Origin of the sequence: Pandoraea aquatica, assembly GCF_902459565.1 — a bacterium.
In the GTDB taxonomy this organism is placed as follows: domain Bacteria; phylum Pseudomonadota; class Gammaproteobacteria; order Burkholderiales; family Burkholderiaceae; genus Pandoraea; species Pandoraea aquatica.
Genome location: NZ_CABPSN010000007.1, coordinates 229,680 through 282,170, shown reverse-complemented (window position 1 = coordinate 282,170; position 52,491 = coordinate 229,680). Strand labels below are relative to the sequence as shown.

Sequence of the window (52,491 nt, the reverse complement as noted above, 5' to 3'; positions counted from 1 at the left end):
ACGCCCGCTTCCTTCAGACGCACCGCCTCTTCCACCGCGATTTCGTCGAACGGATTCATCGACATCTTCACGTTCGCAATGTCGACGCCACTGCCGTCGCTCTTCACACGAACCTTTACGTTGTAATCCACTACCCGTTTGACCGGTACTAGGATCTTCATGAACTCGCTCCAAAGTTACGTTTACGTCAATCCGCTGCCATTATAACCACTCGGACAATGACGCATTATTTGCATATTTGCGGCATTTTGTGGCGAGCGTTCATGTGTCGCTTTCAATAAGCCACGGATGCACGATCCTTACGATCACGGCGCCGGAAGCAGGCCGGACGCGCTTACCCAGCGTCTCGCCACCCCGAACGATCGTGCTATTTTTATGCAAATCGTGACGCACAGCCAGTTTCCTCGTGGTGCGTTTCCTCTAGAGAATTCACCCCGGCGCAAGACGGCCTATGATCGAATGGCGCACCCGATCATCACTGTGCCGTCGCACGTACGACGGTCACCCGGCCAACGCGCCAGGAGGAGACATGACAACGCATTCGGAATCGCGCCTGCAAGCCAGCGACGGACTGATGCTCCACGTCCATAGCTGGTACCCGGACACCGACGGCGACACAGACATCCCACTGCGTGCCGTGGTTGCCATCGTGCACGGCATGGGAGAGCACGGCGGACGTTACGCACGTCTGGCGGCGCATTTCGCGTCGCTCGGCATCGCCACCGTCACCTACGATCTGCGCGGCCACGGCCGCTCGGAAGGCTCGCGCGTGTACGTCAATCGTTTCGACGAGTACCTCAACGACACCGAGATCTTCCTTACGCACGTGCGCACGACCTTCGGGCCCACGCCGCTCTTCCTGCTCGGCCACAGCATGGGCGGTGCTATCGCGGCGCTCTACACGATCACGCGCGCGCCCGCGAACGTGAGCGGCCTGATGCTCAGCAGCCCCGCCCTCGCCCCAGGAGAACCGGTCGCGCCGTGGATGGTGAAGGCCGGCCGATGGGTGTCGCGCTGGCTACCGAAAGTGCCCGTCTTCAAGATCGATCCGGCCGCCATCGCCCGCGACAAGACCGTGGTCGATGCGGCGAAGAAGGACCCGCTCAACGCCTATCGCGGCACGCCTGCACGCACCGCCGCCGAATTGCTCGACGCCATGGCGCGCATTCACGCCAACGCCGACGCGCTGCACTTGCCGCTCTACGTCTTCCACGGCACCGCCGACCGGCTCACCGCGCCGTGGGCGAGCGAACAGTTTCACGGTAACGCCGGGTCGCAGGATAAGACCCTCCGGCTGTATCCCGGTCACTTTCATGAAACGCTCAACGACCTCGATCGCGAGAAGGTGATCGACGAGTTGACTTACTGGTTGCTGGCGCACGTGCCGGAGACGGCCGCCACAAAGCGCAAGCACCCCCAGCCCATGACGCATGAACCACTCATGAGTGAGACATCGCAGGCAAAACCCGCCTTCGGGACGCACCACAGCCACTGACGAACGTCTTCGCGCGGCGGCCCCGGAACCCGCCTCGCGAACAGGGTCTCGTCACGTGATACCTCGCTGCGCGTTACACTGAAGTCGTGTGGAATTGCGAGGAGCCTCCGGCATGCAAGCGCAAACGACGCAGACGACGCAGCAGACGAAATACTCGCCGCAAACGGTCACCGGCATGCATTTCTGGACGCCGACGATCTTCAGCATCAAGACCACGCGCCCGCCCGGCCTGCAATTCACGGCCGGGCAGTTCGTGCGTCTCGGCCTACCGGGCGACGATGGCGAACTGATCTGGCGCGCCTATTCCTTCGTGAACTCGCCCGCCGAAGATACATTGGAGTTCTATGTAATTACGATCCCCGAGGGCAAGCTCACGCCCCGGCTTTCGGAACTCAAGGTCGGTGACGAACTGCTCGTCGACCACACCGCCTACGGCTTCCTCACGCTCGACCGCTTCACCGGCGGCGACGATCTGTGGTTACTCGCCACCGGCACCGGCCTGGCACCGTTCGTGTCAATCCTACGGGACCCGGAAGTCTGGCAACGCTTCAAACGCATCTTCGTCGTGCACAGTGTGCGATGGGAGCGCGACCTCGCCTATTACGAGGAACTCCGTCACTTTTCGCATCCAGACGTCGATCCCGCACTCGTCGACAAGTTGCACTTCGCGGTCAGCGTCACGCGCGAGCAAACACCCGGCGCGCTCTATGGACGCATTACGTCGTTGCTGGCTTCAGGGGAGCTGGAAAAGGCAGTCGGCGCGACGCTCGATCCCGCCACGTCGCGCATCATGGTCTGCGGCAATCCGGACATGATCAAGGAACTGCGCGCATGGTTCACCGACCACGGTTATGCGGTGAGCCGCACGGCAACGCCTGGGCCACTCGTGCTGGAAAAGCAGTGGTGATGACGGCTGGCCAGCATAGGTCAATCGGGGGCTGCGGGGACTGAGCGCGCTCAGTCCTTCGGCTTCGTCCACTCCGGCGGACGCTTCTCGATGAAAGCCTGCACGCCTTCGAGCGCGCACGCGTCCATCATGTTGCAGGCCATCGTCTGCCCCGCCATCTGATAAGCCGCTTCGATACCCGTCTCGGCCTGACGGTAGAACAACCCCTTACCCGCCGCCACCGCAGCCGCAGGCTTGGCAAGAATCGAGCGGCATAGCGCCGTCACCTCGCTGTCGAGACGCTCCATCGGCGCAACACGATTGATGAGACCGCGCTCGCAAGCCGTCTGCGCGTCGATGAAATCCCCCGTCAGCAGCATTTCCATCGCTTGCTTGCGCGTGAGATTGCGCGAGAGCGCCACGCCCGGCGTCGCGCAAAACAGACCGACGTTGATGCCCGACACGGCGAAACGTGCCGCCGACGCAGCCACCGCGAGATCGCACATCGCCACCATCTGACACCCCGCCGCCGTCGCGATGCCGTGCACGCGTGCGATGACCGGCTGCGGCATGCGCTGCATCGTCAGCATCACACGCGTGCATTGGTTGAACAGCGTGCGGTAGTAGTCGAGCGACGGCTCGGCGCGCATTTCCTTGAGATCGTGTCCGGCGCAGAATGCCGGTCCAGCAGCGGCTAACACCACGACACGCGCCGTGTCGTCGCGTGCGACATCATCGAGCGCATGTTGCAGCGCGTCGAGCATCGCTTCGGAGAGGGCGTTGAACTGACGCGGGCGATTCAGCGTGAGCGTGACCACGCCCCCCAGATCGCCTTCACCGCGCGTGACGAGTACCAGCGGCCCGGCGGCCGCAGTCGATTCCGATGACGTCATGTTGTCTCCTGTGCCGCCTCTGGCCCTTGCCCCGTTGCATCAGGAAACCGAGCGGCATCTCACATTCGTCGGACGCGCGCGACGCGCCGGGCTGCCGTCAGACGTCGGCGAGCACCTTCAGATGGGCCACGACGCTGCGGCCGAGCGCCGAGAGGTTGTAGCCGCCTTCGAGGCAGCTCACGATGCGTCCCTTGGCGTGACGATCGGCGATAGTCTTGACTTCCTTCGTCATCCACGCAAAGTCCGCTTCGGTCAGCCCGAGGCCGCCGAGATCGTCTTCACGATGTGCGTCGAAGCCTGCCGAGAAGAAGATCATCTCGGGACGGAACGCATTCAGACGGCCCAACCAGCCGTACTCGATGGCTTCGCGTGCGGCCATGCCGGACGTGCGCGCTTCGAGCGGAATGTTGAGCATGTTCGGCGCAGGATCGTTCGCGCCGGAGAACGGGTAGAACGGGTGCTGGAAGATGCCGCACATCAGCACACGCTCGTCGTTGCCGAACGCGGCTTCGGTGCCGTTGCCGTGGTGCACGTCGAAGTCGACGATCGCCACGCGCGACAACCCATGCACTTCGAGCGCGTGTGCCGCCGCAATCGCCACGCTATTGAACAGGCAGAAGCCCATCGCGCGCGTGGGGGTGGCGTGGTGGCCGGGCGGGCGCACGCTGCAAAAGGCGTTATCGAGTTCGCCACGAATGACCGCATCGGTTGCGGCAATCGCCGCACCCGCCGCCCGCGTTGCCGCGCGCCACGAGTACGGGTTCAGCAGCGTATCGGGATCGATGGGGAAGTACCCGGATTCGGGAATGTTGTCGCGAATGAAGTCGATGTGGTCTTGCGTGTGCACGAGCCGCAGGCTGGCCTCGTCGGCCACCGGGGCTTCACGGCGTTCGAGCAGACCGTCGATGCGTCCCGCGATCAACTGGTCTTCGATGGCGCGCAGCCGTTCGGGGCATTCCGGATGCCACTCGCCCATTTCGTGACGCACGCAATCAGGGTGCGTATAAAACCCGGTAGCCATTCGTTGTGTCGCCTATCGCTTCGAATCGTTATATTGGGACGGGCGGGGGATGCCCGCCGCGCCGTGGTCTCCACGTCCGGTAGCGGCCGGGCGCAGAGCCTGGCTCACGCCTGCGAAAATGTGCCGCAAACATCACACGACATCACCTGCAAACGCGTGCCGATAGCCGGCATCCCCCATGAACACTGTCACGGACAGTGCACAGGCCTTAAGGTATCACAGGTGCACTCGGTTATACTGCCAAGCAGTCTCCCAGCAGACCCGTGTCAGCCGGTAAGGGCCGATCTCCCGAAATTCGGGACGGCAGGAACTGGCATGAATGGTTGACGCTCTAGATGGCATCTCGCTTTGAGTGAGCACTTTGCGTCACTCGAAAGTGCGCCCATCGGCATCGATAGTCATCGATGAGAACGTCAACGCGACTAACGTGATTGCGGCCCAACCGTCGCATCGCATTCGGACTTCATACAGGCCTGACAGACAGCATGACATCACCGGTACGGATGTACGATTCTCTCCCGCTGGCGCAAGCGCGCCACGCTCGACCGGACACTGCGCGCCCTATCACTGCGGCGTCGCTCCGGCAATTTTCCCGTTCTTCAAATGTGGCTCGCGCATTCGGCTCATTCGGCGCTTTCGGCTCGCTCGGCATCGCGCTTTGCCTGAGTGCCTCGTTCGCGATGACGGCGCTCGTGAGTGTCGACGCACATGCGCAGACGCGTCCCAAGGCGGTCGCGCAGTCGTCGCAGACGGAGTTCGAGGAAGAAGTGGTGCCGCAACGCTATGCGGCGAACCCGGAAGTCGACGCGTTCATCAACGATCTCGTGGCACGCGACGGCTTCAATCGTGGTGAGCTTCAGAAGATCTTCTCGCGTGTCGTGTTCTCGCAGACGGCCGCACGCCTGGTCGCACCGCCCGCCACACCGGGCCAGAAGAACTGGACGAAGTACGAGAAGAATTTCCTCGACAACACCCGCATCAACGGTGGCGTGCGCTTCTGGAATCAGAATGCTGCGGCGCTCTCGCGCGCGGCGCGAGAGTACGGCGTGCCCGAAGAGATCATCGTCTCCATCATCGGCGTCGAGACGATCTACGGGCGCAACATGGGCAACTTCCGCACCATCGACGCGCTCACCACGCTGGCGTTCGATTACCCGCCCGCCCGCAACCGTTCCGAGCGCATGGCGTTGTTCCGCAAGGAGCTTGAGAACCTGCTGCTGTACGCGCGCGAGCGAAGCGTCGATCCGTTCAGCATCTACGGTTCGTATGCCGGTGCGATCGGCATTCCGCAATTCATGCCGTCGTCGATCCGCAACTACGCGGTGGATTACAGCGGCGACGGCAAGATCAATCTGACGACGGACGTGGCGGACGCCATCGGCAGCGTCGCGAACTTCCTCAAGCAGCACGGATGGCAGGCAGGTCAGCCGGTGGTCTGGAACATCGCCGGGGATCGCGGCAGTCAGGGGCTGGCCGAAGCTGGTGCCGACGGGCAACCCGAACCGCATTGGAAGCTCGGCGACTTCATCAAGGCCGGCATGCTGATGAACGAACCAAAGCTCGATGTGGGTGGGGCGCTCGACACGCCGGTGCTCATCGTCGATCTGCCGACGCCGGGACAAGCCACGCAGTACCGCATGGGCCTCACGAATTTCTACGTGCTCACGCGCTACAACCGAAGCTTCTTCTACGCGATGGCGGTGTACGACCTGGCCGACGCAATCAAGGCGGCACGCGCGCCGTAATCGCGGCCACATCTCAGATTGCAACGGCTTGCCGTCATCATGAAAAACGGGACCCTAGGGTCCCGTTTTCGTTGGCGGTGCCGCGATTCAATGGCGGCAGCGTGTCGGCTTATGCCGGGAACACGCCCGTCGACAAATAGCGGTCACCCCGGTCACAGACGACGAACACGATGGTCGCATTCTCGACCTCATGGGCGAGATTCAGCGCAATCTGGCAAGCGCCCGCTGCCGAGATGCCGCAGAAGATGCCCTCTTCCGCCGCGAGACGACGCGCCATGATTTCCGCTTCGGCTTGCGTCACGGAGATGGTACGGTCCACACGCGCACGGTCGAAAATCTTCGGCAGATACGCTTCCGGCCACTTGCGAATGCCCGGGATACGCGACCCTTCTGCGGGCTCTGCACCGATGATCTGCACAGCCTCGCTCTGCTCTTTCAGATATTGCGAGACGCCCATGATCGTGCCCGTCGTCCCCATCGCGGAGACGAAGTGCGTGATGCGCCCTTCGGTGTCGCGCCAGATTTCCGGACCGGTGGTTTCGTAGTGCGCCAGCGGGTTGTCCGGGTTGGCGAACTGGTCGAGGATGATGCCGCGTCCGTCGCGTTGCATCTGTTCGGCGAGGTCACGCGCGTATTCCATGCCACCCTTGACCGGCGTGAGGATGATCTCGGCACCGTAAGCGCCCATGCTCTGACGACGCTCGATGGAGAGGTCTTCCGGCATGATCAGGACCATCTTGTAGCCACGGATGGCGGCGGCCATGGCCAGCGCAATACCGGTGTTGCCCGAGGTGGCTTCGATCAGCGTGTCGCCCGGCTTGATGCGTCCACGCAGTTCGGCGTGTTTGATCATCGACAGCGCCGGACGATCCTTCACCGATCCCGCCGGGTTGTTGCCCTCGAGCTTGCCGAGAATCACGTTGTTGCGACGACGGACTTCGTCGTCGGGCAAACGCACCAGTTGCACCAGCGGTGTATTGCCGATGGTGTCTTCGATAGTCTTATAGGCCATTGCACTAAGCTTTTTCGGTCGGGAATCGAAACATTCTAATCCACCGGCCGTGACCGCGCTCAGGGTAAGGTCTCGCGGCCGGGTGGCGCATGGACGCGCACCCGGCCGCTGGCAACGTCAGAGCTTCGGTGCGCTCGCCGGTGCCGGTGCCTTGGCCTTCTTCGACTTGGACGGCTTGGCCGCGCTTGCGTCACCGCTTGCGGCGGCCGTGCCCGATGCCGCAGACGGTGCTGCGGCGGCCGCCCCCTTGGTGGTGTCAGCCTTGGCGTCCTTCGACTTCTTCGACTTGCTGGTCTTGGTGTCTGCCTTGGTGTCGGATGCGCCCGTCGTACCCGTTGCTACCGCGGCACCGGTCGCCGCCGGCAGCGGAGCACCCGGCTTGGCCGTCGCGGGGGCTGCGCCCGGCGATGCAGGCTTCATCGTCGTACCGGCGGCCGGGGTGGGCGTCGGCGTCTTTTGCGTCGTGGTCGCGGGCACCGGGGCGGCAGGCGTCACCGGCTTGGCAGGCGCTGCCGGTGGCGGTGCAGCGGGCGTCTGAGCGGCGGACGGTGCGGGCTTCGCGGGTGCGGGAGCCGGCGCAGGCGCTTGCGCGGCAGGCTTGGCCGGTACGGGGGCAGGTGTCGGCGCTGCGGTAGCGGGCGTCTTCGCTGGGGCCGCCGGAGCCGCTGCGGCCGCGCCAGCGCCCTGACCGTTGATCGTCATGCCTTCGGATTGAAGCGACGTCACGGACTTGGTGCCGAGGCCTTTGACGCGTTTGGCGACATCGGCCGCGTCCTTGTAAGGGCCGTGTGCGTTGCGCTCGTCGATGATTGCCTTGGACTTGACCGGTCCGATGCCCTTGAGCGTCTCAAGCTGCGATTGGTCGGCGGTGTTGATGTCGACGGCCGCCATTGCCAGGCCGCACAGGGTGAAGAAGGTAACAACCGCCAGCAAGAGTTTGCGAAGCATGATCTGTTCCTTGTAAGGTCACTCGGGCCAATGCCGCGGCGCACCGACACATCGGACATCCCTGACATCCCCGATACCCACTTAACGCCCCAGCGCCCGCTCGGATGACACGAGGGGGCACAAACGACAACGGGGAGCCGTCTGGCTCCCCGTCTGTGTTGCTCAACCGCCTACCGGCACTTACTGCGCCAGCAACCAGCGCACATAGCGCGAGACGCCCTCGCCCACCGTATAGAACGGCTGCTGATAGCCGCCGACCTGACGCAGATGGTCGATGTTCGCCTGCGTGAAGCACTGATACTTGCCGCGCAGGGCGTCCGGGAACGGGATGTACTCCACGAGGCCCTGCTTGACCATGTCGTCGAGCGACAGCGCCGCGTCGCCGGTCTCCGCGCGCAGCGTGTTGATCACGGCGACCGCGATGTCGTTGAACGGCTGCGCCCGGCCCGTGCCGAGGTTGAAGATACCGCTGCGCTCCGGATGATCGAAGAAGTGCAGGTTGACCTTCACGACGTCCTCGACCGAGACGAAGTCACGGCTTTGCGTACCAGCGGCATAGCCGTTGTACTCGCCGAAGAGCTTCACACGGCCGTTTGCGCGGAATTCGTTGAAATTGTGGAACGCCACCGAGGCCATGCGGCCCTTGTGCGCTTCACGCGCCCCATACACGTTGAAGTACCGGAAGCCCGCCACCTGACTCGGCAGCTTGCCGCCCGCGTCACGTATGGCACGACGCACGATCTGGTCGAACAGGAACTTCGAATAGCCGTAGACGTTGAGCGGCTTCTCGTACTCGCGCGTCTCCACGAAGGTTTCCGACGCACCGTACGTTGCCGCCGATGAGGCATAAAGGAACGGCACGGTCTGCGTCTGGCACGCCTCGAACAGCGCCCGCGTGTAGCGGAAATTGTTCTCCATCATGTAGCGGCCGTCGGTCTCCATCGTGTCGGAGCAGGCGCCTTCATGGAAGATCGCACGCACACGGCCGAACTCGCGACGTTGAAAGCGTGCGACGAAGTCCGTCTTGTCGAGGTAATCGCTGATTTCGCAATCGACCAGATTACGGAATTTGTCGGCGCGCGTGAGATTGTCGACCGCCACGATGTCGGTCTCTCCGCGCTCATTGAGGGCTTTGACGAGGTTGGCGCCGATGAAGCCCGCGGCGCCCGTCACGATGATGGTCATGTCAGCTCGGAAAAGAGTTCGTTGTAGTCGACGGTCGCCGTCCCCAGCTTGCCGACGACGATGCTGCCCGCTCGGTTGGCGAGCACCACCGCCTGCGGCAGCGGCAGCCCGGCCGACAGCGACGTGGCCAGCGTAGCGATCACAGTGTCGCCCGCGCCCGAGACGTCGTACACCTCGCGCGCCTGTGCCGGCACGTGGAGCGCGCCGCTTTCGGTAAAGAGCGTCATCCCCTCTTCCGAGCGCGTGAGCAGCAGCGCTTCGAGGCCGAGCGACTCGCGCAGGTTCTGGGCGCGCGACGTCAGATCGTCCTCCGAATGCCAGGCGCCCACGACTTGCTGCAATTCGGCGCGGTTCGGCGTGAGAATCGTCGCACCGCGATAGCGTTCGTAGTCGCTGCCCTTCGGGTCGACGAGCACCGCCTTACCGGCCGCACGCGCCGCTTCGATCATCGGCTGCACATGCGTCAGACCGCCCTTGGCGTAGTCCGAAAGCAGCACGACATCGTAGCTGGCAAGCAGTTGACGATATTGATCAAGCACCGCCAACAGCACTTCGCGCGCAGGCTGATTCTCGAAGTCGATGCGCAGCAGTTGTTGCTGACGCGAGACGATGCGCAGTTTGATGGTCGTGGCGAGATCGGCGTCGCGCGTGACGAATGCCGTCACGCCGCTGGCGTCGAGCATGTCGACGATGCGCTCGGCAGGTTCGTCCTCACCGAGGACGCACAGCAGCCCGGATTGTGCGCCGAGCGACGTCACGCCCAGCGCCACGTTCGCCGCGCCGCCCAGACGCTCTTCATTGCGCTTGACGTGCACCACCGGCACCGGCGCTTCCGGCGAAATGCGATTGACGTCGCCGAACCAGTAGCGATCGAGCATCACGTCGCCAACGATCAGCACGCGCGCGCGGCTGAAGGCCTCGCGAGGCACGTTGGGTACGCCCGGCGCCTGCACCGTGCGCGTGAGCGAAGTTGCCGTCGAAGTCATCCGTCGTTCCCCGAAGTTCAGGCCGACTGGCCCAGGCCACGACCGATGGCGTGGTACTCGATGCCCAGTTCTTCCATGGCTTCCGGCTCGTAGAGGTTACGACCGTCGAAGATCAGCGGCAGCGAGAGCGCCGTCTTCACCTTCGTGAAGTCCGGGCTGCGGAACGCCTTCCATTCGGTGACGATCACGAGCGCGTCCGAACCGGTCAGCGTGTCGTTTTGCGTCGCACAGAATTCGACACGGGCATGCGCGTCGGCATCGTCGGCAAAATCCAGCGCAATCACACGGCGTGCTTCTTCGAGCGCCACCGGATCGTACGCCCGCACTCGTGCGCCGCGACGCACCAGCTCGGCAATCACACGACGACTCGGTGCCTCGCGCATGTCGTCGGTGTTCGGCTTGAACGCCAGGCCCCACAGCGCGAACGTCTTGTCTTTCAGATCGTCGCCGAGGCGGGTCACGATCTTGTCGATCAGCACCGTCTTCTGCGTTTCGTTGACGGCTTCCACCGCGTCCAGAATGCGCAGCGGCAGGCCGTAGTCTTCGGCGGTGCGCACGAGCGCCTGCACATCCTTCGGGAAGCAGGAACCGCCGTAGCCGCAGCCAGCGTAGAGGAAGTGATAACCGATACGCGGGTCGGAGCCGATGCCCTGACGCACGTCTTCGATATCCACACCGACGCGGTCGGCCAGGTTAGCCAACTCGTTCATGAACGAGATGCGCGTGGCCAGCATGGCGTTGGCGGCGTACTTGGTGAACTCGGCAGAACGCACGTCCATGTAGAGCGTACGTTCGTGATTGCGGTTGAACGGCGAATACAGGCGCTTCATCATGGCGCGCGCCTGCTGACCGTCTGCATCGCCGTCCACGCCGATCACGATCCGGTCCGGACGCATGAAATCGTCTACGGCCGCGCCTTCTTTCAGGAATTCGGGATTCGAGACGACGGAGAACTTCACGTCGGCATTGCGCTTGGTCAGCTCTTCCGTGACAGCGGCGCGCACCTTGTCGGCGGTGCCGACGGGGACCGTCGATTTGTCGACGATCACCTTGAAGCTCGTGGCATAGCGGCCGATATTGCGTGCTGCCGCCACAACGTATTGCAGGTCGGCCGAGCCGTCTTCATCGGGGGGCGTGCCCACGGCGATGAACTGCACGTCGCCGTGCGCTACCGACGCTTCGACGTCCGTCGAGAATTGCAGACGGCCGGCCTCGCGGTTGCGAGCGATGACTTCCTGCAAGCCCGGCTCGTGAATCGGTACGCCGCCGTTGTTCAGGATCTCGATCTTGCGGGGATCGACGTCGAGACAGAACACGTCATTGCCGACGTCAGCCAGACAAGCACCCGTAACTAAGCCGACGTAGCCGGAACCGATGATGGTGATCTTCATGATATTGGGGTGTGATAAATCTTACGAAGCCGCCGGCACGTCGGCACGGCGCGGCGTATAGGTCTCCCAGCCGTTACAGCCGGGGCATTGCCAATAGAACAGGCGCGCACGGAATCCGCATTGGTCGCAGACGTAGCGCGGCAACGACTTGGTGCGCTGCGTGATGAGCTTGCCCATCAGTTGCAGGTCGGACTGCGTGTCGCCATGGGCCGTGGCGGCGTGCGCTTCGAGCAGACGCGCCATGCCCGGTGCGCTCGGCGCGCGATGCATTTGCTCACGCATCAGCACGAGCGCGGCCTCCGGACCTTCGAGCGAAACCGTCTTTTCGTAGACGATTTCCAGCAGATCGTCCGACGGATTCTTGCGCAGTGCCTCGCGCAACATCGCCAGCCCTTCAGGGGCTCGGCCCAGCGCTTCATACGCCTTCATGACGCGCTTGGCGGCCAGACCGAGATACATCGGGTTCTGTTCTTCGATGGTGCGCAACACACGCAGCGCGCCTTCGGCGTCACCGGCGGCGAGCAACATATCGCCGCGTAACAACGGGGCGCGCACGTTCGCCGGGTTGACCGCCATCGCAGCATCGAGCTCGTGGCTGACGGCCTCGACATCCTTGCGTTGCAACGCTTCCTGCGCCAATTCGCAATGGAATTGCGCGATTTCCTTGCGATACGAGACGGCCGGATCGAGATCGCTCAGCGTCTCGGCTTCCGCCAGCGCTTTACGCCACTCCTTCTCAATCTGATAGATCGTGAGCTTGGCGTGCTGCGCCGCTTTTGCGTACGCGCCAGTGTGCAGACGGCTGAACGCGTCTTCGGCGCGGTCGAGCAGACCTGCCTTGAGGAAGTCATGACCGAGTTCATAGAGCGCATGCTCCTGATCGGCTTGCGGCAGATCGTCTCGCGAGAGCAAATTCTGATGCACGCGAATGGCGCGCTCCGTCTCACCGCGACGGCGGAACAGGCTGCCCAGCGCGAAGTGCAGCTCGGTCGTCTCGGGATCGAGCTTGGCGACTTCGATGAAGGCGTCGATCGCCTTGTCCGGCTGTTCGTTCAGCAGGAAATTCAGGCCGCGGAAATAGGACGCCGGCAGATTGCGGCTTTCCGAGAGCAGGCTGCGCAAATCCAGTCGCGCGGCGACCCAGCCACAGCCGAAGATCACGGGGATGGCAAGTAGCCACCAGACCTCGAATTCCATGAATACGTGTTGTCGTTGAAACAGTCGATGAGGATGGCGAGTATCGCGCGCCGCGGCTTCGCCTTAAACCGGCGGCAGCATCGGCGGCTGATCGCTCGCTTCGGGTTCCCGCTGGGCACGGGCCAGATCGCGTCGCGTGCGGCGCAACTCAAGGCGCTGACGCATCAGACTCGGCAACGTGGCGAGCACACCGATGACGCCACCGACCACGAAAAACGCCAGGCCGATCATGATGAGCGGCGCCGTCCACGTATGCCCCAGGAACAGGTTCAACGTGACCTCGCCCGTGTTGGCGAGCGCCAGGCACAGCAACACCACGAATACGATCAGACGAACGATCCAAACAATCAGCTTCATGCCGAAAGGCTCCTGCGGCAGGATTGCCGTATGTTTTGCGACTTGAGCCAACCTGAAGTGACGACGGCGAGACGACGACTGCGTCGAAGCCCCCCGCGCACCGGGCCGGCACGTGCGCGTATTGTACCGGATGTGCCCTCTGAGGCGTCGTTCCTGCAAATGCCTTCACATTTCCGGCGCTTGTCCGCACTCGCGGAACGTCGTCGAACGCCGGAGACAAAAAAAGCGCCCGAAGGCGCTTTTTTTGCGTAGTAGATCCCAAAGGGCCTTATTGGTCCGACGCCTTGTGATCAACCCGCTCTCGCAACTCCTTGCCCGGCTTGAAGTGCGGCACGAATTTCTCCGGCACCATCACTTTCTCGCCCGACTTCGGGTTGCGGCCGACGCGCGGTGGCCGACGGTTGAGCCCAAAACTACCGAATCCGCGGATTTCGATTCGATGACCGCGCGCAAGCGCATCGGCCATCGCGTCGAGAATCGTCTTCACCGCGAAATCGGCATCCTTGAGCACCAACTGGGGAAACCGCGCCGCCAACTGGTTGACCAATTCAGACTTGGTCATAGGCCTTGGACCTTACTGATTCTGGCTGTCCAGCTTGGCCTTGAGCAGGGCACCGAGGTTCGTGGTGCCGCTCGCTGCCGAGCTATCCGACGACATCTTGCTGATCGCTTCCTGTTGCTCGGCCGAATCCTTGGCCTTGATCGACAGGTTGATGTTGCGCGACTTGCGATCGATGTTGACGATCATTGCGTTGACGGCTTCGCCTTCCTTCAGCACGTTACGGGCATCTTCCACACGGTCGTGCGAGATTTCCGATGCGCGGAGGTAGCCTTCGACGTCGTCGCCCAGCGAAACGACAGCACCCTTCGGATCGACAGCCTTGATGGTGCCGTCAACGATCGAGCCCTTGTCGTGGATCGCCACGAACGTGTTGAACGGGTCGCCTTCGAGCTGCTTGATACCCAGCGAGATGCGTTCCTTCTCGACGTCGATGCCCAGAACCACGGCTTCGACTTCGTCGCCCTTCTTGTACTTGCGAACAGCTTCTTCGCCGGCTTCGCTCCACGACAGATCCGAGAGGTGGACCAGGCCGTCGATGCCGCCAGGCAAACCGATGAACACGCCGAAGTCGGTGATCGACTTGATTGCGCCCTTGATCTTGTCGCCCTTCTTGAAGTTGCGCGAGAAGTCATCCCACGGGTTCGGCTTGCATTGCTTCATGCCGAGGCTGATACGACGACGGTCTTCGTCGATCTCGAGCACCATGACTTCGACTTCGTCGCCCAGCTGGACAACCTTGGTCGGAGCAACGTTCTTGTTGGTCCAGTCCATTTCCGACACGTGAACCAGGCCTTCGATGCCCGATTCCACTTCGACGAACGCGCCGTAGTCGGTGATGTTGGTGACCTTACCGAACAGGCGGGTGCCTTGCGGGTAACGGCGAGCAATGCCTTCCCACGGATCTTCGCCGAGTTGCTTAACGCCCAGCGAGACGCGGCCCTTCTCTTGATCGAACTTGAGGATCTTGGCGGTGACTTCCTGGCCAACCGACAGAACTTCGCTCGGGTGACGCACACGACGCCATGCGATGTCGGTGATGTGCAGCAGGCCATCGATGCCGCCGAGGTCGACGAACGCGCCGTAGTCGGTGATGTTCTTGACCACGCCCTTGACGATTGCGCCTTCCTTGAGCGTTTCGAGCAGCTTGGCGCGCTCTTCACCCTGGGTGGCTTCGATCACGGCACGGCGCGACAACACGACGTTGTTACGCTTGCGGTCGAGCTTGATAACCTTGAATTCGAGGGTCTTGCCTTCGTACGGGGTCGTGTCCTTGACCGGACGCGTATCAACCAGCGAACCCGGCAGGAATGCACGGATGCCGTTGACCATCACGGTCAGGCCGCCCTTGACCTTGCCGGTAATCGTACCGGTCACGAGGTCGCCCGATTCGAGGGCCTTTTCCAGTTGCAGCCACGAGGCCAGACGCTTGGCCTTGTCGCGCGACAGCACGGTGTCGCCGTAGCCGTTTTCCAGGGCGTCGATCGCCACGGAAACGAAATCGCCGGCCTGAACTTCGACCTCGCCCTGATCATTCAGGAATTCTTCGATGGGGATGTACGCTTCGGACTTGAGGCCGGCGTTGACGACCACGAAGTTGTGGTCAACCCGAACGACTTCTGCGCTGATGACTTCACCAGCACGCATGTCTTGACGGGAGAGCGACTCTTCGAAAAGCGCCGCGAAAGATTCGTTGGTCGAGGTTTGCAGGTCGGACATAAAAGTGGATTACGCCGCTGACGTCCGTCTTCCGAGGGGGTTGACGCTAACGTACAACGGTTGGGTTAAAGGTTAGACAAAGCCAGGCCGGGTGACTGCATGAAACACCCGGTCAGGCGCCTTGCGGGTACTGCACTTGCGCGAACCATTCGAGCACCTGAGCCACCGCCTGATCGACGTTGAGCCCCGATGTGTCGAGTACCCGCGCACCCTCTGCAGGCCTTAGCGGCGCTTCGGCACGGGTACGATCCCGCGCATCACGCGCCTCAAGATCCAGCATGAGACTGTCTATGTTAGCAGAAAATCCTTTTTCTATCAATTGCTTATACCGCCTCTCGGCACGCGCCTGTGGCGTGGCGGTCAAAAAGACCTTCAGATCGGCTTCCGGGAAGATCACCGTGCCCATGTCGCGGCCGTCCGCCACAAGGCCCGGCGCGGTCTTGAAGCCCCGCTGGAGCGCCGTGAGCGCCTGGCGTACCGCCTTGTGCACCGCAATACTCGACGCCCGATTGCCGATCGCCTCCGCACGAATCGCGTCGGTCACATCCTCGCCGGCCAGCCAGATCCGCTGATCGCGAAAACGCACGTCGAGCGTCTCGGCGAGCACCGCCAGTGCACTGACGTCGTCCGGATCGATCCCGTGGCGTGCGCTCGCCAGCGCGGTCAGCCGGTAAAGCGCCCCGCTGTCGAGGTAATGAAAGCCCAGCTCGTCGGCGACACGGTGTGCCACCGTGCCCTTGCCGGATGCCGTCGGGCCATCCACCGTAATGACCGGAATCGAGTCGTCCACCACCGTCAAATCAGGCATCCCTTCGTCTCTGTCTATTCAACACATTAAAAAATAATACTTCCCATCCAAATAATAATGATTATCATTTAGATACAGACGCTCTGTGCGCCGCCGGAAGATGTCACTGCCATGCAAAGCCGCGATTATCCCTTAGCTGGCCCCGAATGGGTGCCGCCGCCCGATCAGCAAAACCGTACGCCGCGTCGCGCGCAGCGGTGGATGGGGTTTGCCGGGGCGGGAACGCTGATCGCCGTCGGCTATATGGATCCGGGCAACTGGGCCACGGCAATTGCCGGCGGTGCCCGCTATGGCTATACGCTGCTGAGCGTTGTGCTGCTCTCGAGCGTCATGGCATTGTTGTTGCAATGGCTGGCTGCGCGCGTGGGTCTGGTGACCGGACGCGATCTCGCGCAACTCTCACGTAGCCAGTATAGCCGTCGCACCTCGTTGGCGTTATGGGGGCTTTGCGAGATCGCGATCATTGCCTGCGATCTCGCTGAGATCATTGGTAGCGCAGTCGCGTTGCAACTGCTGTTCGGCCTGTCGTTGCCCGTGGGCGTTGTGCTCGCCGGAGCCCTCGCGTTCGCGATGCTCGGGCTGCAAGGCTTTGGGCAGCGACGCCTCGAAGGTGCCGTCGCCGCATTGATTCTGCTCACGGCGGGTTGCTTCGCTGCGCAACTGGCGCTCGCGAATCCCGACTGGGGCGCCGCTGCGGCCGGTCTCCGGCCGCGCAGCGAGATCGTGGCGCAGGCTGGCATGCTCTGGCTCGCCACCGGCATTCTCGGCGCGACAGTCATGCCCCACAACCTCTACCTGCACTCGGCACTACTTCGCATGCGAGGCGAAGCCATGCCCGAGCGCACGCCTGCGGCCATGCACCGCGCACTCCGCACGACACAATGGGACACCACGCTCTCGCTCGGCTTCGCGTTCCTGATCAACGCCGCGTTGCTGATCCTGGCCGCTGCCGTCTTTCATGCCAGTGGGAACACGTCGGTGGAGTCGCTCGGCGACGCGCACAAGTTGCTCGCGCCACTGCTCGGCAACCAATGGGCCGGGGTGATGTTCGCGGTCGCATTGCTCGCCTGCGGCCTGAATTCGACGGTGACGGCGACGCTCGCCGGGCAGGTCACAATGGAGGGCTTTCTGAATCTGCGCATGAAGCCGTGGCAACGTGCGCTCATCACGCGTGCGTTGGCGCTTGTTCCTGCGCTGTTGATCGTCGGCCACGGCGGAGAAGCGCAGACGACGAACCTGCTGATCTTCAGTCAGGTCGTTCTGAGTCTGCAATTACCGTTCGCCGTGATCCCGCTCGTACGGTTTGCCGGTGACGCGAAGCTCATGGGCCAATGGCGAGTACGCGGGCTGCTGCTTGCGAGCGCTTGGCTGATCGCCGGCGCGATCGTCGCCCTCAATGGCGTGCTGCTCTGGCAAACGGTGACCGGACAAGGATGAGGGCACCGATGAAGGCACGGATGAGGCTGACGTCGCCGAAGCGGTACGCCTCAGCGACGATTCAACCCGCGACAATCATGGACACCCCATCCGACTGTCAGGACGCGACGCGTGCGAACTCCGCGAAGTACGTCGGGAATGTCTTGGCGACGCATTTCGGATCGTTGATGGTGACCGGCACGCCGCCTAGACTCACGAGCGAGAAGCACATCGCCATCCGGTGATCGTCGTAGGTGTCGATCGCGGCATTCGGCGTCAGCTTCGCCGGTGGCGTCACACGCAGGTAGTCCGCGCCCTCTTCCACCGTCGCACCGACTTTACGAAGCTCAATCGCCATCGCGGCCAGCCGATCCGTTTCCTTCACTCGCCAACTTGCCACATTGCGCAGCGTCGTCGTACCGTCCGCGAACAAGGCCGCGACGGCAATCGTCATCGCTGCATCGGGAATGTGATTGAAGTCCATGTCCACGGCGCGCAGCTTGCCGGAGGGCGTGTCGATGCCGTGCACCTCGATGGCGTCGTCGAACATCGTGACGCGCGCGCCCATTGCCGCCAGTGCGTCGACGAAACGCACATCGCCCTGCATGCTGTCACGCCCCACACCTTCAACGCGCAACGGCCCGCCGCCGATAGCGCCGGCCGCGAGGAAGTACGACGCCGACGACGCATCGCCCTCAACGCGCACCTCACCCGGACTCCGGTACTTCGCACCATCGGCGTCCGCAGCAGGCAGCGTGAATCGCGACCAGCCATCCTGACGCACGTCGATCCCGAATCGACGCAGCAGGCGCAGCGTGATGTCGATATACGGCTTCGAAATCAGCTCGCCCTCGACTTCCACAACGTTCTCACCGGTCGCGGACGGCAACAGCGGCAACGTCAGCAACAGCGCCGTCAAGAACTGACTGGACACATCACCGCGCACGCGAATCGGTGCGGCAGGCGCGATCACTTCCGCCGGTTTGATATGCAACGGCGGGTATCCCGGATTCCCGAGATAATCGATCTGCGCGCCAAGTTGACGCAATCCGTCCACCAGATCGCCAATGGGACGCTCGTGCATCCGCGCCACCCCCGATACCTCGTAGTCGCCATGGCTGAGCGACAACGCTGCCGTCAACGGACGAATCGCCGTGCCCGCGTTCCCCATGAACAGCTTTGCGGCCTTCACGGGGAACACACCGCCACAACCCTCGACGATGAAATCGCGCGAGTCGCCGACCTGCGTCCACTTGACGCCCAGCGCTGCGAGCGCGTCGAGCATGACCTGCGTGTCGTCAGACGCCAGCAGCTCACGTACGTGCGTCGTACCGCGCGAGAGCGCCGCGAGCAGCAACACGCGGTTCGAGATACTTTTCGAGCCGGGCAGACGAAGCGTGCCTTCGGCGTGGCCGTACGGGCCGAGATCAAGCGTTTCCATTACTTTTCCTGTTGCTTAGCCCAATCCGTTCGCGCCTGACTGGTGCGAGCGAACACGGCCTCGAGACCGGCACCGTCGCCGGCATCGATCAATTGACGCAGCGCGCCGAGGGTGGCGACATAGCCGTCCAACTCAGCGAGCAGCGCGTCGCGGTTGGCGACACAGATGTCGCGCCACATCTCCGGGTTCGACGCCGCAATACGCGTGAAATCCCGAAAACCACCGCCAGCGAATCCAAACTTCAGCGCAGCATCCGGTGCTTCGAGAATCTGCGCGATCAACGCATACGACAGCACGTGCGGCAAATGACTGACCGACGCGAAAACACGATCATGCTGCCGCTCGGTCATCTCCGAGACGCGCGCACCGGTCGCTTCCCACATCGCCCGCACGCGTGCGACATCGTCCGCGCGATTGGCCGGCTGCGGGCACACCACGACCCGACGGTCGCGATAGAGGTCGACCTTGGCGGCGTCGACACCGGACAGCTCCGCACCGGCAATCGGGTGCCCAGGCACGAAACGCCAAGCCTCGTCGCCCAGCGCTTCCTGCGCGGCGGCGACCGCATCCGTCTTGGTGCTGCCGGCATCGGTCACGATCGTCTCGCCACGCAGATGCGGACGAATGGCCGCGAGCAGCGCCGGCGTCTGCGCGACGGGCGCGGCGAGCAGCACGATGTCCGCCCCCGAGACCGCGTCCGCCATCGACGTAGCCGCCCGGTCGATCACGCCAAGCTCGCAAGCGCGGGCGAGCGAGGCTTCGGTCCGACCAACACCTACGACCTCGCTCACTGCGCCCGCGGCTTTGAGCGCGCGTGCCAGCGAGCCGCCGATGAGTCCGACGCCGCAGATAACAAGTTTATTAAGACGCATGATGGCCCGCCTGTCGTTCACGCGGAACGCGGGTACGACCCGAGCACCTTGCAGTAGGCCGCATTCTGACGAAGCGCCTCAAGTGCCTTCGCGACGTTCTCATCGTCGCGATGCCCTTCGAAGTCGACGTAGAAGTAATACTCCCAGGTGCCACTCTTCGCGGGACGCGATTCGAAACGCGTCATCGACACGCCGTTGTTCGCCAGCGGTTCGAGCAACGCCACCACGGCACCGGCACGGTTCGGCACGGAGAGAATCAACGACGTCTGATCGCGGCCACTCGGCGCCGGGTCCTGTGTCCCGACGACGACGAAACGCGTACGGTTATGCGGATCGTCCTGCACGTGCGAGAACGCGATTTGCAGTCCGTACTGCGTCGCCGCCGATTCGCCGGCAATCGCCGCGATGGACGGGTCGGCTGCCGCCATGCGGGCGGCTTCGGCATTGCTCGACACCGCCTGACGCTCAAGCTGCGGAAAGTGCGCCGTGAGCCAATGCTGGCATTGCGCGAGCGACTGCGCATGCGAGCAGATACGCGTCACGCCGTCGAGCGAGCCGGAGCGCGACATCAGGTTGTGATGAATCGGCAGCGCCACTTCGCCACCGATCGTGAGCGGGCTTTGCAGCAGCAGGTCCAGCGTGCGCGACACGACGCCTTCGGTCGAGTTTTCGACGGGCACGACGCCGAAATCGGCACTGCCCGCTTCGACAGCGCGGAACACTTCGTCTAGCGACGGGCACGGCAGGCCCTTCACGCTCTGACCGAAATAGGACAGGGCCGCTTGCTCACTGTAGGTTCCCGCCGGGCCGAGATAAGCCACGGTCATCACCTTCTCCAGCGCGCGGCTGGCCGACATGATTTCGCGCCAGATAGACGCGACATTGTCGCCATAAAGCGGGCCGTCGTTAGCTTGCTGCAGACGCGAAATCACCTGCAATTCGCGCTCGGGCCGGAACACCGGTGCGCCGAAACGCTTTTTGACCTCACCCACTTCGAGGGCAACGGCCGCACGTTGATTCAACAGCTTGAGCAGCTGCGCGTCGATGGCATCGATTTTCTCGCGCAAGGGGCGCAGCGATGCGTTCAGATCGTCTTCCATGGAGCTTATTGTCTTCTTGCTATGTGACATGGTCAGGCAACTCCCAGCGCGACGTTCTCAATTGCGTTGAGGAACACGCGTCGCACTGGCGATGTGCCCTCGTCAGCCGTGGCTGCGCTCGAATTCGCGCAGGTAGTCGACCAGTGCCTCGACGCCGGCAAGCGGCATTGCGTTGTAGATCGAGGCGCGCATGCCACCCACGGACTTGTGGCCCTTGAGTTGCAGCAGGCCGCGCTCGCGAGCGCCGGCCAGGAAAGTTTCGTTCAGTGCATCGTCGCTCAGGAAGAACGGCACGTTCATACGTGAGCGGCAATCCGGCGCGACCGATGTGCGATAGAAGCCACTGCTGTCGAGATACCCGTACAGTAGATCGGCCTTCGCCTTGTTCGCCGCTTCCATTGCCACCAGACCGCCCTGACGCTTGAGCCATTGGAACACCAGACCGGCAATATAGATGGCGTACGTCGGAGGTGTGTTGAACATCGAATCGTTCTCGGCCACGATCTTCCAGTCGAAAGCGCTCGGCGTGAACGGCAGCGCGCGACCCAGCAGATCATCGCGAACGATGACGACGGTCAGCCCCGACGGGCCGATATTCTTCTGTGCGCCGCCGTACATCACACCAAACTTCGACACGTCCATCGGGCGCGAAAGAATGTGCGACGAAACGTCGGCGACCAGCGGCACGTCCGGCAAACCGGCCGCCGCCAGATCGGGCGTCCAGAAATACTCGACGCCATGAATGGTCTCATTCGTGCAGATATGCACGTACGCCGGATCCTTCGAAAGCTTCCACTCGTCCACTTTCGGCAAGCGGGTGAACTTCTCGGCCTCGGTACTCGCGGCAATGTTGACGTCGCAATACTTTCGCGCTTCTTTCTCCGATTTGACGGACCACGAACCGGTCACCACGTAATCGGCCGTGCGGCGCTCATGGGCACGTGCACCGCCCAGCAGATTCATCGGGATGATGGCGTTCTCGGCGAGTGCTCCGCCCTGCATGAACAGGATGCGGTAATTGTCCGGGACAGCCAGCAGTTCGCGCAGATCGGCTTGCGCTTGGGCCAGGATGCTCATGAACTCACGACCGCGATGGCTCATCTCCATCACGCCCATACCGGCACCGTGCCAGTCGAGCATCTCCTCGGCCGCCTGAGTGAGGACCTCGGCCGGCAACGCAGCCGGGCCGGCGGAAAAATTGAAAGCGCGCGTCATATTGGATTTGCTGCAGTAAAAGTGAAACGCAAGCCGGCGGAATTCGACCCGTGCGGCTTGCGTTTCACATCTTGGCTGGATTCGCGCGATACCTCGTGATATCCCGCGATGTATCCGATGATTCGTCAGCGGCTGCGGCAAAGACTCACTATACCGCCAGTTAGGCATTCGGTGCGGGCCCCCGTCCCAATTCAGACGCCGACCGACCGCCTCTCGGAATGATCCGATCCGAGGTTAGATCGCCTCGCGGGGATACCCCTTCAAACGCAAAATGGCCGTTTGCGATCTCTCGCAAACGGCCATTATCCGGCAATCCCCGAAGGGACTGGCCGAAATTTACTTCTTGGCCGGAGCCTTCGGTGCCGACTTGGCGGCTGCCGCGATTTCGGCGTCAGCTTGCTTGCTGGTCGCGTCGATCGATTGCGGCATGTACTTCTGCATCAGACCGCCAACGACTTCCTGGCCGACCTGATCCTGCACCTTGATGTACTTCTGGCCGACTGCGCTCTTGTAGAAAGCGGTCAGACCCTTGATTTCGTCGGTGGTGTAGAACTTGCCGTAAGCGTTGTATTGCGCTTGCACAGCGTCGTTCTTGAAGGCGTCGGTCGTGAAGACCTTACCAGCGCCGTCAACCAGCTTTTGCACCGAATTTTGTTGCAGCGTCGGCACGATAGCCTGCTTCTGCGCGTCGCTCAACGTCTTGTTCTCGACCAGTTGGCGCTCGAGGACTTGCGGGGCCAGTTGCTTCGCCTGACCTTGTGCACCTTCGCCGATCGCGCTAACGAGCTTGTTCGAGTCGATGGCGTCCAGCAGTTCCTTGATGGCTGCCTTCTTATCCGCGTCAAGCGGAGCGCTCTGCTGAGCCATTGCCATTGCCGGTGCTGCGAGCAGCAGCCACATCCACTTCTTGACGTTGTGTTGCATAGTAATAGTCACTCCAAAGTTCGTCGGCCTTCGCTGACGATAAATAGATGCATCCTCGCCTGGGCACTTCACTGCATCGGGCCAGATTCTACTGACTTTTCGGGGCAATGCACCCCTAGATTACATCGAGTTACGCCGGTATTACTCCGTGACATCCGCTTCCGGCGTCTCATCGTCGCCTTGTGCGTCGCCATTTTCGGCAACTTCCGCGTCGGACTCAACGATGCGTTGCAGACCCGAGAGCGTCGTACCTTCGTCCAGGCTGATCAGCGTCACCCCTTGCGTGGCGCGACCCATTTCGCGAATCTCCGAGACACGCGTGCGGATCAGCACCCCACCGGTCGTGATCAGCATGATCTCGTCATCCGGATCGACCAGCGTTGCAGCAACCACGCGGCCGTTGCGCTCGCTCGTCTGGATCGCAATCATACCCTTAGTGCCACGGCCGTGGCGGGTATATTCCGTGATCGAAGTGCGCTTGCCGTAACCGTTCACGGTGGCCGTCAGCACCGACTGCTGCTCGTTCTCCGCGACCAGCAGCGCAATGACTGTCTGACCGTCTTCGAGCTGCATCCCACGAACGCCACGCGCCTCGCGTCCCATCGGGCGCACGTCGTTCTCGTCGAAGCGCACGGCCTTGCCAGCGTCGGAGAACAGCATGACGTCGTGGGCACCGTCGGTAATCGCCGCGCCGATCAGCACGTCGCCGTCGTCGAGATTGACCGCGATGATGCCCTTCTTGAGCGGACGGCTGAAGGCCGCAAGCGGCGTCTTCTTGACCGTGCCCAAGCTCGTTGCCATGAACACGAAGCGATCTTCCGTGTACTCCTTGACCGGCAGCACAACGTTGATCTTCTCGCCGTCCTGCAACGGGAACATATTGACGATCGGACGGCCACGCGAGTTCCGCGAACCCTGCGGCACTTCATAAACCTTGATCCAATAGACGCGGCCACGGTTCGAGAAGCACAGGATCGTGTCGTGCGTGTTCGCGATGAACAGCGTGTCGATCCAGTCGTCGTCCTTCGTGGCAGCCGCCTGCTTGCCGCGACCGCCGCGCTTCTGCGCACGGTACTCGGACAGCGGCATCGACTTGATGTAACCCGAATGCGACAGCGTCACGACCATGTCCTGCGGCGTGATGAGGTCTTCGGTATCGAGTTCGGTCGCGTTGTGTTCGATGGTCGAGCGGCGGGCGTCGCCGAACTCGGCGCGCACGGCCGTCAGCTCTTCGCTGATGATGGCCGTCACACGCGGCGGGCTGGCCAGAATGTCGAGCAGGTCGGCGATTTGCGCCATCACTTCCTTGTACTCGGAAACGATCTTGTCCTGCTCCAGACCGGTCAGGCGTTGCAGACGCATCTGCAGAATTTCCTGAGCCTGCGTCTCCGACAAGCGGTACAGCCCGTCCGGCTGCACGCCCACGGCAACGTCGAGCCCTTCCGGACGGTAAGCCGCCAGGCCACCCTGCGTTTCGGTCTCGGCGCGCGCCAGCATTTCACGCACGACCGACGAATCCCACGACTTCTCCATCAACGCGGCCTTCGCGATCGGCGGCGTCGGCGCAGCCTTGATGATCGCGATGAAGTCGTCAATGTTAGCGAGTGCTACCGCCAGACCTTCGAGCACGTGGCCGCGCTCACGGGCACGACGCAGCTCATAGACAGTGCGGCGAGTAATCACTTCGCGGCGGTGCGCCAGGAAGTGCACCAGCATTTCGCGCAGGTTGAGCAGCTTGGGCTGGCCGTCGACCAGCGCCACCATGTTCATGCCGAACGTGTCTTGCAGCTGCGTGTGCTTATACAGGTTGTTCAGGACAACCTCGGGCACTTCGCCGCGCTTGAGTTCGATCACGACACGCATACCGCTCTTGTCGGACTCGTCGCGAATGTCGGAAATACCTTCCAGACGCTTTTCGTTGACGAGTTCGGCAATCCGCTCGAGCAGTGAGCGCTTGTTAACTTGATACGGCAGTTCGTCGACGATGATTGCCACGCGCTGGCCGCGATCGATGTCTTCGAAGTGCGTCTTGGCGCGCATCACCACACGGCCACGGCCGGTGCGATAGCCTTCGCGCACGCCGGAGATGCCATAGATGATGCCAGCGGTCGGGAAGTCCGGCGCCGGAATGATCTCGATGAGCTCGTCGACGGTCGCTTCCGGGTTCTTCAATACATAGAGGCAACCCTCGACGACTTCGTTGAGGTTGTGCGGCGGAATGTTGGTCGCCATACCCACAGCAATACCCGACGAACCGTTGAGCAGCAGGTTCGGGATGCGCGCGGGCAGGATCAGCGGTTCCTTTTCGCTGCCGTCGTAGTTCGGTCCGAAGTCGACGGTTTCCTTGTCGATGTCGGCGAGCAGCTCGTGACCGATCTTGGCCATACGAACTTCGGTGTATCGCATGGCGGCGGCGTTGTCGCCGTCGACCGAACCGAAGTTACCCTGGCCGTCGACCAGCATGTAGCGCAGCGAGAACGGCTGCGCCATGCGAACGATGGTGTCGTATACAGAGGCGTCGCCGTGCGGGTGGTACTTACCGATGACGTCACCGACGATACGCGCGGACTTCTTGTAAGCCCGGTTCCAGTCGTTGTTCAGTTCGTGCATGGCGAACAACGCGCGGCGGTGAACTGGCTTCAGGCCGTCACGCACATCCGGCAATGCGCGGCCGACGATCACGCTCATGGCGTAATCGAGGTACGACCGCCGCATTTCTTCTTCGAGCGAAATCGGGAGAGTTTCTTTGGCGAACTGATCCATTATCCGTGTCTATCAAGCCCTAATCGCGATAGGCGGCTGCCGGCGATATGATCGTGCGATTCTAACATGCCCGTCATAGGCATCCGAAACGAGCGTGATGCGATGCACAAGAGACGTCTGGCACGCCAAAACGTCAAACAAGGGAAAGAAATGAAACGGTTGGCGAGGGGCCTCAAAAGGTGTTGCGCTCAAACCACAACTGCGCCACGACGGGCTGCAAAGCTGGGGTTTTTCTCGCGAGCGCCCGAATCGCTATGGCAAAATGCCGTGGCATAAGTTAGACATTATTCGAAGTGCATGGGCCATGCTTTCGCGCATTTGCCGATGTTATACTTCGAGCGATGTAAGACTTTGGTTCTGTCGTCTAGGCTCGCAGTAAACCTGCGGTAATCTCATTTCGAGAGGAGAAATATGAATAAATTCGCTAAGCTCGCGATCGTTGCAGCTACCGCAGTGATGGCTGCTTCCGCAATGGCCCAAAACTACGTCCAGACGGCTCCGGGCCCGATCGCGGCCTCGAAGCAAGCCGTGAACGACAACTGGGTGAACGGCAGCGGCGAGTGGGTTTGGAAGAACGGCTCGGACGAACTGTGCTGGCGCGATGCGTACTGGACCCCGGCTACGGCCAACGCCAAGTGCGACGGTTCGATCATCGCTCAAGTTGCAGCTCCGGCACCGACCCCGGCCGCTCCGGTCGCTCCGGTTTCGCAAAAGGTCACGTACCAAGCAGACGCCCTGTTCGACTTCGACAAGGCTATCCTGAAGCCGGCCGGCAAGCAAAAGCTGGACGACCTGGCTAGCAAGGTTCAAGCACTGAACCTGGAAGTCGTGGTTGCTACGGGTTACACGGACCGCATCGGTTCGGACAAGTACAACGACCGTCTGTCGCTGCGCCGCGCTCAAGCTGTGAAGGCTTACCTGGTCAGCAAGGGCGTCGAAGCTAACCGCGTGTACACGGAAGGCAAGGGCAAGCGCAACCCGGTTACGACCGATTGCAAGGGCCCGGTTAACGCCAAGCTCAAGGCTTGCCTCGCACCGGATCGTCGCGTGGAAGTCGAAGTCGTCGGCACGAGCAAGTAATACGCTCTACCGGCAACGAAAAAACCCCGCCTCGGCGGGGTTTTTTTTCGTCCATCGAAAAGGGTCGCGCAGCCTGACCGGGCAATGCGCCCAATCCCTCAGGCCTCGCTCCCCAATTGCGGGTACTGACGCCTGACCATGAACGCCATCAGCGCCTTGACCGGACGATCGCGCCACCACGAACCGGTCTCCAGCGGCTTGAACATCATGCGCGTGGCGGCTTCGACCGGCATGTACTGCTTCATGACGTCGCCCGACATTTCCAGGAAGGCGTCCCACGTCATCGTCTCGAACGGCGGCGGCGTGCGCCAGAAGCGATTGAGCGGCTCGAAGGCAAACGCGATGTCTTCGTCGCGCACCAGTTCGCTGCGCGCCACCATCGTGCGCAGACGGCTGATGACCCCATGCTGCTCTACCGCGTTGTACCGATCGAAGGTCTTGCGGAAATACCGGTAGTGACCGACCTCCTCGCTACTCAGCTTATGCATCATCTGCTTGAGCTCCTCGACCGGCATATACGATTCGAGGCAACGGTAGATCATGGCCGTCTGCGTCTCTGTGACGCACCGCGACAACGCTTCGAGTGCCAGCGACGGGCGCATGTACTGCACGTCACAGCGCGGTTTGTAGCGCGCCAGAAACGCCTCGTAGGCTTGGGACCAGTCGAACTCCGGCCATACACGGGCGATATAGTCTTTGGCGAGTCGCCCGTGCTCGACTTCTTCAGGTAGCCAGGTATCTTGAAGCCACGTGCGCATCTCGTCGTCGTCGCCATACATCTGATTGAGTGTGGAGACGAACTCGGGGACACTGGTCTCGATGAACGACACCGTGGCAAGGGAATAGAAGATGAACGCGTTGCTACGAACAGACGGCTCTGCTGCCATGACTCACTCTCCTATCGGCATAGGCGGTTGAACATGTACATGAAACGTCACGCAAAGGTCACAAAGGCATAGTATAGGAATTGGCCTAATATCGCAGTGCGGCATACATTTGGTGACAAAAGCATCGGTTATCGAGGCAACGTCTGCATGATGTGCGCCGCATCACGCCCAACCGAACATCGAAACCTCATGACCCAACGCTACTGGTTGATGAAGTCAGAACCCGAAGAGGCGAGTATCGACGACCTCGCCAACGCGCGGCAGCAGACCCTTCCCTGGACTGGCGTTCGCAACTATCAGGCGCGCAACTTCATGCGCGACGACATGCAAGTTGGCGACGGCGTGCTCTTCTACCATTCGAGCTGCGCAGTCCCGGGCATTGCCGGACTCGCCACGGTCGCCTCGAAAGCGTATCCCGATCCGACGCAATTCGACCCAAAGAGCCCCTACTTCGATCCCAAATCACAACCCGATTCGCCGCGCTGGCTACTGGTCGACGTCAAGCTCGATCGCAAGACACGGCTCGTGCCGTTGACAGAAATGCGTGAAACGCCCGAACTCGACGGCATGCTCGTACTCGCGCGCGGAAACCGTCTTTCGATCACGCCAGTGTCCCCCGAACATTGGAAATTCATTAGCAAGCACTTACTTAGAGCCTGATTCGAGAAAAGCATTCAAAGGGAACCAAAATTATTGCGATAGCGTCTGTATAACGTTGCCGCCACACGCATAGTGCGTACCCACTCGCTGGTGCAGTGGCATCAACCGGTCAAACGTTCGCCGCCAAGATGCGAACTCACATTCGAAAAAGGACAACAACTATGCGCAAGTCTCTCGCTGCTGCTCTTCTGATTGCGACTGCCGCCAACGCCGCGTATGCCCAGTCGGGCGACGAATCGACGCGTCAGGTCTCCGGCGTGCTGGGTCTCGAAGCGAACGCCACGAAGGAAGTCGAACAGGACACGGTTCACATCACCATGTCGGCGCAGGAGCAAGGTCCTGACGCGGCCACCGTGTCGCGCAACCTCACGCAAAAGGCGAACAAGGCGATGTCCGTCGCCAAGAGCCAGAGCGCTGTCGACGTGCACACCGGTAACGTCTCGCTTTATCCGACGACCAACCGCGACGGCAAGATCACGGCCTGGCGCGGTCGTACCGAACTGCAAATGACGTCGAAGGATTTCGGCGCGGCGTCGCGTCTCGCGAGCCAGATTTCGGACCAGATGCAGATGGACGGCGTGTCGTTCTCGCTCTCGCGTGAGGCGCAGGAGCAGACGCAGGCCGAGCTGACCAACCAGGCGATTCAGGCGTTCCGCAATCAGGCGCAGAACAACGTGAAGGCGTTCGGCTACAGCGGCTACACGATCCGTCAGGTGCAGGTTGGCGCGAACGCGCCGGTTATGCCGCGCGCGTACGCCATGAAGGCGATGGCCATGAGCGCCAGCGCCGACGCTGCCCCGCCGATGCAACTCGAAGGCGGCAAGACGCAAGTGACCGTGACGGTCTCGGGCACCGTGCAGATGAAGTAAGGCGCACGCCGCAGACCTGCGGACCGCACAAAAAACAATGCCACCTCCGGAGACCGGGGGCGGCATTTTTTACGTCTGCGACAACGTGTCGCAAGCGTCTTACTTAAACCGGTCGCGCAGCAGGTTCTTCTGCACCTTGCCCATCGTGTTGCGCGGCAATTCGGTGACGACGTGCACACGCTTGGGCACCTTGAAGTTGGCAATGCGCTGCTTGAGTGCGTCGATCACAGTGCGCTCGTCGGGTGCCGGTACGCCGGCACGCGGCACGATCACCGCGACCACCGCTTCGCCGAAATCCGGGTGCGGCACGCCGATCACGGCGGACTCGGCCACGCCGTCCATCTCGTCGATGAAGCCTTCGATCTCCTTCGGGTAGACGTTGTATCCGCCAGAGATGATGAGATCCTTCGAGCGGCCGACGATGTGCACGTAGCCGTCCTCATCGAACTTGCCGACGTCGCCCGTCTTGAAGAAGCCGTCACCGGTAAACTCCTCGGCCGTCTTCTCCGGCATACGCCAGTAGCCCGCGAAGACGTTCGGCCCCTTCACCTGAATATGTCCGATGTCGCCGTCTGCACTCGGCTGACCATCGTCACCGACCACGCGCACGGTCACTTCGGGCAGCGGCACGCCGACGGTGCCCGCACGACGCACCTTCGCCGCGTCGCCGTGATACGGATTCGAGACGAGCATCACCGTCTCCGACATGCCGTAACGCTCCAGAATCGTATGCCCCGTGCGCTCGCTGAACGCGTCGAACGTCTCACGCAGCAGCGGCGCCGAGCCCGAGATGAATAAACGCATATGGCGACACACGTCGCGATTCAGTCCCGGCTCGGCGAGCAGACGCACGTAATACGTCGGCACGCCCATGAACACGGTGGCCCTCGGCAGTTGATGCAGCACTTCGCGCGCATCGAACTTCGACAGCCAGATCATCTTGCTGCCGGAATAGAGCGCCGCATGACTGGCGACGAACAAGCCGTGCACGTGGAAGATCGGCAACGCGTGCAGCAGCACGTCGCCGCGCCCTTCCGCCTGAGGTTCGCGCCAGCCCCAGAACGCATGCAGCACCCGCGTGTTGCTCGCAAGATTGCCGTGCGAGAGCATCGCGCCCTTGCTACGCCCGGTCGTCCCGGAGGTGTAGAGGATGGCCGCGAGGTCGTCGGGGGCGCGCGGCACCGTCTCGAACGTGTCGCCGAACCAGGCCGCGCGCTCAAGCAGCGAGCCGGTCCGGTCGTCGCCCAGCGTGAAGACGTGTTTCGCGCCGTTCGTGAAGGCAATCTTCGAGACCCAGCCAAAGTTCGACGGGCTGCACACCACCACATCCGGCTCGGCATTCTCGACGAAGTAAGCGATCTCCCCCTCGCGATACGCCGTATTGAGCGGCAGATAGACGTACCCGGCACGCAGCGTGGCGAGGTACAGCAACAGCGCTTCGGGCGACTTCTCGACCTGCACGGCGACGCGCGCACCCGGCGTCAGATCCAGACTCGCGAGCAGGTTCGCGATGCGAGCGCTCGCATGCTCAAGGTCGCCCCAACTGTAATAAAGCCCTTCGGGGGTCTCGATGGCGCACGCCGATTTGTCCGCGGGGAAACGTTCGGCAAAGAGTCGATAGAGGTTGGCGTCTTGCGTCATAAACAGAACCGGAAATCAATCAGAACGGGAAATACGTCGATAAACGTGGAATTGCATTGCATGGCATAGCGAAGGCGAAGCGCACACAACATACATGGCGCTCAACGCCCTCGGAAATCGGGCGGCCGCTTCTCGAGAAACGCGGCCACGCCTTCGCGGTGATCGTGGGAGTCCCAGTAGGAGAAGGCTTGCTGCCACTCTGCCTCGGACAGCGGCGGCACAGGCGGTGCGAGCCGGGCAATCAGCCACTTGTTCAGCTGCGCGGCGAGCGGTGCACCGGCCGCGATGCGCCGTGCGCAAGTGTAGCCTGCCTCCTCGAGCGCCTCGTCGTCGACCACGCGGGTCAGCAGGCCTTTCTCGCGCGCCTCACTCGCGCCGAACACGCGCCCTTCGAGCAGAATTTCGAGCGTCGCCGCACGGCCAGCCAGCGCCAGCACGCCGCGCAACTCGCCTGGCGCCATCGGAAACCCGAGTTTGTTGATGGGCACGCCGAATCGCGCTCCCTCCCCCGCAATGCGCAAATCGCAGTGCGTGGCGATCTCCATGCCACCGCCCACACAAACGCCCTCGATCAACGCGACGCTCGGATGTCGGCAACGCGCCAACGCATCGAGCGTCGGCCCGATGATCTCGCCGTGATAGCGGCGCAACGTGTCATAGCTGCCGCGCTCGACCGGAAACTCCTCGATATCCGCCCCGGCGGCAAAGTTGCCCTGCGCACCGCGAACGACGATGGCGCGCACGCGCGAGTCTTCGTCGAGCGCCTGCACATGCGTGCGTAGCGAGCACCACATCGCCACCGAGATGGCGTTGAGTTTGGTGGGATTGGAGAGCGTGAGCGTCACCAATCCTTCGTCGAGCAGACTGTCGTCGCGCAGCACTTCCCCCACAACTTCGCTCACACGTGTCTCCATGAGGTTATCCGTCGTTAATCCGTCGTTATGCAAACGTTAAAGAAGGCGCGACACCGCGCGCCCGAGCGCAGGCTCGCCATCGATGAGCCGTTGCAGGTTCGCGTCGAGTTCGTCGGGTTCGTAAAGGTAATTGACCATCATCCCGCACGACTGCTTCGCGCCCTTCTTCGAGAGATCGGCATGCCAGTTGATACGCTCCACGCGCGCGCCATTACCGAGATGGAATCGCGCAACGGGGTCTCGCGGCTGCCCGCGCACGGTCTCGCGAGCGAGGTAATGCGCCGCCAGCGCTTCGCCCAGCGTGCGTTGCAACGCCTGCCCGCTCTTGCGATCGGGGGACGCCTGTAACCACGCCATCATTTGCGCCCCGGACGCCTCCGTCGCCAGCGACGGCTCCTGCGCAAGCAACTTCACACGCTTCGGCCCGAGGGCCTCGGCAAGCGCTTGCGCCGACAGTTGCCGCAACCAGTCGTTGAAGCCGGGAATCGGCGAGAGCGTCGCAAAATTACGCAGTTTCGGGAAGTCGACATGCAACTCGTCGATCACGCGCTTGAGCAGGAAGTTACCGAAACTCACGCCGCGCAGGCCCGGCTGCGTATTCGAGATCGAGTAGAAGATGGCCCACCGCACGCGTCGCAGGTCTTCGAGCGGCGCCTTTTCGTCGAGCAGCGAATGAACGTCCGCCGCCATCTCCGGCACGAACGCTACCTCGACGAAGATCAACGGCTCGCGGGACATACGGGGATGGAAGAACGCGTAGCAGCGGCGGTCGGAATCGAGCCGGTTGCGCAAATCGGCCCACGATGAAATCTCGTGTACGGCCTCGTAGCGCATGAGCTTTTCAAGCAGCGACGCCGGCGAATCCCAGGTGATCGGGTGCAGTTCCAGCAGACCGACGTCGAACCACGTCGAGAACAGGCTGCCCAGATCCTCTTCGAGCGCCGCCAGTCCGGGCAGCGCGGCGCGATGATGCAGCATATCGGCGCGCCAGCCAACGAGGAAGGGGAGACCGTCCGGCAGCGCATTAAAGCGCTTGAGGAACCGCACGCGCGCGCTCCCCAGCGCCCCGGCGAGACCGGTCGCGGTGTTGGTCGCGCGGCGGGCATCCTTCGCACTGTCTTTGCTCGCGTCCTTGCCACCGTCCTTGCCCGTGCCCTTGCCGTCCCCGCCCGCTTCGCCGTCGCTCGCGCAGATGTCCGCGACGACCGTGAGCAACGCGAGTTGCTCCTCGGCAGACGCCGCCCCGTAGCGCGCCATGAACTCGCGCGCGGCCTCGTTGGCGGAAGAATCCGTCAGGCGCGCCGAAAAGCACAGCGCCAACTGTCGGCGCAACGCGTTCTCGGCCCGCGCCGACAGCGGTGCGGCGACGATCTTGCCGTCGCCCTTGCCGTCCTTGCCGTCTTTCGGAGCGCCGCCCTGCCCGCCGGACTTGCCGCGTCCGAACCACTGCCCCAACCGTTCCCCGAGCGTCGGCCTGGGCGACGGCACCGGCGCGCTCACGTCCGGCACGCTCTCCGACGCGCCGCGACCGGGCGTGGATGACGAAGCCAACGAAGACGAAGACGGCGAAGGCGACGAAGACGACGAAGACGACGTCGCCATCGACGAATTCAGCGCTACAGGAACGGACATTGCGGACATGATCGGCTCATCCTTCATGGTTTCCTCTCAAGGCACGGGGTTCGGTCCGGCGACTGCCATCTCACGTCATCCCATCAGCCGGTCCGGCAGCCACAACGACAGACCGGGCATCAGACAGATAAGCACGACGGCAACCACCATCAACACGACAAAAGGCATCACACCCCAGACGATGTCGCGCAGCGCGATATCGGGCGCGGTGTTCTTGATCACAAAGATGTTCAGTCCGACCGGCGGGTGAATCAACCCCAGTTCCATGACAATCGTCATGACCACCCCGAACCACACCAGATCGAAACCGGCCGCGCGCAGCGGCGGCAGAATGATCGGCGCGGTCATCAGGATGATGCTCACAGGTGGCAGAAAGAAACCCAGCACGACCACCATCACCAGAATGGCGGCGAGCAGCACCCAGCGCGACAGTTGCAGCCCGACGATCCATTGCGCGGCCGACTGGCTGATGTGCAGATAGCTCATCACGTACGAGTAGAGCAACGACATGCCGATGATGAACATGAGCATGGTCGACTCGCGCAACGTCCCGGTGAGAATGGGTGCGAGCTGACGCGGCTTCCACATCCGGTAGATCACGGCGATGAGCGCGAGCGCCAGCAGCCCGCCCAGCCCGGCCGTCTCCGACGGTGTTGCGTACCCGCCATAGAGCGCCGCCATCACCCCGATGAGCAGCGTGACGAACGGCAGCACACGCGGCAGCAGCGCCAGCTTCTCGCGCATCGTGGCCGGCGGCTCGCTCGGGAACGGCGACGGCGTGCCGTCACGTGCCAGCGCGAGCTGCGCGTTGGCGTATTCCTTGCGATAACGCCACGCTGCATAGCACGAGAAGAGCCCCACCAGCAGCAGCGCAGGCACGATGCCCGCGAGGAACAGACGACCCAGCGACTGCTCGGCGGCCACCGCATACAGAATCATCGTGATCGACGGCGGCAGCAGGATACCCAGCGTGCCGCCCGCCGCGATGATCCCTGCGGCGAACCCGGGCGAATAACCGCGCTGGCGCATCTCCGGAATCCCGGCGCTGCCGATGGCGGAACACGTCGCCGGACTCGACCCGGCCATGGCCGCAAACAAGCCGCAGGCGAAGACGTTGGCGATGCCGAGCCCGCCTGGAATCCGTCGCATCCACGCATGCAGCGCGAGGTAGAGATCCTGCCCGGCGCGCGACTTGCCGATGGCTGCGCCCTTCAGAATGAACAGCGGAATCGACAGCAGGGTGATGCTCGCCATCTCCTCGTAGACGTTCTGCGTCACCGTGTCGAGCGACGACGCTGGCATGAAGCCGAACATGAACGCCACTGCGACTGCGCCCAGCGCGAACGCGATAGGCATCCCCGAAAACATGACGACGAGCGTTGCGCCGCCATAGAGCAATCCGATAGTGAGCTCGCTCATGCGTGCCCTCCCGTGCGGTCCTGCGAGGTGCCTCTCATCTCACACGCCCCGATCGCCACTTGCAGCAGTAACTGAACGGTGAGCAATGTCATGCCGAATGCCATCAGTCCGTAAGGAATCGCCAGCGGCGGTCCCCAGGTCGAGCTGCTGGTCTGACCGTCGACGTAGGCTTCCCAGAAGAGCGTCCACGACTTCCAGGCGAAGAACGCGCAGAACAGGAACGTCAGGATGTCGACGAACCAGCGTCGCACGCGATTCACGCGCGGGGAAAGCAGTGTGGTGATCGCCTCGATGCCGATGTGGCCGCGCAGATGCTGCACGTGCGCAGCCGACACGAAGGTCGCGCCGACCAGCAGGAACACGGCGGCCTCGTCCTGCCAGTCGGTCGCGAGCTTGAGCACGTGCCGCGCGAACACGCTGTAGCTCAGCACCAGCGCAGCGCCCACGAGCGCGAACATGCACACGACCATGAGCAGGCGGCTCACGCCCTGCAAGAGGGCGTCGAGCCGTCGCAACGCGCGCGAACGGGCGACTGCCGGCTCCGCGCTCGCGACGGCCCCGCTCATGCAGGCACCTTCTCGGCCAGCGCGAGCAGCTTTGCGCACGTATCCGACTTGCTCGCGTAATCCTTCCACGCGGTGCGCCGGGCAATGTCGCGCCACTTCATCACGGTAGCCTCGTCGAGGTCATAGACCTTCGCGCCGGCCTTCGTGTAGACGCTCGCGATCTGCGCATCGTCGGCCTTCGCCGCTTCCGTGCCGAACGCTTCCAGATCGGCACCGACTTGCAGGATCACCTGCTGCTGGTCCTTCGGCAGCTTGTCGAAGACCTGCTTCGACATAAGCAGCGGTTCCAGCATGAACCAGTACGACTTGTTGCGGCCGGTGGTCAGATGCTTGGAGACTTCTTCGAGACGGAACGACATCAGACTGGTGGAGGACGTCATCGCCGCATCCATCGCGCCGGTCTGCATGGCGGCGTATAGCTCGTTCGACGGCAGCGAGATGACGGCGGCCCCCGCTTCCTTGAGCATCATGTCCATCTCGCGGCTACCGCCGCGCACCTTCAGACCCTTGGCGTCCTCGGGCGCAACAAGCGGCTTGGACCGGCTGGCCACACCGCCCGCCTGCCAGACCCAACTCACGATCACGATGTCCTTCGCGGCAAGCACATCGGTCAGCACTTTGCCGATCTCGCCGTTACGCCAGGCGTTGCCCTGCGCATACGAGGTTACGAGACCCGGCATCAACCCGATGTTCAGCTCCCGGACTTCGCCGCCCGCATACGGCAGTGGATAGAGCGAGAGGTCGAGCGCCCCGCGACGCAACGCCGAGAACTGCGCGTTGGTCTTCATGAGCGAGCTGCCCGGATATATCTGGAACTTCAGTGCGCCGTTGGTCCGCTTTTCGACTTCCTGAGCGAACTTGCGGCACAAACGGTCGCGAAAATCGCCTTCGGTCAGCGTGCCGCCGGGGAATTGATGGGAAATCTTGAGTGGGCCGGTTTGCGCGAATGCGCCGCCCCATGGGCTGGCCAGACCACCGGTGACCAGCGCCGATGCGGCACCGAGCATGAGTTGCCGCCGCAGCGGGGAAGGTGTTGTCTCCATGGCGTCTCCTGTCACTTTTGTCAGCGATGAACCTGCGAAGTCCGGTGCGTGACATCGCCCGAAGCCTGCCTCGTCGACCACCGAAGACTGACACCGGGTGCACCACCGGAAACGCCGGCACTGCATGTACGGATGACTGCTTTGTTTTGAGTTTCGAGTGCGCGAGTTGCCGCTCTCGGAATGAAATCGTATAGTTAAACCGTCATGGTGTATACAAATTGACCCGTTAAAAAATACACTTCTGGCGTTTACCCCGATCTGCAACGGGGAATTCGCGCGCTACTTTGGCAACCATGAACCCCATACGACCCCGAGTCCCGGGACCGAAACCCGACCGAGCGAGAGCGTCATGACCGTAAAACCGAAGCGATCGGAAGCGCTGCGACAGGCCATCGAGGAAAAGATTGCCGTGGGCGAATACCCGCCCGGCATGCGACTCGACGAGGTCGAGCTGGCCACCGCGTTCGGTGTGTCGCGTACGCCGTTGCGTGAAGCGCTGATTCAGTTGGCGTCGTCGGGCGTGATCGAGATCCGGCCGCGCCGGGGCGCGGTCGTCTCGCAAATCGACCCGCAGCGACTGTGCGAGATGTTCGAGGTGATGGCTGAACTGGAATCGATGTGCGGACGGCTCGCGGCGCGCCGCATTACCGAAGACGAACTGGCTGAGCTACGGCAGACGCACGAAGCCAGCCGGGTAGCGGCCGAAGCACGCGACATCGACACGTATTACGAAGTCAATGCGCACTTCCATGCGCTCATCTATCAGGCGAGCCACAACGCGTACCTTCAGGAAACCGCCCTGCAACTGCATCGGCGATTGCGTGTGTACCGTCGCTTGCAACTGCGCGTGCGCGACCGGCCGCATCAGTCGTTCTCAGAACACGACGCCGTTTTTCGCGCCATCGAGGCCGGCGACGCGGACGCCGCATCGGAGCACCTGCGCGGCCACGTCACCGTGCAGGGCGAGCGCTTTGCGGATCTGATGGCGTCGCTACACGCGCTCTCACGCAAGGCGGGTTGAGCGTCGCGCCTCGCCCGACGCGACCGCTTAAGGGCCCGGGGTCTGAACAACGAGATGCATCATGACGTCCTGGGGCGCATCGCCGAACAACGGGCCAGTCGTGGATCGCATGACGTGGCGCGGCGGCGTGTCATCGATTTCGACGATGTCTTCGTCGCCCCCTTCTCCGAAAAGACTTTCCAGCCACGCACGAATGTCGACGGACGCGTCTATGGTTGCCCTGTCGGACAGCACTTGTTGCTCACTGGCGTAGTCGTGGAAGTGCCATAGCGCGCTGTAGATGCGCTCCAGATACGATGGCCCGCCATGCGGGGGCGAGCGCCGCAGCACTGCCCCGACATCGCATCCGAGGTCGCGAAGCTTCGCCATGGTGCCGGACCAGCTTTTCAGCTCACGCGACGTCGCATAGCGTCCCGCCTCCAGCAGCCGCGTCGCCAGCACCTCGCCGAGAAACTCCCCATTCATTCGCTTCAGCATAGGATCGGGCTCGACTGCGATACACGCGTCGTAAGCGGTGCTCGCGACTTCGACAAGTCCTGTGATCGGCCAGGCGAGTGGATTCGCCCGAGCACCCGCCACCGCAATCGTGTCGTACTTCCCGTCGACGAGCACATCGAGCCGCCCGTCATGACTCATGTACATCTGCTTGACCATGTCGGCGTTGCCCGCGAGCATGGCGTGATGCATGGCCGTGCCGCCGCGCAGGTAATCGAATCCGCATGCCGGCCTGCAAACGTCATCGCGCGTGAGCGCCTCGTTCGGATCTGCGCCGCGCCGCAGCAGGACCCCAAGCACTTCGCGAGGCACCGAACGGCACAACGTATAAATGAGCGGAGGCACGCCGCCCAGCGTTTGCGTATCGAAGCTCGCCCCGCACGCCAGCACGATCGAGAGCGCTTGCGCCACGTTCGCACGACCGACGACGCAAGACTCGGTACGCCCCATGAAAAGATCGAGTAGCGCCTGCGCAAACCCTTCGCCGCCCGCCCCGCCCTCCCTGCGCAACACCGCGAGGTCCTTGAATGCGATGGCCTGTCCGAGCAGCATGGCAATCACCGTTCCATCACCGGCTTCGCAAGGCGACGTGCCGACCGCGCCTTCATCCGGCATAAAACCCGGCGTCAGCCTTCGACTCAGGTCATCGAGCACCGCCTCGACACTCATCGTCCGACGGATAGTGTCGAGGAAGGCCGTGACATCGAGATTCGGTGTTCGCTCCAGATGCTGGATCAACACGCGCGCTGTCCCTGCCTTGACGCCGACACCCTGCAGATCGAGCGCCGTCCAGTCATGCGGCGGCCGCACGAACAGCTGCTCCAGACGGCGCGCCAGTTCCGACAACGATTCAGGCGTCGCGCTACGACTCTCGGTCTGCGCAGGCGACGGCGGGGGGGAGTGATTGATCGACATCATCGTCCTACACCTCCTAGGCGCGTCAGTCCCTGCTCGCGAAGCTGTTCGAGAAAGCGCAGGAAGTCGGCATCGAGCCGCGCCGTATCGTGCGGCTTGTCGAGCACGGACACCAGATATTCGTACGAATACACCTGAGCGTTGCCGTTCAGCAGACCGGGAAACGCGGTGCGCGCAGCCCCCGATCCAACCGCAGGCAGCAGCGTGCGCATCAGATGATTGAAAGACGCGAGATTTGCGATCGACGACAGGGTCGACTGACGCAGCCGAGCGATGTACCACGAAAGATCGATCGTGCCCAAATGCGTGTTGTCCACGAAATAGGCACCACGAAAGGCGTGCGGCGATAGCGTCGCGTCACGTCGCGGGACAAGATCGTCGGACCAAGCTGCTGCTGCGTGACCACACTCGTGAAACACGACGTCAGCCAGCCGCTGTTCGCCGACACGCCCGGCGTGCGTGCCGGGTGCTCGCAAAGCGTCCTGCACCACGTGCCGCGCAATGAAAATCACAGGCGTGTCGTAGATGCGGCTGAAGGGGATGTCCTCGAGCTTGCCCGTCGTCATGCCAACCAACTGACCTTTGAACCGATTGCCGACGACATCCGCGACCGCGACCATCTCCGGCATACGTCGAATGGCACGCGCCAGTGCCGGCTTTTGCAAGGTGAGTTGCGCACGATGCAACGTGATCAGAAGGCGTGCGTTCGCCTCGGCTTGCGCGTCGTCGGGGACGAAATTCCGATAGAGCGCGACGGTGTCCGCGCAAGCACGGTCCAGCACCTGCAACATCGTATCGAGCTGCTGGCAAAGCGCGTCGCCGGTCTTCGCAAATAGCGTCGAGAACCCGGGATCGTCGGCAATCCACTTCGTGCTGAACGTTTTCCCGTGTCCGGCAAACGGTCCGTTCGCCCAGCCAGGGCCATCGACTCGCTGCACGATCGTCGCGTTCTTCGCACGGATGCTCATCATTCGCGCAGCCCACCCGAAAAGACGCTCGGAGTTGCTGTCCGGCGGCACCTGCCGTGCGATCACTTGCGACGGCGGATCGTGCGGGTCCGGCAGATCGAAAATGTAGGGGGCATCACCGACGCGAACCAACGCGTGCGCGTTGCCGTCAGCGTCGAGAAACTGGCCGAACGGCGAACTGAACAACAACGTCATGCCCGGCACGCCCGCCATGGGCGCAAGCGCGACCGGGACGATTGCCACGCCCGGGCGATCGTCGCGGAACAGGATCCGCACACGCGACGGATAGGGAAAAGCACAGACATCCTCGTCTCGCGCGTAGAGCGTGACACCGCGGCCTTCGGCGTGCCAGTGCGTCGCCACCCGCAAACGCCCTGCGTCGTAACGAAACTCGCGCTCACGAATCAGCGGAAGGTTCAGCGGAACATTCAGCGGCAATTCGATACCGGCCGCCGTCGCGACTTCGACGCGCTCGAGGAACCGCTTTGTCATCGCGTGTGGTTTATGCACCACCAGTGCGAACCGGCTCAGGCTCGCATCGAATTGCCAGCAGGGCGGCCCCATGCGCTGTGTCGCTTCGGGCAGTGGATACCATCGGCCGCTGTGTTCAGGCACGACGTGTACGAAGACCGACGTCGCCTCCAGCGGCAAGGTCGCTGCGGTCGCGAAGTTCACCGCATTCGAAGCACTTGCGCGCGTAACGTTCATCGAAAGAGTCATCTCGCGCAAGCGCTGAAGCGGCGCGACATGGGTACCCGATGTCGCCACACGCGCACGCTTCATATCGCTTGCGAAGTGCGCGGTGTCCCGCACGTCACAGGAACGTCGGCGTTTGGCGACTTTCGCGCAACGCGAGGCGTCGGCATGGGCCATCCCCGCCTGCGACGCGCGGGTGAAACCGGGCCATCGCCCGTCAACGCCACGCGCCTCTGCCCGCGCGGCGGCGCTTTGCGCTTGTACGTCCCGCCCGATGCTCGCAGATACGTCGGTGACACTCAAACCCTGCCCGATGCCCGTCAGCCCCATTGCGTGTGGTTCCTGTTCCTGTGGCCTCAACGGCGCTTCGATCACGCCTCAATCGCGCCTCGAAAGTGCTGGTACGTAACGCGCCACCCAAGGCGGCACCCGCTCGTCGAAATACGCCCCAGCTTAACCATTACCCTCACCGGCAACATGTAGAAATCGACCAACGCCACGATGGGCTTTCACGGAATCGATGAACGAAAAAAACGGGCCGCCGGATCGATCTCCGGCGGCCCGTTTTATCTTGAGGACCGATGCGTGGCGCGAGAGCGCCCAGTGCGCTATGCGGTCATGCCGCCGACGCCACCTGCCCGCGACGATACGACCACACCAGCATGATCACGCCCGCGACGATCATCGGCAGCGACAGCCACTGCCCCATCGACAGACCGAACGACAGCAGGCCGAGGAAAGCATCCGGTTCGCGCGTGAATTCGGCAAGGAAGCGGAACACGCCGTAGCCCACGAGGAACATGCCCGACACCGCGCCCACCGGACGCGCACGACGCGCAAAGAACCACAGCAGCAGGAACAGCGCCACGCCTTCGAGCGCAAATTCGAACAACTGCGACGGGTAACGCGGCAGTCCGTGGAACTGCGCGAACACCATCGCCAGCGCGTGATCGGCCATCGCTTGCGGATGCGCAAACATCCACTGCGCATCTTCCGCGGCCGCTTGCGGGAACAGCATCGCGAAGCGCGAATCGGGCGACGTCACACGGCCCCACAACTCGCCGTTGATGAAGTTGCCCAGACGGCCGGCAGCCAGCCCCAACGGAATCATCGGTGCGATGAGATCGGTGCCTTCGAGCAGCGAGTGCCCGCGACGGCGCGTGAACAGCCACATTGCGACCAGCACCCCGAGGAAGCCGCCGTGGAACGACATGCCGCCTTCCCACACCTTGAAGATGTCGAGCGGATTCGCCAGATAGAACGACAGCTTGTAGAAGATCACATAGCCCAGACGTCCGCCGAAAATCACGCCGAGCACACCGTAGAACAGCATGTCGTCGAGATCCTGCGCCTTCCAGCCTTGTGCGGCAATGGACGGCTGGCGCACGCGCAGGCGTCCCACCAGCAAGAAGAGGATGAAGCCGACCAGATACATCAGGCCGTACCAGCGGATAGCGAGCGGGCCGAGATGAATCGCGACCGGGTCGAATTGAGGATGAATCAGCATGGATCAGAAGAATCGATTCGTGAACAAAAGTTCCGCCAGGGGGTGAAGGACTGCCTTCGCAAAGCTGTTGCCGCCACGGCTGTACCGGCCGGTGAAACCGCCCACCGGCAAGCCACGGGATGGGCAGCACGATACCACGAGCACGCGGCGGCGCGACAGGCGCGCGCACCATCTCCACGGTCGGTTCGCTCGGAGCGACGGCTCAGGTCGAGAGCGTCGCACCCGGCGGGGTATGCGCCACGCCGCGCGCCGTCTCGAGAAACCCCTCGAGCACGGGCGTGACTTCGGCCGTGCGCCACAGCAGTCCGGTCTCGATCAGCGCACTCGTCTCGCGCAGCGCCCTGTACATCACGCCCGTGCGCCGCAAGTGGCAGAGCGACTGAGGCACCAGCGCCACGCCCATGCCCGCCGACACCAGGCTGACGATCGTCTGCATCTGAATCGCCTCCTGTCCCACACGCGGCGTCAGGCCGAGCGCGGCGTAGCATCCCATGATGATGTCGTAGAACGCCGGGGCCACGCGGCGGGGGAAGATGACGAGCGGCTCGTCGGCGAAGTCCGCCAGACTCACCGGTGCGCCGGGCTGACCGTCGCTACCGCCTGACGGCGCGTCGCCTGCCGTGTTGTGACGCCCCGCCGGCAGCGCCAGCATCAGCGGTTCCCGGACGATGGGCAGATACGACAGTTCGTTGGCGTAGCGCGCCGGCACCGGCGGAATAAAGAGACCGGCGTCGATACGCCCGTCCATCAGCGCCTCGACCTGCACGTCGCTGGTCGCTTCGAGCAGTTGCAGCCGCACGCGCGGATAGCGCTCGCCGAACTCGCGCAGCAGTGGGGGCAGGATGCCGTAGTCCGCCGTCGAGACGAAACCCAGCGAGAGCGTGCCGACCTCGCCATGCGCCAGCCCCTGCGCGAGGGCGGGAAGCGCGTCGGCGTCGGCCAGAATGCGGCGCACTTCCGGCAACAATTGCCGCCCCACCGCCGTCAGCTCGACGGAGCGGTTGGTACGCACAAACAGCGGCGCACCCAGCGATGCCTCCAGCGCCCGGATCTGCTGCGAGAGCGGTGGCTGGGTCATCGAGAGCCGCTGCGCAGCGCGGCCGAAATGCCGCTCTTCGGCCACCGCGACGAAGTAGCGAAACTGACGAAGGTCCATGATATGTTTTTCGACTCAATCCGAGTCAAATAATATATTTGACAAGCATTCAAGGAAAGACGAATCTTGACGTCCTCCCCATAAGACAAGCTGTAGTTTCACGGAAGACGACCATGCCTCATTACCGTTCCCGCACCTCCACGCACGGCCGCAACATGGCCGGCGCTCGCGCCCTGTGGCGCGCCACCGGCATGACCGACAGCGACTTCGGCAAGCCGATCATCGCCGTGGTGAACTCCTTCACGCAGTTCGTGCCGGGTCACGTGCACCTGCGCGATCTGGGTGCCATCGTCGCCAAGGAAATCGAGGCAGCGGGCGGTGTGGCCAAGGAATTCAACACCATCGCCGTGGATGACGGCATCGCCATGGGTCACGGCGGCATGCTGTACTCGCTGCCGTCGCGCGAACTGATCGCCGACTCGGTGGAATACATGGTCAACGCGCACTGCGCCGACGCCATGGTCTGCATCTCGAACTGCGACAAGATCACCCCGGGCATGCTCATGGCCGCCATGCGCCTGAACATTCCGGTCGTGTTCGTCTCGGGCGGCCCGATGGAAGCGGGCAAGGTCAAGTCGGGCGACGGCCAGGTCATCGCCAAGATCGACCTGATCGACGCCATGATCAAGGCGGCCGACCCGAAGATCAGCGACGCAGAAGTCGCCGAAGTCGAGCGCAGCGCCTGCCCGACGTGCGGCTCGTGCTCGGGCATGTTCACCGCCAACTCGATGAACTGCCTGACGGAAGCCATCGGCCTCGCCCTGCCGGGTAACGGCACGATCGTGGCCACGCACGCCTGGCGTCGCGGGCTGTTCGAGCAGGCCGGCCGCCTCGTGGTCGATCTGTGCCGCCGCTACTATCAGGAAGAAGACGCCTCGGTCCTGCCGCGCAACATCGCCACCAAGGCCGCGTTCGAAAACGCCATGACGCTCGACGTCGCCATGGGCGGCTCGACCAACACCGTGCTGCACTTGCTCGCCGCCGCGCAGGAAGCGGGCGTCGATTTCAAGATGGCCGACATCGACCGCATCTCGCGCAACGTGCCGTGCCTGTGCAAGGCCGCGCCTGCGACCGACAAGTACCACATCGAAGACGTGCACCGTGCCGGCGGCATCATCGGCATTCTGGGCGAACTCGCCCGCGGCGGCCTGCTCGACACGTCGTGCGGCAACGTCCACAGCGGCACGCTCGGCAACGCCATTGCACAGTGGGACGTGACGAACAGCGCCAACGATAAAGCGCAAACGTTCTACAGCGCCGCCCCGGGTGGCGTGCCCACGACCATCGCCTTCAGCCAGTCGTCGACGTACCCGTCGCTCGACCTGAACCGCGAAGTCGGTTGCATCCGCGACAAGGAACACGCTTACACGAAGGACGGCGGTCTGGCCGTGCTGTACGGCAACCTCGCCGACAAGGGCTGCATCGTGAAGACGGCGGGCGTCGACGAATCGCAATGGGTCTTCACCGGCCGCGCGCGCGTGTTCGAAAGCCAGGACGACGCCGTGGACGCCATTCTCGGCGACAAGGTGCAGGCCGGCGACGTGGTCGTGATTCGCTACGAAGGCCCGAAGGGCGGCCCGGGCATGCAGGAAATGCTGTACCCGACGTCATACCTGAAGTCCAAGGGTCTGGGCAAGACTTGCGCCCTGTTCACGGACGGTCGTTTCTCGGGCGGCTCGTCGGGTCTCGTGATCGGCCACGCCTCGCCTGAAGCGGCCGAGGGCGGCACCATCGGTCTAGTGGAAGACGGCGACGTGATCGAAATCGACATCACGCAGCGCAAGATGCATCTGGCCGTGTCGGACGAAGAGCTGGCGCGCCGTCGTGCCGCGATGGAAGCGCGTGGCGACGACGCATGGCAGCCGGTGGGCCGCGAGCGTGTCGTCTCGCAAGCCCTGCAAGCCTATGCCGCACTGGCCACCTCCGCCGATCGCGGCGCGGTGCGCGATCTGTCGCAGCTCAAGCTCGGCAAGCGTGGTTAATATCGTCATCGCTTGAATCGTGAGCGGTGGCAGGCTGAAAGGAAAAGACCTGCTGCCGCTCACGCGCAATACAGCAGCATTGCATCAAGTGGCACGCCCTATGCATCTGGATGGTTCCGGACGGATGGGGATGCCACCGTCAGACCAGCGTGATACAACAACGCCTATGTGCGACGCTGCGACAGGACGTGGCGTGGCGCATCCCCACAGGAGAGAGACGTCATGGCATTCAACCGTCGTTCGCGCAACGTCACGCAAGGCGTGGCACGCTCGCCCAACCGCTCCATGTACTACGCGCTGGGCTACAAGGAAGAAGACTTCGACAATCCGATGATCGGCGTGGCCAACGGCCATTCGACGATCACCCCGTGCAACGCGGGGTTGCAGCGTCTGACCGATGCTGCGGTGGAAGCGATCAAAACCCATCAGGCCAATCCCCAGACCTTCGGCACCCCGACCATCTCCGACGGCATGTCGATGGGCACCGAGGGCATGAAGTACTCGCTCGTCTCGCGTGAAGTCATTGCCGACTGTATCGAGACGGCCGTGCAGGGTCAGTGGATGGACGGCGTGGTCGTCATCGGCGGCTGCGACAAGAACATGCCGGGCGGCATGATTGCGCTCGCACGCATCAACGTGCCGGGCATCTACGTCTACGGCGGCACCATCAAGCCGGGCAACTGGAAGGGCAAGGACCTCACCATCGTCTCCTCGTTCGAAGCGGTCGGCGAATTCACCGCCGGACGCATGACCGAGGCCGATTTCAAGGGCATCGAAAAGAACGCATGCCCGACGACCGGCTCCTGCGGCGGCATGTACACCGCCAATACGATGAGCTCGTCGTTCGAGGCGCTGGGCATGTCGCTGCTCTATTCGTCGACGATGGCCAACCCCGATCAGGAGAAGGTCGACTCGGCCGCCGAATCGGCGCGGGTGCTGATCGAAGCCGTCAAGCAAGATCTCAAGCCGCGCGACATCATTACGCGCAAATCCATCGAGAACGCCGTTGCGCTGATCATGGCCACGGGCGGCTCGACCAATGCCGTGCTGCACTATCTGGCCATCGCCCATGCGGCGGACGTCGAGTGGAGCATCGAGGATTTCGAGCGCATTCGCGCGCGCGTACCGGTCATCTGCGATCTGAAGCCGTCGGGCAAGTATGTGGCGACCGACCTGCACAAGGCCGGTGGCATTCCGCAAGTGCTCAAGATCCTGCTCGACGCCGGCCTGCTGCACGGCGACTGCATGACGATCACCGGGCGCACCATCGCCGAAGAACTGAAGGACGTGCCGTCGGTGCCGCGCGCCGATCAGCACGTGATCTTCCCCGTCGATAAAGCGCTCTACAAAGAGGGGCACCTCGCCATCCTCAAGGGCAATCTGGCGGAAGACGGCGCGGTCGCGAAGATTACGGGTCTGAAGAACCCGGTGATCACCGGCCCGGCGCGCGTGTTCGACGACGAGCAGAGCGCCATGGAGGCGATCCTGAGCGACAAGATTCAGGCGGGCGACATTCTGGTGCTGCGCTATCTCGGGCCGAAGGGCGGGCCGGGCATGCCGGAGATGCTGGCACCGACCTCGGCGATCATCGGCAAGGGACTCGGCGAGTCGGTCGGCTTCATTACCGACGGCCGGTTCTCGGGCGGCACCTGGGGCATGGTGGTCGGCCACGTGGCACCGGAGGCGTTCGTGGGCGGCACCATCGCGCTCGTGCACGAAGGCGACTCGATCACCATCGACGCGCACAAACTGCTGCTCCAACTGAATGTGGCGGACGACGAACTCGCAAAACGCCGCGCCGCGTGGAAGGCCCCTGCCCCGCGCTACACGCGTGGCGTGCTGGCCAAATACGCTGCACTGGCGCAACCGGCCAACAAGGGCGGTGCCACGGGCTGATCGGCTCGGGTGACGCACTGCCGCCGCGTCGGATCGCATCCGGCGTGAAGAAACGGCACGTCCCGCGATACGGCGGGCGTGCCGTTTTTCATGCGTCGTCGTGCCGCGCGGAATGGCGCGCTTGCCACCGTATAATGGCGCGTCGATGCATCTGCCCAAGTCGTCGTTCACAGACGTCCCTGTCATGCAGCCTCGCATCGGATTCCGTCAACACGGTCGGGGAGTATCGAATGAAGGGATTGGCCGGCGTACGAGCCGGGACGATGATGAGCCTGTGGCTGATGGTCGCAGCAACCGCCTTTGCCCAGTCGGGTACAAGCGCGACTCCAGAGACCGGCGCGCTCGACGCACGCGCCATGGAAAAGCTTGCCCGCACGCGCAACTGCATGACCTGCCACGCCACCGACCGGACGCTGCTCGCGCCGTCGTATCGCGACATCGCCAAGCGCTATGCAGGACAACCGGCAGCCGCCGACGAACTCGCCCGCTCCATCTCAGAGGGCAGTCAGGGAAAGTGGGGAAAAATTCCGATGCCTGCGGGTCTGCAACTCGCACCAGGTGAGGCGAACAGCCTTGCACGCTGGATTCTCGGGATGGCACCGGCCCCGCGGTCCTGACCGGACGACGGCTTCGCCGATCACCCTTGCGAGCGCACCTGTTTCGCGACTTCCTCGATGACGGCCTGCCGGATACGATCCGGCAGTTGCGCCTGCAAGGCGTCCGCTACCTGTTTGCCGATCAGTTGCACCAGCCACGACGTCTGATCGATCAGCGCGTCGTGACAACGCCGCTCCACCATCGTCGTGATCTCGTCGGCCAGTTGCAGCGTGAGCCGCGCGCTCACACGCTCGGCAAACACCGCGACATCGGCCGGCACACCCTGCTCCGACACCGGTGCGGCCGCCTGCGCGTCACCGACAACGCCCTCAGGCACCGCCTCGCCCTCGGCAAGCACTTCGGTCAGCGTGGGAATGCCGGGGTCGTTGCGCTCGGGCTCGTTCGTCACGGTCAACCTCGCTGGTCGTAGTTGTTCAGGGTGTAGCCACGATCACGGTAGAAGCGATAACGCTCACGCGCACCGGACAGATCGTCGGGCGTGTCGCCAATGATTTCCACCACCCGTTCGAACCGCGCGAAGTGCGTGGGCACGCGGTTCGCCAGATTCAGCATGACCTGATAATGCGGCGCTTCCTCGTCAGGCCCGGCCAGCACGACCGGCGTCTGGGCCGCGACCGGGTCGGCCGTGAAGCAATGCGGGACGAACTCCAGTGGCGAGAACGTCCACAAGGTCTGATCGAACGCCCGCAGCACGTCGGGCTCACCGACGACGACGAGCGCCTGCCCGGCCCCGTAGACCTTGCGCGCGAACCGGCACGCGTATTCGAGCCGGTCCGCCACATGCGTGTGAAAGTCGACGCGGGTCACCGGGCTTCGCGATCGAGCAGGAACTGCGTGAGCAACGGCACCGGACGGCCCGTCGCCCCCTTCGCCGCACCGCTCTTCCAGGCGGTACCTGCGATGTCCAGGTGCGCCCACTCGTACTTCTCGGTGAAGCGTGCCAGGAAACAGGCCGCCGTCACGCTACCGGCCGGACGCCCGCCGATGTTCGCCACGTCGGCGAAGTTCGACTTGAGCTGCTCCTGATACTCGTCTTCGACCGGCAAACGCCAGGCCGTGTCGCCCGTCGTGCGGCCGGCGGCCAGCAGTTCGTCGGCGAGCGCGTCGCTCTTCGAGAAGAGGCCCGAATTCACATGACCCAGCGCAATGATGCAAGCGCCCGTGAGCGTGGCAACGTCGATCACTGCCGCCGGGTTGAAGCGTTCCGCGTAGGTAAGCGCGTCGCACAGGATCAGACGGCCTTCGGCGTCGGTATTGAGCACTTCGATGGTCTGGCCGGACATGCTGGTGACCACGTCGCCCGGCTTCGTCGCCTGACCGCTCGGCATGTTCTCCGTGGCCGGCACGATGGCGATGACGTTGAGCTTGAGGCCCATCTCGGCGACCGCACGGATCGTGCCGAGCACCGAGCCCGCGCCACACATGTCGTACTTCATCTCGTCCATGCCCTCGCCCGGCTTGAGCGAGATACCGCCCGTGTCGAACGTCACGCCCTTGCCGACCAGCACGATCGGGGCCTGCTTGGCGCTACCGCCCTCATATTTGAGGACGATGAACTGCGGCGGCTCGACCGAGCCACGGGCGACCGACAGGAACGACCCCATCTTGAGCGCCTCGATCTGCTTCGGTCCGAGGATTTCCGACTTGAGCTTGAATTCGCGCGCGAGCTTGCGGGCGGTATCGGCCAGATAGGTCGGCGTGCACACGTTGCCCGGCAGGTTGCCGAGGTCCTTGGTGAGCGTCATGCCGTTGGCGATGGCCTCGCCCTGCTTGGCGGCCAGCTTGGCGGCCTTCAGATCGTCCGGGGCGACCGAGAACACGACCTTGCGCAGCACGGTACTGGACGCTTCGACCTTGCTCTTCATCCGCGTGAAGCGATAGGTCGCCTCGCGCAGGGCCAGCACCGAGGCACGCACGGCCCAGGCGGTATCCTGTGTGACGACCTTGGCTTGCGGCAGCGTCCAGAGCGCGTCCGTCGCGCGCGAGGCGAGCACGGCGCGCACGGCGGCACGCGTGGCTTCGTTGAAGCCCTTCTGCGAGAGCTGGTCTTCGCGGCCCAGACCGACGAACAGCACACGTGCCGGGCTCCAGCCGGCGACTTCGTGCAGCATCAGCGTGCTGCCGAGCTTGCCGTCGATTTCGCCGCGCTTGACCATGCGGGCGAGCAAACCCTTGCTCGCGGCGTCGAGCGCCTTGGCCAGCCCTGCGAGCGGCTGCTGCTCGAACACGCCAACCACCAGACATTCGGTCTTTGCATTGGCGAGACCGGCTTGGCCCGCCTTGGTCGAATCGAAGGCTTTTGTGCTAAAGTCCATCGCGCTTTCCTCGGGTAAAATTCGTACGAGCCGCAATTATCCGCTTTTTTCCGCGCTCGCCCAACCGCGAGAGCACCCAACCGTCATCACATGATTTTTCAGCGTTCCCTGCAGCGCGAGCTGAACTACACCGCCGGGGCCGTCTTCATGGTGCTGATCACCGTCATGCTAACGACGATGATGATCCGCATCCTGGGCTTCGCCGCGTCCGGGAAAGCCGATCCGCGCGACGTTCTCGTGCTCATCGGACTGGCCGTCATCGGCTACCTCGCCGTCATTCTGATCGTGACGCTCTTCGTCTCGATCCTGTTCGTTCTGACCCGGTGGTACCGCGATTCCGAAATGGTCGTGTGGTTTGCCTCGGGTCTGTCCATCACCGACTTCATCAAGCCGGTGCTGCGCTTCGCCACGCCCTATCTGGCCGTCATCACTTTCTGCGCGCTGGTCGCCTGGCCTTGGGCGAACCAGCAGATTTCGCTGCTCGAAGCCCGCTTCGCCCAGCGCGACGACGTCTCAATGATCTCGCCGGGCCAGTTCCGCGAGAGTGCCGCGAGCCATCGCGTGTTCTTCGTCGAGACGGTCTCGCCGGACGCCACCAAAGTCCATAACGTCTTCGTCTCCGGCACGGAAAACGGCAAGGTGAACGTCGTCGTATCGAAAGACGGTCACATCGAGACGGCCAAGGATGGCAACCGCTACATCGTGCTGGAAAAGGGCCGCCGCTACGACGGTGTGCCGGGCCAGCCCGACTATCGCGTGATGGAGTTCGAGCGCTACGGCGTGAAGATCGACAATCCGGCGACCGCGAGCACCGATAACACGCCGACCAAGGGCGTGCCCACCGCGCGTCTGTTCCGCGAAATCAAGAATCCGATCTTCCGCGGCGAAATCGTCTGGCGCGTCGGCCTGCCGTTGCTGGCACTGGCACTTGTGTTGCTCGCCATACCGCTGGCCTATCAGAATCCGCGCCACGGACGCACCGTCAACCTCGTCATGGCCGTGCTGATCTATCTCGGCTACACAAACCTGCTGAGCTTGTCGCAGGCGTGGGTTGCGCAGGAACGTCTGCCGCTGGCCATCGGCGTGTGGCTGCTGCATGCACTGGCACTGGCGGTCATCGTGCTGCTTTATGTGCGACGCGTGCGTTTTCGCGGGCTGTTCGGCCGCCGCCGTAACAACGGTTCCGGCGCGGTGCGTGCGTCGGGAGGGGCTCGCTGATGCGCGTCTATGAGAAATACTTCGCGCGTCAGATCTATCTGGCGTTCCTGTTCGTCTTGCTGGCGTTCGTCGGGCTATTCGTCTTCTTCGACCTCGTGAGCGAACTTGGCGACGTGGGCCGGGGCGGTTACCGCTTCCAGCACGCGCTGGCCTATGTGCTGCTGTTCGCGCCGCAGCGCATGTACGAAATCATTCCGGTCGCATCGCTGATCGCGGCCATTTACGTGTGCGCTCAGCTCGCCGGGAATTCGGAGTTCACGATCTTTCGCGTCTCGGGTTTGTCCACCGGACAGGCACTGCGCTCGCTGCTCAAGATCGGTTTCCCGATTGTGCTGGTCACGTTCGTCATTGGCGAGTACGTCGCGCCGAGCGCCGAACAGCTTGCGCAGAAGATCCGCCTCGAAGCCCTCGGCAGCTCGGTCTCGGCAGGCTTTCGCTCGGGCGTGTGGGTGAAGGACACCGTCGATCAGGATGGCAATCGCATCACCCGCTTCATCAACGTCGGCACGCTCAACCCCGACAACACCATTGCGGATGTTCGCATCTACGAGTTCGACGCGAAGCTGCGCCTCGACAGCGTGCGTCTGGCCAAGCTGGGCCAGTTTGCCCCGCCCAACGCCTGGAAGCTGACGGATGTGTCGGAGACGGTCTTCAGCGCCATCGACGACACCTCGGCCAACAACGATCCGCTGCGTGCGCTGGTGCAGAGCAAGCAGGTGCACATCGACTCGGTGCAGATGCGCTCGGAACTGACGCCGCAAATCCTGTCCGTGCTGATGGTCTCGCCCGACAACATGGCGATCGGCAGCCTCTACAAGTACATCGGCCACCTGAAGGAAAACCAGCAGAACACCGATCGCTATAACCTCGCGCTCTGGCAAAAGCTGCTGTACCCGTTTGCGGTCTTCGTGATGATGGCGTTGGCCCTGCCATTCGCCTACCTGCACGCCCGCGCCGGGGCCATCGGCCTGAAGGTGTTCGGCGGCATCATGCTCGGCATGAGCTTCCAGTTGCTCAACAACCTGTTCTCGCATCTGGGTCTGCTCAACACCTGGCCCGC

The 52,491-nt window shown here is 63.1% G+C and carries 45 protein-coding genes and 1 pseudogene (1 of these 46 cut by a window edge); 13 read left to right on the top strand and 33 right to left on the bottom strand.

The window, feature by feature from the left end; all coding sequences use genetic code 11:
- Nucleotides 1-161: pseudogene (locus tag PAQ31011_RS21460) on the bottom strand (electron transfer flavoprotein subunit beta/FixA family protein); the annotation flags it as partial.
- Between the two features lie 368 nt (nucleotides 162-529).
- Between PAQ31011_RS21460 and PAQ31011_RS21455 the strand changes: the two are divergent.
- Together PAQ31011_RS21455 and PAQ31011_RS21450 are read left to right on the top strand one after the other, a co-directional pair.
- On the top strand, nucleotides 530-1,495 hold the full coding sequence (locus PAQ31011_RS21455; RefSeq protein WP_150577724.1) for an alpha/beta hydrolase: 966 nt from the start codon (nucleotides 530-532) through the stop codon (nucleotides 1,493-1,495).
- A gap of 112 nt (nucleotides 1,496-1,607) precedes the next feature.
- The gene (locus PAQ31011_RS21450; RefSeq protein WP_150577723.1) at nucleotides 1,608-2,402 is read left to right on the top strand and encodes a ferredoxin--NADP reductase; all 795 of its coding nucleotides are present in this window, start codon (nucleotides 1,608-1,610) and stop codon (nucleotides 2,400-2,402) included.
- A gap of 50 nt (nucleotides 2,403-2,452) precedes the next feature.
- On the opposite strand, the gene PAQ31011_RS21445 is transcribed toward PAQ31011_RS21450, so the two are convergent.
- Together PAQ31011_RS21445 and PAQ31011_RS21440 are read right to left on the bottom strand one after the other, a co-directional pair.
- Nucleotides 2,453-3,274 (bottom strand): enoyl-CoA hydratase, encoded by an 822-nt coding sequence (locus PAQ31011_RS21445; RefSeq protein ID WP_150577722.1) that lies wholly within the window; start codon nucleotides 3,272-3,274, stop codon nucleotides 2,453-2,455.
- Nucleotides 3,275-3,371: 97 nt separating this feature from the next.
- Nucleotides 3,372-4,295 (bottom strand): histone deacetylase family protein, encoded by a 924-nt coding sequence (locus PAQ31011_RS21440; RefSeq protein ID WP_150577721.1) that lies wholly within the window; start codon nucleotides 4,293-4,295, stop codon nucleotides 3,372-3,374.
- A gap of 605 nt (nucleotides 4,296-4,900) precedes the next feature.
- Between PAQ31011_RS21440 and mltB the strand changes: the two genes are divergently transcribed.
- Nucleotides 4,901-6,040, top strand: coding sequence for a lytic murein transglycosylase B (mltB, locus tag PAQ31011_RS21435; RefSeq protein ID WP_425495126.1), 1,140 nt, complete (start codon nucleotides 4,901-4,903; stop codon nucleotides 6,038-6,040).
- 109 nt (nucleotides 6,041-6,149) lie between these two features.
- Here the strand turns inward: mltB and cysM are convergent, their stop codons facing one another.
- From cysM to cmk, 10 genes are all read right to left on the bottom strand, one after another.
- Nucleotides 6,150-7,052 carry a cysteine synthase CysM gene (cysM, locus tag PAQ31011_RS21430; protein WP_150577719.1) on the bottom strand — a complete coding sequence of 301 codons (903 nt, stop codon included), beginning with the start codon at nucleotides 7,050-7,052 and terminating at the stop codon, nucleotides 6,150-6,152.
- A 117-nt stretch (nucleotides 7,053-7,169) separates the two neighbouring features.
- Nucleotides 7,170-8,000, bottom strand: coding sequence for a ComEA family DNA-binding protein (locus tag PAQ31011_RS21425; protein ID WP_150577718.1), 831 nt, complete (start codon nucleotides 7,998-8,000; stop codon nucleotides 7,170-7,172).
- Nucleotides 8,001-8,180: 180 nt separating this feature from the next.
- A complete protein-coding gene (rfaD, locus tag PAQ31011_RS21420; protein ID WP_150577717.1) occupies nucleotides 8,181-9,185 on the bottom strand; it encodes an ADP-glyceromanno-heptose 6-epimerase in 1,005 nt (334 codons plus the stop codon).
- Nucleotides 9,182-10,171 carry a D-glycero-beta-D-manno-heptose-7-phosphate kinase gene (gene rfaE1, locus PAQ31011_RS21415; RefSeq protein ID WP_150577716.1) on the bottom strand — a complete coding sequence of 330 codons (990 nt, stop codon included), beginning with the start codon at nucleotides 10,169-10,171 and terminating at the stop codon, nucleotides 9,182-9,184. Before rfaE1 ends, rfaD begins: the two co-directional genes overlap by 4 nt.
- A gap of 17 nt (nucleotides 10,172-10,188) precedes the next feature.
- Nucleotides 10,189-11,562 (bottom strand): UDP-glucose dehydrogenase family protein, encoded by a 1,374-nt coding sequence (locus PAQ31011_RS21410; RefSeq protein WP_150577715.1) that lies wholly within the window; start codon nucleotides 11,560-11,562, stop codon nucleotides 10,189-10,191.
- Nucleotides 11,563-11,583: 21 nt separating this feature from the next.
- Nucleotides 11,584-12,759, bottom strand: coding sequence for a lipopolysaccharide assembly protein LapB (lapB, locus tag PAQ31011_RS21405; protein ID WP_150577714.1), 1,176 nt, complete (start codon nucleotides 12,757-12,759; stop codon nucleotides 11,584-11,586).
- A gap of 63 nt (nucleotides 12,760-12,822) precedes the next feature.
- Nucleotides 12,823-13,116 carry a LapA family protein gene (locus PAQ31011_RS21400; RefSeq protein WP_039400068.1) on the bottom strand — a complete coding sequence of 98 codons (294 nt, stop codon included), beginning with the start codon at nucleotides 13,114-13,116 and terminating at the stop codon, nucleotides 12,823-12,825.
- A gap of 268 nt (nucleotides 13,117-13,384) precedes the next feature.
- Complete coding sequence (locus PAQ31011_RS21395) at nucleotides 13,385-13,678, bottom strand: integration host factor subunit beta (RefSeq protein ID WP_017232087.1); 294 nt, start codon at nucleotides 13,676-13,678, stop codon at nucleotides 13,385-13,387.
- A 12-nt stretch (nucleotides 13,679-13,690) separates the two neighbouring features.
- Nucleotides 13,691-15,394 (bottom strand): 30S ribosomal protein S1, encoded by a 1,704-nt coding sequence (rpsA, locus tag PAQ31011_RS21390; protein ID WP_039400075.1) that lies wholly within the window; start codon nucleotides 15,392-15,394, stop codon nucleotides 13,691-13,693.
- Nucleotides 15,395-15,506: 112 nt separating this feature from the next.
- On the bottom strand, nucleotides 15,507-16,202 hold the full coding sequence (gene cmk, locus PAQ31011_RS21385) for a (d)CMP kinase (RefSeq protein ID WP_217424881.1): 696 nt from the start codon (nucleotides 16,200-16,202) through the stop codon (nucleotides 15,507-15,509).
- A 111-nt stretch (nucleotides 16,203-16,313) separates the two neighbouring features.
- Here cmk and PAQ31011_RS21380 point away from each other — a divergent pair, with 111 nt between their 5' ends.
- The gene (locus PAQ31011_RS21380; protein ID WP_150577713.1) at nucleotides 16,314-17,639 is read left to right on the top strand and encodes an Nramp family divalent metal transporter; all 1,326 of its coding nucleotides are present in this window, start codon (nucleotides 16,314-16,316) and stop codon (nucleotides 17,637-17,639) included.
- Nucleotides 17,640-17,736: 97 nt separating this feature from the next.
- Here the strand turns inward: PAQ31011_RS21380 and aroA are convergent, their stop codons facing one another.
- From aroA to gyrA, 6 genes are all read right to left on the bottom strand, one after another.
- Entirely contained in the window at nucleotides 17,737-19,059 is a 1,323-nt protein-coding gene (aroA, locus tag PAQ31011_RS21375; protein ID WP_150577712.1) for a 3-phosphoshikimate 1-carboxyvinyltransferase, read from the bottom strand.
- Nucleotides 19,059-19,931 (bottom strand): prephenate dehydrogenase, encoded by an 873-nt coding sequence (locus PAQ31011_RS21370; RefSeq protein WP_150577711.1) that lies wholly within the window; start codon nucleotides 19,929-19,931, stop codon nucleotides 19,059-19,061. Before PAQ31011_RS21370 ends, aroA begins: the two co-directional genes overlap by 1 nt.
- A gap of 17 nt (nucleotides 19,932-19,948) precedes the next feature.
- Nucleotides 19,949-21,031 carry a prephenate dehydratase gene (gene pheA, locus PAQ31011_RS21365; RefSeq protein WP_150577710.1) on the bottom strand — a complete coding sequence of 361 codons (1,083 nt, stop codon included), beginning with the start codon at nucleotides 21,029-21,031 and terminating at the stop codon, nucleotides 19,949-19,951.
- A gap of 102 nt (nucleotides 21,032-21,133) precedes the next feature.
- Nucleotides 21,134-22,246 (bottom strand): 3-phosphoserine/phosphohydroxythreonine transaminase, encoded by a 1,113-nt coding sequence (gene serC, locus PAQ31011_RS21360; RefSeq protein ID WP_150577709.1) that lies wholly within the window; start codon nucleotides 22,244-22,246, stop codon nucleotides 21,134-21,136.
- A gap of 336 nt (nucleotides 22,247-22,582) precedes the next feature.
- Nucleotides 22,583-23,170 (bottom strand): DUF2059 domain-containing protein, encoded by a 588-nt coding sequence (locus tag PAQ31011_RS21355; protein ID WP_150577708.1) that lies wholly within the window; start codon nucleotides 23,168-23,170, stop codon nucleotides 22,583-22,585.
- Nucleotides 23,171-23,311: 141 nt separating this feature from the next.
- Nucleotides 23,312-25,933, bottom strand: coding sequence for a DNA gyrase subunit A (gene gyrA / locus PAQ31011_RS21350; protein ID WP_150577707.1), 2,622 nt, complete (start codon nucleotides 25,931-25,933; stop codon nucleotides 23,312-23,314).
- Between the two features lie 411 nt (nucleotides 25,934-26,344).
- On the opposite strand from gyrA, the gene ompA reads away from it, so the two are divergent.
- Nucleotides 26,345-27,013: an outer membrane protein OmpA gene (ompA, locus tag PAQ31011_RS21345; protein ID WP_150577706.1), complete on the top strand. Its 669-nt coding sequence runs from the start codon at nucleotides 26,345-26,347 to the stop codon at nucleotides 27,011-27,013.
- A gap of 98 nt (nucleotides 27,014-27,111) precedes the next feature.
- On the opposite strand, the gene PAQ31011_RS21340 is transcribed toward ompA, so the two are convergent.
- On the bottom strand, nucleotides 27,112-27,900 hold the full coding sequence (locus tag PAQ31011_RS21340; RefSeq protein WP_150577705.1) for a hypothetical protein: 789 nt from the start codon (nucleotides 27,898-27,900) through the stop codon (nucleotides 27,112-27,114).
- A 189-nt stretch (nucleotides 27,901-28,089) separates the two neighbouring features.
- Between PAQ31011_RS21340 and PAQ31011_RS21335 the strand changes: the two genes are divergently transcribed.
- Nucleotides 28,090-28,560 (top strand): EVE domain-containing protein, encoded by a 471-nt coding sequence (locus PAQ31011_RS21335; protein WP_150577748.1) that lies wholly within the window; start codon nucleotides 28,090-28,092, stop codon nucleotides 28,558-28,560.
- A 161-nt stretch (nucleotides 28,561-28,721) separates the two neighbouring features.
- Entirely contained in the window at nucleotides 28,722-29,429 is a 708-nt protein-coding gene (locus tag PAQ31011_RS21330) for an SIMPL domain-containing protein (protein ID WP_150577704.1), read from the top strand.
- A 99-nt stretch (nucleotides 29,430-29,528) separates the two neighbouring features.
- Here the strand turns inward: PAQ31011_RS21330 and PAQ31011_RS21325 are convergent, their stop codons facing one another.
- The 6 genes from PAQ31011_RS21325 to dctP all read right to left on the bottom strand — a co-directional run bounded on the left by PAQ31011_RS21325 (nucleotide 29,529) and on the right by dctP (nucleotide 36,644).
- On the bottom strand, nucleotides 29,529-31,070 hold the full coding sequence (locus PAQ31011_RS21325) for a malonate--CoA ligase (RefSeq protein ID WP_150577703.1): 1,542 nt from the start codon (nucleotides 31,068-31,070) through the stop codon (nucleotides 29,529-29,531).
- A 101-nt stretch (nucleotides 31,071-31,171) separates the two neighbouring features.
- On the bottom strand, nucleotides 31,172-31,984 hold the full coding sequence (locus PAQ31011_RS21320; protein ID WP_150577702.1) for an enoyl-CoA hydratase/isomerase family protein: 813 nt from the start codon (nucleotides 31,982-31,984) through the stop codon (nucleotides 31,172-31,174).
- 36 nt (nucleotides 31,985-32,020) lie between these two features.
- Nucleotides 32,021-33,625 (bottom strand): malonyl-CoA decarboxylase domain-containing protein, encoded by a 1,605-nt coding sequence (locus PAQ31011_RS21315; protein ID WP_246179713.1) that lies wholly within the window; start codon nucleotides 33,623-33,625, stop codon nucleotides 32,021-32,023.
- A gap of 66 nt (nucleotides 33,626-33,691) precedes the next feature.
- Nucleotides 33,692-35,035, bottom strand: coding sequence for a TRAP transporter large permease (locus PAQ31011_RS21310; protein ID WP_150577701.1), 1,344 nt, complete (start codon nucleotides 35,033-35,035; stop codon nucleotides 33,692-33,694).
- Nucleotides 35,032-35,601 carry a TRAP transporter small permease gene (locus PAQ31011_RS21305; protein ID WP_150577700.1) on the bottom strand — a complete coding sequence of 190 codons (570 nt, stop codon included), beginning with the start codon at nucleotides 35,599-35,601 and terminating at the stop codon, nucleotides 35,032-35,034. Before PAQ31011_RS21305 ends, PAQ31011_RS21310 begins: the two co-directional genes overlap by 4 nt.
- Nucleotides 35,598-36,644 (bottom strand): TRAP transporter substrate-binding protein DctP, encoded by a 1,047-nt coding sequence (gene dctP, locus PAQ31011_RS21300; protein ID WP_150577699.1) that lies wholly within the window; start codon nucleotides 36,642-36,644, stop codon nucleotides 35,598-35,600. The genes PAQ31011_RS21305 and dctP overlap by 4 nt, the downstream gene beginning before the upstream one ends.
- Before the next feature lie 349 nt (nucleotides 36,645-36,993).
- Here dctP and PAQ31011_RS21295 point away from each other — a divergent pair, with 349 nt between their 5' ends.
- Nucleotides 36,994-37,665 (top strand): GntR family transcriptional regulator, encoded by a 672-nt coding sequence (locus PAQ31011_RS21295; RefSeq protein WP_150577698.1) that lies wholly within the window; start codon nucleotides 36,994-36,996, stop codon nucleotides 37,663-37,665.
- Nucleotides 37,666-37,692: 27 nt separating this feature from the next.
- Here the strand turns inward: PAQ31011_RS21295 and PAQ31011_RS21290 are convergent, their stop codons facing one another.
- The 4 genes from PAQ31011_RS21290 to PAQ31011_RS21275 form a co-directional block, all read right to left on the bottom strand.
- Nucleotides 37,693-39,078 carry an ankyrin repeat domain-containing protein gene (locus tag PAQ31011_RS21290; RefSeq protein ID WP_150577697.1) on the bottom strand — a complete coding sequence of 462 codons (1,386 nt, stop codon included), beginning with the start codon at nucleotides 39,076-39,078 and terminating at the stop codon, nucleotides 37,693-37,695.
- Nucleotides 39,075-40,751, bottom strand: a complete 1,677-nt coding sequence (locus tag PAQ31011_RS21285) for a hypothetical protein (protein WP_150577696.1) — start codon at nucleotides 40,749-40,751, stop codon at nucleotides 39,075-39,077. Before PAQ31011_RS21285 ends, PAQ31011_RS21290 begins: the two co-directional genes overlap by 4 nt.
- 604 nt (nucleotides 40,752-41,355) lie before the next feature.
- A complete protein-coding gene (gene lgt, locus PAQ31011_RS21280; RefSeq protein ID WP_150577695.1) occupies nucleotides 41,356-42,246 on the bottom strand; it encodes a prolipoprotein diacylglyceryl transferase in 891 nt (296 codons plus the stop codon).
- Between the two features lie 202 nt (nucleotides 42,247-42,448).
- The gene (locus tag PAQ31011_RS21275; protein WP_150577694.1) at nucleotides 42,449-43,402 is read right to left on the bottom strand and encodes a LysR family transcriptional regulator; all 954 of its coding nucleotides are present in this window, start codon (nucleotides 43,400-43,402) and stop codon (nucleotides 42,449-42,451) included.
- A gap of 113 nt (nucleotides 43,403-43,515) precedes the next feature.
- On the opposite strand from PAQ31011_RS21275, the gene ilvD (PAQ31011_RS21270) reads away from it, so the two are divergent.
- The 3 genes from ilvD (PAQ31011_RS21270) to PAQ31011_RS21260 all read left to right on the top strand — a co-directional run bounded on the left by ilvD (PAQ31011_RS21270) (nucleotide 43,516) and on the right by PAQ31011_RS21260 (nucleotide 47,897).
- Complete coding sequence (gene ilvD, locus PAQ31011_RS21270; RefSeq protein ID WP_150577693.1) at nucleotides 43,516-45,384, top strand: dihydroxy-acid dehydratase; 1,869 nt, start codon at nucleotides 43,516-43,518, stop codon at nucleotides 45,382-45,384.
- Between the two features lie 222 nt (nucleotides 45,385-45,606).
- Nucleotides 45,607-47,280 (top strand): dihydroxy-acid dehydratase, encoded by a 1,674-nt coding sequence (gene ilvD / locus PAQ31011_RS21265; protein WP_150577692.1) that lies wholly within the window; start codon nucleotides 45,607-45,609, stop codon nucleotides 47,278-47,280.
- Nucleotides 47,281-47,510: 230 nt separating this feature from the next.
- A complete protein-coding gene (locus PAQ31011_RS21260; protein ID WP_246179711.1) occupies nucleotides 47,511-47,897 on the top strand; it encodes a c-type cytochrome in 387 nt (128 codons plus the stop codon).
- Nucleotides 47,898-47,917: 20 nt separating this feature from the next.
- Here PAQ31011_RS21260 and PAQ31011_RS21255 read toward each other — a convergent pair whose 3' ends face one another.
- Genes PAQ31011_RS21255 through PAQ31011_RS21245 form a run of 3 tightly spaced genes read right to left on the bottom strand, consistent with a single transcriptional unit; the run spans nucleotide 47,918 to nucleotide 50,213 of the window.
- A complete protein-coding gene (locus PAQ31011_RS21255) occupies nucleotides 47,918-48,286 on the bottom strand; it encodes a DUF2486 family protein (protein ID WP_174990223.1) in 369 nt (122 codons plus the stop codon).
- 2 nt (nucleotides 48,287-48,288) lie between these two features.
- Entirely contained in the window at nucleotides 48,289-48,705 is a 417-nt protein-coding gene (locus PAQ31011_RS21250; RefSeq protein WP_150577690.1) for a DNA polymerase III subunit chi, read from the bottom strand.
- Complete coding sequence (locus PAQ31011_RS21245; protein WP_150577689.1) at nucleotides 48,702-50,213, bottom strand: leucyl aminopeptidase; 1,512 nt, start codon at nucleotides 50,211-50,213, stop codon at nucleotides 48,702-48,704. Before PAQ31011_RS21245 ends, PAQ31011_RS21250 begins: the two co-directional genes overlap by 4 nt.
- A gap of 90 nt (nucleotides 50,214-50,303) precedes the next feature.
- On the opposite strand from PAQ31011_RS21245, the gene lptF reads away from it, so the two are divergent.
- Entirely contained in the window at nucleotides 50,304-51,431 is a 1,128-nt protein-coding gene (gene lptF, locus PAQ31011_RS21240; protein ID WP_150577688.1) for an LPS export ABC transporter permease LptF, read from the top strand.
- Nucleotides 51,431-52,491, top strand: the 5' portion of a protein-coding gene (lptG, locus tag PAQ31011_RS21235) for an LPS export ABC transporter permease LptG (RefSeq protein WP_150577687.1). 79 nt of this gene lie beyond the right edge of the window; 1,061 of the gene's 1,140 nt are visible here — the first part of the coding sequence; the start codon lies at nucleotides 51,431-51,433; its stop codon lies off the right edge, out of view. Before lptF ends, lptG begins: the two co-directional genes overlap by 1 nt.

Excerpts from the sequence above, each read along its gene's own strand:
- PAQ31011_RS21370 (WP_150577711.1), bottom strand. The coding sequence starts at position 19,931 with ATGCGTCTTAATAAACTTGTTATCTGCGGCGTCGGACTCATCGGCGGC.
- lapB (WP_150577714.1), bottom strand. The coding sequence starts at position 12,759 with ATGGAATTCGAGGTCTGGTGGCTACTTGCCATCCCCGTGATCTTCGGC.
- PAQ31011_RS21275 (WP_150577694.1), bottom strand. The coding sequence starts at position 43,402 with ATGGACCTTCGTCAGTTTCGCTACTTCGTCGCGGTGGCCGAAGAGCGG.
- PAQ31011_RS21260 (WP_246179711.1), top strand. The coding sequence starts at position 47,511 with ATGAAGGGATTGGCCGGCGTACGAGCCGGGACGATGATGAGCCTGTGG.
- PAQ31011_RS21340 (WP_150577705.1), bottom strand. The coding sequence starts at position 27,900 with ATGGCAGCAGAGCCGTCTGTTCGTAGCAACGCGTTCATCTTCTATTCC.
- PAQ31011_RS21395 (WP_017232087.1), bottom strand. The coding sequence starts at position 13,678 with ATGACCAAGTCTGAATTGGTCAACCAGTTGGCGGCGCGGTTTCCCCAG.
- cysM (WP_150577719.1), bottom strand. The coding sequence starts at position 7,052 with ATGGCCTATAAGACTATCGAAGACACCATCGGCAATACACCGCTGGTG.
- PAQ31011_RS21440 (WP_150577721.1), bottom strand. The coding sequence starts at position 4,295 with ATGGCTACCGGGTTTTATACGCACCCTGATTGCGTGCGTCACGAAATG.
- PAQ31011_RS21310 (WP_150577701.1), bottom strand. The coding sequence starts at position 35,035 with ATGAGCGAGCTCACTATCGGATTGCTCTATGGCGGCGCAACGCTCGTC.
- rfaE1 (WP_150577716.1), bottom strand. The coding sequence starts at position 10,171 with ATGACTTCGACGGCAACTTCGCTCACGCGCACGGTGCAGGCGCCGGGC.
- ilvD (WP_150577692.1), top strand. The coding sequence starts at position 45,607 with ATGGCATTCAACCGTCGTTCGCGCAACGTCACGCAAGGCGTGGCACGC.
- PAQ31011_RS21320 (WP_150577702.1), bottom strand. The coding sequence starts at position 31,984 with ATGGAGACACGTGTGAGCGAAGTTGTGGGGGAAGTGCTGCGCGACGAC.
- PAQ31011_RS21450 (WP_150577723.1), top strand. The coding sequence starts at position 1,608 with ATGCAAGCGCAAACGACGCAGACGACGCAGCAGACGAAATACTCGCCG.
- PAQ31011_RS21445 (WP_150577722.1), bottom strand. The coding sequence starts at position 3,274 with ATGACGTCATCGGAATCGACTGCGGCCGCCGGGCCGCTGGTACTCGTC.
- rfaD (WP_150577717.1), bottom strand. The coding sequence starts at position 9,185 with ATGACCATCATCGTGACGGGCGCCGCGGGCTTCATCGGCGCCAACCTC.
- PAQ31011_RS21325 (WP_150577703.1), bottom strand. The coding sequence starts at position 31,070 with ATGACGCAAGACGCCAACCTCTATCGACTCTTTGCCGAACGTTTCCCC.
- PAQ31011_RS21335 (WP_150577748.1), top strand. The coding sequence starts at position 28,090 with ATGACCCAACGCTACTGGTTGATGAAGTCAGAACCCGAAGAGGCGAGT.
- dctP (WP_150577699.1), bottom strand. The coding sequence starts at position 36,644 with ATGGAGACAACACCTTCCCCGCTGCGGCGGCAACTCATGCTCGGTGCC.
- serC (WP_150577709.1), bottom strand. The coding sequence starts at position 22,246 with ATGACGCGCGCTTTCAATTTTTCCGCCGGCCCGGCTGCGTTGCCGGCC.
- PAQ31011_RS21315 (WP_246179713.1), bottom strand. The coding sequence starts at position 33,625 with ATGTCCGCAATGTCCGTTCCTGTAGCGCTGAATTCGTCGATGGCGACG.
- rpsA (WP_039400075.1), bottom strand. The coding sequence starts at position 15,394 with ATGTCCGACCTGCAAACCTCGACCAACGAATCTTTCGCGGCGCTTTTC.
- ompA (WP_150577706.1), top strand. The coding sequence starts at position 26,345 with ATGAATAAATTCGCTAAGCTCGCGATCGTTGCAGCTACCGCAGTGATG.
- PAQ31011_RS21410 (WP_150577715.1), bottom strand. The coding sequence starts at position 11,562 with ATGAAGATCACCATCATCGGTTCCGGCTACGTCGGCTTAGTTACGGGT.
- aroA (WP_150577712.1), bottom strand. The coding sequence starts at position 19,059 with ATGGAAACGCTTGATCTCGGCCCGTACGGCCACGCCGAAGGCACGCTT.
- PAQ31011_RS21295 (WP_150577698.1), top strand. The coding sequence starts at position 36,994 with ATGACCGTAAAACCGAAGCGATCGGAAGCGCTGCGACAGGCCATCGAG.
- cmk (WP_217424881.1), bottom strand. The coding sequence starts at position 16,202 with ATGCCTGATTTGACGGTGGTGGACGACTCGATTCCGGTCATTACGGTG.
- PAQ31011_RS21400 (WP_039400068.1), bottom strand. The coding sequence starts at position 13,116 with ATGAAGCTGATTGTTTGGATCGTTCGTCTGATCGTATTCGTGGTGTTG.
- lptF (WP_150577688.1), top strand. The coding sequence starts at position 50,304 with ATGATTTTTCAGCGTTCCCTGCAGCGCGAGCTGAACTACACCGCCGGG.
- lgt (WP_150577695.1), bottom strand. The coding sequence starts at position 42,246 with ATGCTGATTCATCCTCAATTCGACCCGGTCGCGATTCATCTCGGCCCG.
- gyrA (WP_150577707.1), bottom strand. The coding sequence starts at position 25,933 with ATGGATCAGTTCGCCAAAGAAACTCTCCCGATTTCGCTCGAAGAAGAA.
- ilvD (WP_150577693.1), top strand. The coding sequence starts at position 43,516 with ATGCCTCATTACCGTTCCCGCACCTCCACGCACGGCCGCAACATGGCC.
- PAQ31011_RS21355 (WP_150577708.1), bottom strand. The coding sequence starts at position 23,170 with ATGCAACACAACGTCAAGAAGTGGATGTGGCTGCTGCTCGCAGCACCG.
- PAQ31011_RS21455 (WP_150577724.1), top strand. The coding sequence starts at position 530 with ATGACAACGCATTCGGAATCGCGCCTGCAAGCCAGCGACGGACTGATG.
- PAQ31011_RS21330 (WP_150577704.1), top strand. The coding sequence starts at position 28,722 with ATGCGCAAGTCTCTCGCTGCTGCTCTTCTGATTGCGACTGCCGCCAAC.
- PAQ31011_RS21305 (WP_150577700.1), bottom strand. The coding sequence starts at position 35,601 with ATGAGCGGGGCCGTCGCGAGCGCGGAGCCGGCAGTCGCCCGTTCGCGC.
- PAQ31011_RS21245 (WP_150577689.1), bottom strand. The coding sequence starts at position 50,213 with ATGGACTTTAGCACAAAAGCCTTCGATTCGACCAAGGCGGGCCAAGCC.
- PAQ31011_RS21425 (WP_150577718.1), bottom strand. The coding sequence starts at position 8,000 with ATGCTTCGCAAACTCTTGCTGGCGGTTGTTACCTTCTTCACCCTGTGC.
- PAQ31011_RS21380 (WP_150577713.1), top strand. The coding sequence starts at position 16,314 with ATGCAAAGCCGCGATTATCCCTTAGCTGGCCCCGAATGGGTGCCGCCG.
- PAQ31011_RS21290 (WP_150577697.1), bottom strand. The coding sequence starts at position 39,078 with ATGATGTCGATCAATCACTCCCCCCCGCCGTCGCCTGCGCAGACCGAG.
- PAQ31011_RS21285 (WP_150577696.1), bottom strand. The coding sequence starts at position 40,751 with ATGAACGTTACGCGCGCAAGTGCTTCGAATGCGGTGAACTTCGCGACC.
- pheA (WP_150577710.1), bottom strand. The coding sequence starts at position 21,031 with ATGGAAGACGATCTGAACGCATCGCTGCGCCCCTTGCGCGAGAAAATC.